The sequence below is a fragment of the Enterobacter sp. ECC-175 genome (assembly GCF_043968675.1).
In the GTDB taxonomy this organism is placed as follows: Bacteria; Pseudomonadota; Gammaproteobacteria; order Enterobacterales; family Enterobacteriaceae; genus Enterobacter.
The window spans coordinates 1,200,923-1,255,923 of record NZ_CP143776.1; the positions used below are offsets into that span (position 1 = coordinate 1,200,923).

At 57.3% G+C, this 55,001-nt stretch carries 56 protein-coding genes and 3 tRNA genes (2 of these 59 running past the window's edge); 16 read left to right on the top strand and 43 right to left on the bottom strand.

Annotated elements, in window-relative coordinates; translation table 11 throughout:
• Positions 1-191 carry the 3' end of a cupin domain-containing protein gene (locus tag V1599_RS05645; protein WP_112010963.1) on the top strand. The gene continues 931 nt to the left of window position 1, outside the view, so the window shows 191 of its 1,122 coding nt (coding positions 932-1,122); the start codon falls outside the window, past its left edge; it ends in the stop codon at positions 189-191.
• Positions 192-230: 39 nt separating this feature from the next.
• Here V1599_RS05645 and V1599_RS05650 read toward each other — a convergent pair whose 3' ends face one another.
• Positions 231-416: a DUF2767 domain-containing protein gene (locus V1599_RS05650; protein WP_112010964.1), complete on the bottom strand. Its 186-nt coding sequence runs from the start codon at positions 414-416 to the stop codon at positions 231-233.
• Between the two features lie 229 nt (positions 417-645).
• Between V1599_RS05650 and V1599_RS05655 the strand changes: the two genes are divergently transcribed.
• Positions 646-879: a DUF2171 domain-containing protein gene (locus V1599_RS05655; protein WP_112010965.1), complete on the top strand. Its 234-nt coding sequence runs from the start codon at positions 646-648 to the stop codon at positions 877-879.
• Positions 880-1,016: 137 nt separating this feature from the next.
• Here V1599_RS05655 and V1599_RS05660 read toward each other — a convergent pair whose 3' ends face one another.
• The gene (locus V1599_RS05660) at positions 1,017-2,405 is read right to left on the bottom strand and encodes a PLP-dependent aminotransferase family protein (protein WP_395301168.1); all 1,389 of its coding nucleotides are present in this window, start codon (positions 2,403-2,405) and stop codon (positions 1,017-1,019) included.
• A 103-nt stretch (positions 2,406-2,508) separates the two neighbouring features.
• On the opposite strand from V1599_RS05660, the gene V1599_RS05665 reads away from it, so the two are divergent.
• On the top strand, positions 2,509-2,988 hold the full coding sequence (locus V1599_RS05665) for a carboxymuconolactone decarboxylase family protein (RefSeq protein WP_395301169.1): 480 nt from the start codon (positions 2,509-2,511) through the stop codon (positions 2,986-2,988).
• A 127-nt stretch (positions 2,989-3,115) separates the two neighbouring features.
• Here the strand turns inward: V1599_RS05665 and V1599_RS05670 are convergent, their stop codons facing one another.
• The gene (locus tag V1599_RS05670; protein ID WP_395301170.1) at positions 3,116-6,910 is read right to left on the bottom strand and encodes an autotransporter outer membrane beta-barrel domain-containing protein; all 3,795 of its coding nucleotides are present in this window, start codon (positions 6,908-6,910) and stop codon (positions 3,116-3,118) included.
• Between the two features lie 335 nt (positions 6,911-7,245).
• Here V1599_RS05670 and V1599_RS05675 point away from each other — a divergent pair, with 335 nt between their 5' ends.
• The 5 genes from V1599_RS05675 to V1599_RS05695 all read left to right on the top strand — a co-directional run bounded on the left by V1599_RS05675 (position 7,246) and on the right by V1599_RS05695 (position 10,931).
• Entirely contained in the window at positions 7,246-7,857 is a 612-nt protein-coding gene (locus V1599_RS05675) for a LuxR C-terminal-related transcriptional regulator (RefSeq protein WP_181573227.1), read from the top strand.
• Between the two features lie 20 nt (positions 7,858-7,877).
• Positions 7,878-8,210: a hypothetical protein gene (locus tag V1599_RS05680; RefSeq protein WP_395301171.1), complete on the top strand. Its 333-nt coding sequence runs from the start codon at positions 7,878-7,880 to the stop codon at positions 8,208-8,210.
• Between the two features lie 120 nt (positions 8,211-8,330).
• Positions 8,331-8,801, top strand: a complete 471-nt coding sequence (locus V1599_RS05685) for a MarR family winged helix-turn-helix transcriptional regulator (protein ID WP_112010971.1) — start codon at positions 8,331-8,333, stop codon at positions 8,799-8,801.
• Positions 8,798-9,865 (top strand): HlyD family secretion protein, encoded by a 1,068-nt coding sequence (locus tag V1599_RS05690; protein ID WP_112010972.1) that lies wholly within the window; start codon positions 8,798-8,800, stop codon positions 9,863-9,865. Before V1599_RS05685 ends, V1599_RS05690 begins: the two co-directional genes overlap by 4 nt.
• Positions 9,855-10,931 carry a DUF2955 domain-containing protein gene (locus V1599_RS05695; protein ID WP_395301172.1) on the top strand — a complete coding sequence of 359 codons (1,077 nt, stop codon included), beginning with the start codon at positions 9,855-9,857 and terminating at the stop codon, positions 10,929-10,931. The genes V1599_RS05690 and V1599_RS05695 overlap by 11 nt, the downstream gene beginning before the upstream one ends.
• Here the strand turns inward: V1599_RS05695 and V1599_RS05700 are convergent.
• A complete protein-coding gene (locus V1599_RS05700; RefSeq protein WP_395301173.1) occupies positions 10,928-12,199 on the bottom strand; it encodes a DUF445 domain-containing protein in 1,272 nt (423 codons plus the stop codon). The genes V1599_RS05695 and V1599_RS05700 overlap by 4 nt on opposite strands.
• A gap of 140 nt (positions 12,200-12,339) precedes the next feature.
• On the opposite strand from V1599_RS05700, the gene V1599_RS05705 reads away from it, so the two are divergent.
• Positions 12,340-13,710 carry an NAD-dependent succinate-semialdehyde dehydrogenase gene (locus tag V1599_RS05705; protein WP_395301174.1) on the top strand — a complete coding sequence of 457 codons (1,371 nt, stop codon included), beginning with the start codon at positions 12,340-12,342 and terminating at the stop codon, positions 13,708-13,710.
• A 49-nt stretch (positions 13,711-13,759) separates the two neighbouring features.
• Here the strand turns inward: V1599_RS05705 and V1599_RS05710 are convergent, their stop codons facing one another.
• Positions 13,760-14,305, bottom strand: a complete 546-nt coding sequence (locus V1599_RS05710; RefSeq protein ID WP_297121144.1) for a YfaZ family outer membrane protein — start codon at positions 14,303-14,305, stop codon at positions 13,760-13,762.
• Positions 14,306-14,794: 489 nt separating this feature from the next.
• Here V1599_RS05710 and V1599_RS05715 point away from each other — a divergent pair, with 489 nt between their 5' ends.
• Positions 14,795-15,763: a hypothetical protein gene (locus tag V1599_RS05715; protein ID WP_395301175.1), complete on the top strand. Its 969-nt coding sequence runs from the start codon at positions 14,795-14,797 to the stop codon at positions 15,761-15,763.
• Positions 15,764-15,813: 50 nt separating this feature from the next.
• Here the strand turns inward: V1599_RS05715 and yjiA are convergent, their stop codons facing one another.
• The 13 genes from yjiA to hpaG all read right to left on the bottom strand — a co-directional run bounded on the left by yjiA (position 15,814) and on the right by hpaG (position 30,020).
• A complete protein-coding gene (yjiA, locus tag V1599_RS05720; protein ID WP_112010984.1) occupies positions 15,814-16,767 on the bottom strand; it encodes a GTPase in 954 nt (317 codons plus the stop codon).
• Positions 16,768-16,777: 10 nt separating this feature from the next.
• Positions 16,778-16,981, bottom strand: coding sequence for a YbdD/YjiX family protein (locus V1599_RS05725; RefSeq protein WP_032616354.1), 204 nt, complete (start codon positions 16,979-16,981; stop codon positions 16,778-16,780).
• A 116-nt stretch (positions 16,982-17,097) separates the two neighbouring features.
• Positions 17,098-19,251 carry a carbon starvation CstA family protein gene (locus tag V1599_RS05730; RefSeq protein WP_395301176.1) on the bottom strand — a complete coding sequence of 718 codons (2,154 nt, stop codon included), beginning with the start codon at positions 19,249-19,251 and terminating at the stop codon, positions 17,098-17,100.
• A gap of 257 nt (positions 19,252-19,508) precedes the next feature.
• Positions 19,509-20,021 carry a 4-hydroxyphenylacetate 3-monooxygenase reductase subunit gene (locus V1599_RS05735; protein ID WP_395301177.1) on the bottom strand — a complete coding sequence of 171 codons (513 nt, stop codon included), beginning with the start codon at positions 20,019-20,021 and terminating at the stop codon, positions 19,509-19,511.
• 17 nt (positions 20,022-20,038) lie between these two features.
• Positions 20,039-21,601 (bottom strand): 4-hydroxyphenylacetate 3-monooxygenase, oxygenase component, encoded by a 1,563-nt coding sequence (hpaB, locus tag V1599_RS05740; RefSeq protein WP_395301178.1) that lies wholly within the window; start codon positions 21,599-21,601, stop codon positions 20,039-20,041.
• 230 nt (positions 21,602-21,831) lie between these two features.
• Positions 21,832-22,722 (bottom strand): 4-hydroxyphenylacetate catabolism regulatory protein HpaA, encoded by an 891-nt coding sequence (hpaA, locus tag V1599_RS05745; protein WP_395301179.1) that lies wholly within the window; start codon positions 22,720-22,722, stop codon positions 21,832-21,834.
• Positions 22,723-22,731: 9 nt separating this feature from the next.
• Positions 22,732-24,108, bottom strand: coding sequence for a 4-hydroxyphenylacetate permease (hpaX, locus tag V1599_RS05750; protein WP_395301180.1), 1,377 nt, complete (start codon positions 24,106-24,108; stop codon positions 22,732-22,734).
• Between the two features lie 47 nt (positions 24,109-24,155).
• Positions 24,156-24,944: a 4-hydroxy-2-oxoheptanedioate aldolase gene (gene hpaI / locus V1599_RS05755; protein ID WP_297121098.1), complete on the bottom strand. Its 789-nt coding sequence runs from the start codon at positions 24,942-24,944 to the stop codon at positions 24,156-24,158.
• A 9-nt stretch (positions 24,945-24,953) separates the two neighbouring features.
• A complete protein-coding gene (gene hpaH, locus V1599_RS05760; RefSeq protein ID WP_395301181.1) occupies positions 24,954-25,757 on the bottom strand; it encodes a 2-oxo-hept-4-ene-1,7-dioate hydratase in 804 nt (267 codons plus the stop codon).
• Between the two features lie 279 nt (positions 25,758-26,036).
• Positions 26,037-26,417 (bottom strand): 5-carboxymethyl-2-hydroxymuconate Delta-isomerase, encoded by a 381-nt coding sequence (locus V1599_RS05765; protein WP_112010992.1) that lies wholly within the window; start codon positions 26,415-26,417, stop codon positions 26,037-26,039.
• A 9-nt stretch (positions 26,418-26,426) separates the two neighbouring features.
• Positions 26,427-27,278, bottom strand: a complete 852-nt coding sequence (hpaD, locus tag V1599_RS05770) for a 3,4-dihydroxyphenylacetate 2,3-dioxygenase (protein ID WP_112010993.1) — start codon at positions 27,276-27,278, stop codon at positions 26,427-26,429.
• Position 27,279: 1 nt separating this feature from the next.
• Complete coding sequence (hpaE, locus tag V1599_RS05775; RefSeq protein ID WP_297121088.1) at positions 27,280-28,746, bottom strand: 5-carboxymethyl-2-hydroxymuconate semialdehyde dehydrogenase; 1,467 nt, start codon at positions 28,744-28,746, stop codon at positions 27,280-27,282.
• The gene (hpaG, locus tag V1599_RS05780; RefSeq protein WP_395301182.1) at positions 28,743-30,020 is read right to left on the bottom strand and encodes a 4-hydroxyphenylacetate degradation bifunctional isomerase/decarboxylase; all 1,278 of its coding nucleotides are present in this window, start codon (positions 30,018-30,020) and stop codon (positions 28,743-28,745) included. Before hpaG ends, hpaE begins: the two co-directional genes overlap by 4 nt.
• Positions 30,021-30,287: 267 nt before the next feature.
• Here hpaG and hpaR point away from each other — a divergent pair, with 267 nt between their 5' ends.
• Entirely contained in the window at positions 30,288-30,731 is a 444-nt protein-coding gene (gene hpaR / locus V1599_RS05785) for a homoprotocatechuate degradation operon regulator HpaR (RefSeq protein WP_112010996.1), read from the top strand.
• An 82-nt stretch (positions 30,732-30,813) separates the two neighbouring features.
• Positions 30,814-32,478 (top strand): methyl-accepting chemotaxis protein, encoded by a 1,665-nt coding sequence (gene tsr / locus V1599_RS05790; RefSeq protein WP_112010997.1) that lies wholly within the window; start codon positions 30,814-30,816, stop codon positions 32,476-32,478.
• Positions 32,479-32,542: 64 nt separating this feature from the next.
• On the opposite strand, the gene V1599_RS05795 is transcribed toward tsr, so the two are convergent.
• The 18 genes from V1599_RS05795 to V1599_RS05880 form a co-directional block, all read right to left on the bottom strand.
• Positions 32,543-33,052, bottom strand: coding sequence for a GNAT family N-acetyltransferase (locus tag V1599_RS05795; protein ID WP_395301183.1), 510 nt, complete (start codon positions 33,050-33,052; stop codon positions 32,543-32,545).
• Between the two features lie 15 nt (positions 33,053-33,067).
• Complete coding sequence (locus V1599_RS05800; RefSeq protein ID WP_297121077.1) at positions 33,068-33,541, bottom strand: FidL-like protein; 474 nt, start codon at positions 33,539-33,541, stop codon at positions 33,068-33,070.
• 1 nt (position 33,542) lies between these two features.
• Positions 33,543-34,283, bottom strand: coding sequence for a transcriptional regulator (locus V1599_RS05805; protein WP_395301184.1), 741 nt, complete (start codon positions 34,281-34,283; stop codon positions 33,543-33,545).
• Positions 34,284-34,410: 127 nt separating this feature from the next.
• Positions 34,411-35,367, bottom strand: coding sequence for a spore coat U domain-containing protein (locus V1599_RS05810; RefSeq protein WP_395301185.1), 957 nt, complete (start codon positions 35,365-35,367; stop codon positions 34,411-34,413).
• Positions 35,358-37,649 carry a fimbria/pilus outer membrane usher protein gene (locus V1599_RS05815; RefSeq protein WP_395301186.1) on the bottom strand — a complete coding sequence of 764 codons (2,292 nt, stop codon included), beginning with the start codon at positions 37,647-37,649 and terminating at the stop codon, positions 35,358-35,360. The genes V1599_RS05810 and V1599_RS05815 overlap by 10 nt, the downstream gene beginning before the upstream one ends.
• Positions 37,570-38,346, bottom strand: a complete 777-nt coding sequence (locus tag V1599_RS05820) for a molecular chaperone (RefSeq protein ID WP_395301187.1) — start codon at positions 38,344-38,346, stop codon at positions 37,570-37,572. Before V1599_RS05820 ends, V1599_RS05815 begins: the two co-directional genes overlap by 80 nt.
• A 2-nt stretch (positions 38,347-38,348) precedes the next feature.
• A complete protein-coding gene (locus V1599_RS05825; protein ID WP_395301188.1) occupies positions 38,349-38,846 on the bottom strand; it encodes a spore coat U domain-containing protein in 498 nt (165 codons plus the stop codon).
• A gap of 32 nt (positions 38,847-38,878) precedes the next feature.
• Entirely contained in the window at positions 38,879-39,421 is a 543-nt protein-coding gene (locus tag V1599_RS05830; protein ID WP_395301189.1) for a helix-turn-helix transcriptional regulator, read from the bottom strand.
• Positions 39,418-40,056: an EAL domain-containing protein gene (locus V1599_RS05835; protein WP_297121061.1), complete on the bottom strand. Its 639-nt coding sequence runs from the start codon at positions 40,054-40,056 to the stop codon at positions 39,418-39,420. The genes V1599_RS05830 and V1599_RS05835 overlap by 4 nt, the downstream gene beginning before the upstream one ends.
• A 180-nt stretch (positions 40,057-40,236) precedes the next feature.
• Entirely contained in the window at positions 40,237-42,528 is a 2,292-nt protein-coding gene (gene opgB, locus V1599_RS05840; protein ID WP_395301190.1) for a phosphatidylglycerol--membrane-oligosaccharide glycerophosphotransferase, read from the bottom strand.
• Between the two features lie 271 nt (positions 42,529-42,799).
• Positions 42,800-43,282, bottom strand: a complete 483-nt coding sequence (locus tag V1599_RS05845; RefSeq protein WP_395301191.1) for a DUF2501 domain-containing protein — start codon at positions 43,280-43,282, stop codon at positions 42,800-42,802.
• A gap of 86 nt (positions 43,283-43,368) precedes the next feature.
• The gene (dnaC, locus tag V1599_RS05850; RefSeq protein ID WP_112011008.1) at positions 43,369-44,106 is read right to left on the bottom strand and encodes a DNA replication protein DnaC; all 738 of its coding nucleotides are present in this window, start codon (positions 44,104-44,106) and stop codon (positions 43,369-43,371) included.
• A complete protein-coding gene (gene dnaT, locus V1599_RS05855) occupies positions 44,103-44,648 on the bottom strand; it encodes a primosomal protein DnaT (RefSeq protein ID WP_112011009.1) in 546 nt (181 codons plus the stop codon). The genes dnaC and dnaT overlap by 4 nt, the downstream gene beginning before the upstream one ends.
• 115 nt (positions 44,649-44,763) lie before the next feature.
• Positions 44,764-45,192, bottom strand: coding sequence for an organic hydroperoxide resistance protein (locus V1599_RS05860; RefSeq protein WP_010427173.1), 429 nt, complete (start codon positions 45,190-45,192; stop codon positions 44,764-44,766).
• Between the two features lie 83 nt (positions 45,193-45,275).
• Complete coding sequence (locus V1599_RS05865; protein ID WP_112011010.1) at positions 45,276-45,728, bottom strand: MarR family winged helix-turn-helix transcriptional regulator; 453 nt, start codon at positions 45,726-45,728, stop codon at positions 45,276-45,278.
• Between the two features lie 41 nt (positions 45,729-45,769).
• Positions 45,770-46,411, bottom strand: coding sequence for a TetR family transcriptional regulator (locus V1599_RS05870; protein WP_112011011.1), 642 nt, complete (start codon positions 46,409-46,411; stop codon positions 45,770-45,772).
• Between the two features lie 66 nt (positions 46,412-46,477).
• Positions 46,478-46,951, bottom strand: a complete 474-nt coding sequence (locus V1599_RS05875) for a threonine/serine exporter (RefSeq protein WP_112011012.1) — start codon at positions 46,949-46,951, stop codon at positions 46,478-46,480.
• Complete coding sequence (locus tag V1599_RS05880; RefSeq protein ID WP_112011013.1) at positions 46,942-47,718, bottom strand: threonine/serine exporter ThrE family protein; 777 nt, start codon at positions 47,716-47,718, stop codon at positions 46,942-46,944. The genes V1599_RS05875 and V1599_RS05880 overlap by 10 nt, the downstream gene beginning before the upstream one ends.
• A 384-nt stretch (positions 47,719-48,102) precedes the next feature.
• On the opposite strand from V1599_RS05880, the gene V1599_RS05885 reads away from it, so the two are divergent.
• Positions 48,103-48,840 carry a LuxR C-terminal-related transcriptional regulator gene (locus tag V1599_RS05885; RefSeq protein ID WP_297121045.1) on the top strand — a complete coding sequence of 246 codons (738 nt, stop codon included), beginning with the start codon at positions 48,103-48,105 and terminating at the stop codon, positions 48,838-48,840.
• Complete coding sequence (gene bglJ / locus V1599_RS05890) at positions 48,837-49,475, top strand: DNA-binding transcriptional activator BglJ (protein ID WP_112011015.1); 639 nt, start codon at positions 48,837-48,839, stop codon at positions 49,473-49,475. Before V1599_RS05885 ends, bglJ begins: the two co-directional genes overlap by 4 nt.
• A gap of 36 nt (positions 49,476-49,511) precedes the next feature.
• Here bglJ and V1599_RS05895 read toward each other — a convergent pair whose 3' ends face one another.
• On the bottom strand, positions 49,512-49,970 hold the full coding sequence (locus V1599_RS05895) for a YbaK/EbsC family protein (RefSeq protein WP_395301192.1): 459 nt from the start codon (positions 49,968-49,970) through the stop codon (positions 49,512-49,514).
• A 328-nt stretch (positions 49,971-50,298) separates the two neighbouring features.
• On the opposite strand from V1599_RS05895, the gene V1599_RS05900 reads away from it, so the two are divergent.
• Positions 50,299-51,645, top strand: a complete 1,347-nt coding sequence (locus V1599_RS05900; RefSeq protein WP_112011017.1) for a PTS sugar transporter subunit IIC — start codon at positions 50,299-50,301, stop codon at positions 51,643-51,645.
• A 47-nt stretch (positions 51,646-51,692) separates the two neighbouring features.
• Here V1599_RS05900 and fhuF read toward each other — a convergent pair whose 3' ends face one another.
• Positions 51,693-52,481, bottom strand: coding sequence for a siderophore-iron reductase FhuF (gene fhuF / locus V1599_RS05905; RefSeq protein ID WP_112011018.1), 789 nt, complete (start codon positions 52,479-52,481; stop codon positions 51,693-51,695).
• A 91-nt stretch (positions 52,482-52,572) separates the two neighbouring features.
• The gene (locus V1599_RS05910; RefSeq protein WP_297121038.1) at positions 52,573-53,637 is read right to left on the bottom strand and encodes a GGDEF domain-containing protein; all 1,065 of its coding nucleotides are present in this window, start codon (positions 53,635-53,637) and stop codon (positions 52,573-52,575) included.
• 214 nt (positions 53,638-53,851) lie between these two features.
• Between V1599_RS05910 and V1599_RS05915 the strand changes: the two genes are divergently transcribed.
• Positions 53,852-54,121 (top strand): DUF1435 domain-containing protein, encoded by a 270-nt coding sequence (locus V1599_RS05915; protein WP_297121034.1) that lies wholly within the window; start codon positions 53,852-53,854, stop codon positions 54,119-54,121.
• 40 nt (positions 54,122-54,161) lie between these two features.
• On the opposite strand, the gene V1599_RS05920 is transcribed toward V1599_RS05915, so the two are convergent.
• The 4 genes from V1599_RS05920 to rsmC all read right to left on the bottom strand — a co-directional run.
• Positions 54,162-54,247, bottom strand: a tRNA-Leu gene (locus tag V1599_RS05920).
• Positions 54,248-54,278: 31 nt separating this feature from the next.
• Positions 54,279-54,365: transfer RNA gene (locus V1599_RS05925), tRNA-Leu, on the bottom strand.
• A 28-nt stretch (positions 54,366-54,393) separates the two neighbouring features.
• A tRNA-Leu gene (locus V1599_RS05930) sits at positions 54,394-54,480 on the bottom strand.
• A gap of 172 nt (positions 54,481-54,652) precedes the next feature.
• Positions 54,653-55,001, bottom strand: partial view of a 16S rRNA (guanine(1207)-N(2))-methyltransferase RsmC gene (gene rsmC, locus V1599_RS05935; RefSeq protein ID WP_112011020.1) — the end only. Its footprint extends 680 nt past the window's final position; only the last 349 of its 1,029 coding nucleotides appear in the window; its start codon lies beyond the right edge, outside the window; its stop codon occupies positions 54,653-54,655.

The window sequence follows — 55,001 nt, forward strand, 5'->3', positions numbered from 1 at the left end:
TGCTAAACATCAACGGCACGTTCTTCATCAACAGCGAGCTGCTGGAAACGGTGGATGCGAAAGCCGCCGACGCGCTGTGCCGCTTCACGACGCTGGGCCAGGCCGAGCTTGGAAAGGCGCTGAATAATCCGGCGTTCATCGATGAATTAACCGGGCTGATTAACCAGGGCTACTGGTACTTCGAAGAGTAAATAAAGCGCGGCGTTTAGCCAGGCTAAACGCCGCGTGATTTAGACCAGCATGTTACAGGCTTTCCAGTAGTTCAGGAGCCGTTCATCATCACGCTCCCTTTCCGCCTTGATCTTCATAGCCTGTGCCAGATTTTCACGTGAAACTTCATGGCCTTTTTGCACGATGTCTAAAACCGCTTCACCAAGAGCCAGCGAAATTTCTGTCCGATTATTTTGAATCGTCATAAATACCTCCTCGTGGTTTGCGATTATGTAATTATAAAAGATGTCTTAACCGGCGGGAATAATTCGTCTAATTCTTATTTTTTTATTATTTGATCACTCGCGCCCGTATAGCCATGATTTAAAATTCTGTCAATGTTGTTTCAAAATGCTAATAGTCCTCTGAAACCCAAATTTATCGACTACAGTTAGTTTCGTGCAACTGCCAAATAACCGAAACAGGAGAATCAACATGGTTAATAAAAGCGAAATTAAGGATCATACTCAGGTTGTAGCGAGCTGCGGAACGCACGTCGGCGTAGTGGACCATCTGGACGGCGAACGCATCAAGCTCGCAAAAAGCGACCCTGAATCAGGCGGCAAGCACCACTTTATTCCCCTCGGCTGGGTCGATAAGGTAGAGGATAATAAAGTCGTTCTCACCAAAAACCATAAAGAAGTTTTTGCTGAGTGGCAGGACGCGTAAATTTAATACCGTCGCTAAATGCCTCATCGCGCTCCGGTTATTACCGGAGCGTAATGCTGTTTTAAGATATTGTGTTCGTGAATATAAATCCGCAGAGCGACGCGTCCAGGTAGATAATCATCGCACCTCGCTTTTTTTCAGCCCATTATTTCAAGCGTCTGCTGCTTCGGCCTCTCCAGCAATTCAACTGCTTCTTGATACGTCCGCACGTTATTATATCCCATCACCAGCCCGTAGCGCCTGCCGGACCCGCGGTACCACTCCGAAAGCGCGTTGACCTGAAGCTGGTGCTGCTGCCAGCAGCGCGCCACTTCCCGGTCGGCGCTGCCGCGGGTGAGAAACGCCACGATGTGCATCCCGCCGTCGTTTTGCTCGGTGAAGAAACGATCCCCGTATACCTCCCGCAGGGCGGCAATCATCCAGTCGCGGCGGGTCTGATACAGGGCGCGCATCTTCTTGAGGTGGCGAAAGAAATGGCCCTCATTCAAGAAGGCGGTGAGGATTTTTTGCGTCAGGATCGGCTGGCCGCTGGCGACAATCTCCGCGCAGTCGGTGAACGCGTCGACGGTGCTGGCGGGCATCACCACGTAGCCAATCCGCAGCGAGGGCATAATGGTTTTGCTGAAGGTGCCCATAAAAATCACCCGGTCGTGCTGGTCCAGGCTCTTAAGGGACGGCAGCACCTTGCGGGTGTAGTGAAACTCCCCGTCATAATCGTCCTCGATGATCCACGATGCGTTCTGGCCTGCCCAGTCGAGAAGCTGCTGCTTGCGCGGCAGGGAGAGCGTCACCGCCAGCGGGCTCTGGTGCGACGGCGTGACGATGGCAAAGCGCGCGTCGCGATGGTGGCGCAGCAGGTAGTCGGTGTCGAGGCCGGAACGATCGACGGGGACGGTGTGCAGGCGCGGCACGGTCCGCTTGAGCAGCTGCTGGCCCATAAAATAGCCCGGATCCTCAAACACCACCTTATCGCTGCGGCTGGCGAGAGTATCGAGGATCAGGCGCAGGCTGCCGCTGTAGCCGCTGGTGATCAGCACCTGTTCGGCGGTGCAGGACAGCCCGCGCGAGATATTCAGATAGCGGGCGATGGCCTGGCGCAGCGGATACCAGCCCATCACGGGCGGGTTGAGCATCTCCTCATGACGCATGGCGCGCGTGGCCTGTCCCGCCAGCAGCAGCCATTTTTTATAGGGGAAGGCGTCGAGGGACGGAACGCCCGGACGCAGAAAACCGGCGCGCTCGCGCTGCGTAATCAGCGATTCCGGGAGCGTGCCGGTCGCCTGCGCCTCCGGCCCGCTTTCGGCAGGCAGCAAAAGGTCGGGATTCACCCGCGTGCCGCGCGCCCCGGCGCTCACCAGATAACCTTCGCCGACCAGAATGGCGTACGCCGTTTCCACGGTTTTGCGCGCCACCTTCAGCTGCGCGGCCAGCACGCGAATGGCGGGAACCCTGTCGCCGGGCTTCAGCACGCCGCGCGCGATGTTGTCCCGATAGCGGCTGTAAATCTCATGGTAGCCGGGCTTCATGTCCTACCTCGTTTCACGGTTTTTGTGTCTTTTTACTATGTCATGAACGGCGTAGATTTGCTGCATCGCATGACATATGCCGCAAACAAAAAGAGGTAAGACAATGAGCACTCGCGTTAATCACCATAAGGCTACACCTGCACTCGCCAACGCGCTGTCCGCCCTGAGCATGGAAGTGGCGAAAACCTCCATCGACCCGGCGCTCAAGCACCTGATCGACATTCGCGTGTCGCAGCTGAACGGCTGCACCTTCTGCCTGGATATGCACTCGAAAGAGGCCAAAATTGCCGGCGAGCGCGAGCTGCGCCTGTACCACCTGGCGGCATGGCGCGAGTCCCCGCTGTTTAGCGCCCGTGAAAAAGCGGCGCTGGCGTTTACCGAAGCGCTGACGCACATCGGCGCGCACGGCGTGAGCGACGCGCTGTACCGCAGCGTGGCGGAGCATTTTTCGGACGTGGAGATTTCAGAGCTGAATTTTGCCATCGTGGCGATAAACGCCTGGAACCGTCTGGGGATCACCTCGCGCATGGAGCCCGGCTCGCTGGACGTGGCCTACGGCCTGAACAAGGCGAACCTGGAATAATTCCTCGTTCGACCGCCCGGTGGCGCTGCGCTGACCGGGCCTACGCGATCCCGTAGGCCGGATAAGCGCAGCGCTGCCTCGGCACAACGCTGCGCGCTTTGCCGAGGCAGCGTCGGCGGGATGTACGTCAGAACGCCAGCCGGTACGTGGCGGTGACGCCCTGACGCGTTTCGTGGTCCGAGGCATTGACGCTGTAGCCCACGCCAAAGGTCATGTTGCCTTTCTGGAATTTGACCCCAGCCTGGCCGGTAAAGGCGGTGTCGTCGAGCGTCTCTGCCGAGATAACGTCGCTGCCGCGAATGCCGACGGCGTGTAGCCTGCTGTCAATGTCCCGATCGCCCGTCACGGCGACCACTCCGGCATCCGCCTGCGCGCTCAGGTTCCAGCCGGAATCGAGCGCGAAGGTTTTGTTCACCTTCACCCCGACCGGGAACTGCCAGATATCCTGGCTGCCTTTGTCGGTATGGAAGACCTTCTCGCCGCTGCCGCTTTTGGTATCAAAGGCATCCGTTTTAAGCTGGCTGTAGCGCGCGCCGGCGTAAGGGATCACGTCTACTACGCCCGTCTCAATCCGGTATTCCCCCCGCAGCCCGGCGCTCAGCATCTGGGCGTCGACGTTCGCATCAAACCGGCTGCCCATTCCCAGCCAGCCCGGCTGCTTCTGATTGATGTCGTTGCTGCTTTGCGTCAGGCTGACGTCGCCCGTCACGCTGAGCTGGCGCTGCGTCCAGCTCTGGTACAGCGAAACGCCCCAGAAGCTGAAGTCATTATGCGTGGCGCTGAAGTCACCGCGCGAATCGCTGTCGCCGTTTCCGGCGTAGAACGCCGCGCCCGAGCGCATCTCCCCGAAATCGGTGCCGTACGCTTTATCAGCGCCGAGCATCAGGCCGTAGAAGTTGCTGTCCTGACCGTAGCGCAGGCTGCCCGCGCTCAAATCGCTGCTGCGCGCATTGCCGTAAAGCGCATGCACCCACACGCTGGCGTCAGGCAGATCGTTTTGCAGCGGCGCGTTGGCAAGAGACGTTCTGTCGAGCAGCGCGTCGATGGCCGCCATGCCCGCCGCCCAGGTGTTGCTCTGCGCGCCGCCCGCGATGGCCATCTGCGCCGCGCTGTTCACCGTCCGCACAATCTGCTGGTTGGTCACGTCTGGCGTATCGACGGCAATGGAGAGGAAGCGCTGTCCGGCGGCACTTGCCGTGCGGTCGTTTTCTCCGCTGGCGATCAGCGTATTCAGGGCGTTCGGCGTCGCGATGCCGGGCAGTACGTCCTGCGCGTCGCGGGCCTGCGTCATGACCGTCACTTCACCGTTCTGCGCCGCGGTGGTGGCGCTGAGCAGCCTGTTGAGGCGTAAATTATCGTTCTGCCAGCCGCCGCTGGCGATGTTGATATCGCTAAAGCCTTTTGCCACCGAATAGCTCTGATTGGCCTTCGCGCCCGCCACGTAAAGCGCGGCGCCGCTGGCGACCTTCAGCGTGCCGTTCTCGGCGTTGAGCGCCGCCCGGCCTGTTGTCAACGCCGCGCCGTCGACCATCAGCAGGGAGCGGTCGGCAAACTCCGCCGTATTAAAGCTGGCGTCGCGGTTGCCCGCGCCGTCCGTCAGGGAGCCGTCCACCTTCAGGCCGCCCTGCGCGGCGTTCAGGGTTTGCGGAGCCTGAATGGCCAGCGCCGCGGTGATGGCGTCCTGGCCCCAGCGTAATCCCGAGTCGGCAAATTCCGCTTCCGCTGCCGCCGTGGAGGTATCTCCCAGCACCAGCAGCGAGTTTTGCCCCACGGTCAGGCGGCCGTTAACGTCGCTGCTGCCAACGACAACCTTTGATGCCGAGGCCAGCGTACCGCTCTCGCTCCACGCCGGGTCGATAAACATTCGCGCGCCCTGCAGGTTCAGCGCCTGGGCGATCAGGGTTCCGGCGCTGTCCGCGCTGCCCACGGTAATTTGCGCGTCCTTGCTGGCGTTGAGCCGTTCCGCCATAAGCGCGCCGTTAACGGCCAGCTGCGCGGAGTCCTTCAGGTCAACGTCCGCGTGGAGCGCGGCATGCTGTGCGATCGCTATCTTGCCGCTGCTGACCACGCCCGCCTGCGCGCTGCCGGAGGCGATGGTGTGATCCCCGGCGAGGATATTAAGCGAGCCATCCGAAGAAAGGGTCAGCCTGCCGTTAAGGTGGTTGCTTTCGCTGCCCGCGACCGTCGAGCCGAGGTTAAGCGTGCCCTGATTTACCGCGATGTCGACGGCAGCGTTCGGCTGCCCGGCGACCTCAATCAGCGCGCCGCCCGCGGCGCCCGTCAGGGTCAGCGATTGATCGCCTTCAATCTCAATCTTCGGCGTGCCGGAGCCCTCAAAGCGCAGCTGCGACGCGCCAAAGCCGTTGGCAACGGCAATCGAACTCTCCGTCTGCGCATTGCCCGCGCCGATAACCAGGCGGTTTTTGCTGGAGGTAACCTGAGTTGTTGCTAACGTCGCCTGGCTGGTGGAGGCATCCGCCACGCTTGCCGTTCCGCCCGTGCTCCCTGGATTTTCAATTTTGCCGAGCATCACCAGCGAATTGCCGACGGCCGCGCCGATCAGCGCGTTGACCGCGGTCACGTACTCCAGGCGGTAGGTGCTATCCGTCAAAATGAGGGTGCTGTCCGTCAGCGACAGGTTTTTCCCGGTGGCGTTAAACCCGCCCGGAAGCGCGGCGGCGGTAGAGGCGTTAAACAGCCGATCGGAGCGGGTCTGGAGCTGGCTGCCGTTGGTCATGGCAAGCGATGCACCGCTGCTGAGCGAGAGCGTATCGGCGATGATTTTTGTCCCGCTGAAGGTGAGCTTCCCGCTGCTGAGCTGCACGGGGGCGGTCATCGACCCTCCCGTCACGGTCAGCGCCGTGCCGACGTTTTCATTGCTAAAACCGCCGGTGAAGCTCGCGCTATCCGTGAACGTTAACTGGCTAAAGTGGCTGAACTGTTTTCCGTCCAGCGAGGTGTTGCCCGCCAGGTGCAGGGTGCTGTTTTGATCGCTGCCGTACAGGTTTCCCTCTACGTTTGCGCTGGTCAGCCAGACGTCAGCGCGCTGGATGCTTTTGCCCGCGAGGTTGATGTCTCCTGACAGGGTACTGTCAGCGATCTTGACGTCCACCGTGCCGCTGCCGGTATGGGCGTCCACGCTGCCGGTGAGCGCGGAGCGGGTAATGTCCATCGCAATCTTTGCCGCGCCGTTGGCGGTGATGTCGCCCGTCACGTGGCTATTATCGATGACGGCGGTAATCGCTTCCGGGCTCGCCGCGTAAAGCGCGCCCGTCAGGCTGCTGTCTTGAAGGGTGATGCGGTGCGCCCCGGTCCCTGACGCTAAGATCCCGCCGTTGACCTTGCTGTCGTTGGCGATCGTCACGTCGATGCTGTCGTTCGGCGTCAGAAACAGCGCCCAGCCGCTGGCATACGCTTTACTGACTGGGGTTACGCCCCTTTTATCGTAATCCACCTCAGCGTTCGCGCCGTTCAGCGTCGAGCCCTCTACGAGGATGCGGGTATGGGTCAGGGTGTTTGCACCACCCGCTTCAATCCAGTCTACCGTCGCGTTATTCACCAGCGAAATCTCGGCGCTGCCGTTTTTGCTGGCGTTAATGTAGTAGCCGCTGAGATCCGCGCCGTCCACCAGCAGGCGCTGGATATCCTTGTCCTTACGCGATGAGGTGCCGCTGGCTAAATAGATATTCTGCGCTTTTGCCGTGCTATTGATGGCGGCATCCTGCGAGGGGGCGGTGAAATACCACGCTACGGGTTTCGGATCTAGCGGCGAGGTCATTTCATATTCCTCAAGCCCGCAGACGCCGGCTGCGGAATACGCGGTGCAGCTATTTGCCTGCGCAGCGAAAGGCATCAGCAGACTGCTCCCAAAAAGCACGCTCATGCGGGTGGCAATTTTAGAAAGTTGAAACGTTTTGTTCATTATTTATATCCCTCTATACATGCATTACGCTTAAGCCGAAAACGGCATTAAATTCGAACAATGCTTAATTCCTTGTTACATTTCGAAGCATAACAAAATGAGGGGGCGGTATTATTAGGATTGATCTTCGTGAAGTTGGAAAATTCTTATTAGAAATCTCATGCATATGTTATGTGAGATAAAATCAGCGTGCTTTTTTATTGAAATGTGATGAATAGCACGATCTGTTCTTGAGTGTTAAGAATTTTCCTATAACGTGCAGAAAAAAGCGTATTGATATTAAAAACATTTATGAGGATTATGAATTAATCCGCAGAGATGTTAGGGTTATGAGAATGGTAATTGTGATTTCATCCTGTAGGTATTTCAGGCAAGGGTTTGATTTATTGTTAAAAACCCTCAATCCTGAGGCGTCTATCTTTACTGACGTCACGTATGTGGATGATATTAAAAAAGCGCACAGGGACAATCTTGCGCGCGCCAAAGCTATCGTAGTGGATTATGGCCAGTCAGACATTAAGGCGCTGAATACTCTCCTTGAGGTTAAAGGTAAATATCCGAACGCTATGGTGATATTCATCACGCGGGAGGCCTGCTTCGACAGCACCATTGAAAATATATTGATTAACACGGCCGCAGATTTAACCATAGACTGTAAATCTTCTGTGAATAAAGTGACCCAGTGCCTGTCGCGCTTTACGATCGCCGACCAGCGGATCACCATTTTTAAAAATATGCGCTGGTGTAATATTGAACGCGAAAAAAGCCTGACCAAAATGGAATCGCTGCTGTTGCCCTATATTGTCTCCGGTAAAAAGAACAAGGAAATATCGCGCTGCGTTAACGTGACGGGAAAAACGGTAAGCCATCACCGCAGGAATATTTATAAAAAGTTCGCGGTAAACAATCTGACCGGATTATATAAAAAGTTCGACCACAGTGTATAAATGCGATCGCGGGTGAAACAATGGACAAAATGATTGCTGCTCAACGAAATCTGAAAGAAGCGCTGCTAGTGCTGGCACAGGACGCCGACTTTACCGAAAAACACCTGCGCGCGTATCGCCAGTGCATTAACCCCGCCACGGCGCAGGGGATACCTGCGGTGATCCGCAAAGACTATTACCGCCTGGCCGACCGCTTCGCGCCGCTGGTGGCGCGCAGCGATGGCGTCAAGGCGGTTTTCGACGCGGCCACGCTCAACGACATCGCCCCTGCGGTGATGGAGCTCTTCGTCCGCCTGACGGAGTGGATAACCCTTGAACACTATCTGTTAAACCAGCGGGTGCATTACGCCTGAGGGCCGTTTCCCCGCACGTCTTTCCGCGCGTTGTTACCAATTATTGCGCTTTACCCTCTCGTTTCTTGATACTTACCCTGATAACTATTATCTTGATTGGGTAATACGAGAGGGCTCCCCATGAGTGAAGATAATCTGTTCAGCCGCAGGCCGATGGGCATGCGGATGGCGATGATCGTGCGCCAGTGGCGCGCGGTGATTGACGACGCCATTCTTGATACGGGGCTGACCCAGTCAAGCTGGACGGTGATGATGCAGCTGCACCAGCTGGGGGATAACGTCTCGGTCAGCGAGCTGGCGGAGGTGCAGGGCATTGAGCTGCCGCCGCTGATGCGCACGATAGCCCAGCTTGAACTGCGGGGATACCTGCTGCGCACCACGTCGCCGTATGACAAACGCATCCGCCTGCTGGCGCTGACGCCGGATGGCCACGCCATTCTGCGCAGGCTAAACAGCGTTATTGAAACCTATCAGGCCCGCGTATCGCAAAACATCGCGCCGGAACATCTCGAGATTTTCAGCGCAACGCTTAATCAATTCGCCTGCAATTTGCGGACTATCCGCGAAGAAGATAACAAGACCGAAAAATAATGACCCCTGAACAAAAGTTTGCCCGGTGGGTAAGGGTAAGTATTGCCTCTTTCCTGCTGATGTTTGTCTACTTTATCGTCGCGGATATCTGGATCCCGCTGACGCCGGACTCCACCGTCATGCGCGTGGTGACGCCGGTCTCCGCGCGCGTGTCGGGCTACGTGGCGGCGGTGCATGTCCATAACAACAGCCAGGTGAAGAAGGGCGATCTGCTCTTTGAGCTGGACGCTACGCCGTTTCGCAATAAGGTCGAAGCCGCGCAAATCGCGCTGGAGCAGGCGCGCCTGTCGAACGACCAGCTGGATGCGCAAATCGCCGCCGCGCAGGCCAGCCTGAAAACCGCCGTGCTGACCGCGCGCAACGATAAAGTCACCTTCGAGCGCTATCGGAAGCTCAGCACCCTCCAGAACGTTTCGCAGTCGGATCTGGACAAGGTGCGCACGGCCTGGCAGAGCAGCGAGCAGTCCGTCCATTCTATAGAGGCGAACATCCACAACCTGCGCATCCAGCGCGGCGAGCGGGATGAGCACCGCAACGTGACGCTGCAAAAATACCGCAACGCGCTGGACGACGCGCAGCTCAACCTCGCCTGGACGAAGGTCTACGCCGAGGCGGACGGCACGGTGAGTAACCTGCAGCTCAGCCCGGGATTTTATGCCTCCTCCGGCTCCGCCGCGCTGGCGCTGGTAAACAACCAGACCGATATCGTGGCTGATTTCCGCGAGAAGAGCCTGCGCCATACCCATCAGGGAACCGACGCGGCCGTGGTATTCGACGCCTTCCCGGGCCAGGTTTTCCGCGCCCACGTCACCAGCAGCGATGCGGGTATCCTCGCCGGGCAGGAGTCGGTGAACGGCGAGCTGTCCCAGCCGGAGACCTCCAACCGCTGGGTGCGCGACGCCCAGCGGATGCGCATTCACGTGGCGCTGGACGAGCCGCTGCCAAAAAGCCTGCCGACCGGCGCGCGCGCCACCGTGCAGCTCTACAACAGCGAAGGGCCGTTCTCCCGCTTCTTCTCCGGGATGCAAATTCATCTGGTGAGCCTGCTGCACTATGTCTATTAACACGCTGGCCCGGGTCTTTACCCCGCACGGCAACATCGTCTACACGGCAAACGACTTTCGCCAGACCCTGCGCATCGTCTTCGCGGGAACGATCGCCCTGAGCATCTCCAGCTTCTATAACACCTCGTACGGGGTGTTTTTCGTAGTCTACCCGATCATGCTGCTGTCGCTGGTGCCGGTGTTTAACCGCCACGTGGCGAAGCAGTTCATCTTCAGCGCCTCGCTGAACTGCGTCGAAATGATCTTTATCATCGGCTATCTGTCGCAATGGCCGCTGATCATGACGATAGTGGTGTTTGCCCTGTACGTGATGCGCTTTCGCTTTATGAGCAAGGGGCCGCTGTTCCTGTTTGGCTCGATGGGCGTGGTGTGCCAGAGCGTGATGCTCAACTTTATGAGCTACCCCACGACCAACTGGCACACGCTGCTGTTTTCCAACATTGAGGCGAGCGTGATGGCGGTGTGCCTGAGCGCGCTGATGAACTACCTGCTGCCGGACGTTGAGCCGCGCAGGCCGCCGCCGCTGATTGAGAAAGACGACGCCCGCGTGCGCCACGAATCCCTGCTTTCCGGCACCGTCGCCACGCTGATTTTTGTGGTGTTCCAGATAAGCGACCTCAGCGATTCCCTGTCGGCGCTGATGGCGGGCGTGCTGATCCTGTTCCCGATGCACTATCGCGGCGCGGTGATGAGCTCCATCTGGCGCGTGGCCGGGGTGGTGTTGGGCTGCTTATACATTCTGGTGGTGCAGCTTATTCTGTACGATCACAGCAGCCACATGCTGCTGATGATGCCGCTGATTGCCCTCGGGCTGGCGTTCGGCGCGCGGCTGCACGTGATGGAGAAGGTTGGCGCGGGCGTGGGCTTCGCCAGCATCACCACCATCGGCATCATGTTTGGGCAGAACATGCACCCGGACGGCGACCTGGTGTTTAGCGATCTGTACCGCATCACCTCGGTCACGTTCGCGCTGGTGGCGACGCTGACGCTGGTTTTCCTGGTGCACCGGATCCTCAACTGCTTCGAGCCGACGCGCTACGTCATCGCGCCGCCGAAGGCCGACTAGCGCGCGAGCAGGACGGGCAGCTGCGACAGCAGGAACAGGATCAGGCCGATAGTCCCGCCGACCAGCGTGCCGTTGACGCGGATAAACTGCAGGTCTTTGCCGATGTTTAGCTCGATCTGGCGCGACATGTCTTTCGCATCCCAGCTTTTCACCGTGTCGCTGATGTGGCGCGTCAGAAACGCGGCAAAGTCGGGCGCGACGCGGTGCGCCGCCTGCTCCAGATGTTCGTTCAGGGACGCGCGCAGGCTGGCATCGGCGGCGAGCGTTTCGCCAAACCACAGCCCGGCGCTGGCGATGCGCTGCTTCACGCGCGAATCGTCGCTATGCATGTCCGCCTTCAGCCAGTCGCGCAGGTCGCCCCACATTTCCCCCAGATAGCGGTTAAACGCCTCGTCGTTCTTCAGGTAGTGCTTGATGCCGTCGGCTTTGGCCGCCATGTCCGGATCGTTTTTCAGATTGTCGATCAGCTTCAGCGTGGCGCGATCGAACGCCTGGCGGATCTGATGCGTGCGGTCGTGGCTGATGTCGTCCAGCAGGCTGTTGACCGCGTTCGACACCATCTCCGCGCTCTGGTCGCCCAGCCACTCGGTGGGCAGCACCATCGCCTTGCGCGGGTGCTCGGTCTTGAGCCAGTGGACAATCTGAGTGGCGATAAATTCTCGCGAGCTGCCGCGCTGAATCAGCGTAATCAGGCGGTTAATAATGGCGTCTAACAACACCTGGTGGCGGTTGTTTTTGGTCATGCTTTCCAGCATCACCGCGCTGGTTTCGGTGAGGTCCACCTTGTCGATGGCCTTATGCACCGCGCGCTTGAGCAGCCGCTGGATGCGCCCGTCGTCGGCAAGCTCGAGGAAACCGCCCATCACCTGAATCAGATGCTGGCCCACGCGCTGGGCGTTGTCGGGCTGGCTGAACCATGCGCCAATCATTTTCGCAGGCTCGTAGCGGCGGATCAGCGCCACCAGGGATTGGGTATCGAGAAACTTCTCCTGCACAAACTGGCCGAGATTGTCGCCAATCCGGTCCTTATTGCGCGGAATAATCGCCGTATGCCGTGCGATAAACGGGATCGGCACCCGTCGAAACAGGGCGACCACGGCAAACCAGTCCGCCAGCGCGCCGACCATCGCCGCTTCGGCAATGGCCTTAACGCCGCGCACCCAGAAGGTCTGCGGCAGGAAGAGGGTGGCGATAAACGCCGCGGCGGCAACCAGCAGCAGCGACAGCGCCAGCAGCTTGGCGCGTTTCAGTTCGGTATGTTTTTCCATGGGGTAAGGATAGAGGGAAGCGGGGGGATAAGGCAAAAAACAGAAAACTAAGAACCTTCCGGATATACCCAACTTTACGCCCGCGCCCGGCCACGTTGACTACCCTTAATACCCTAAGCGGTAAAACAAGGAGATTCGAAATGGCCTATCAGACAGTCAACCCTGCCACTAACCAGCTCATCAAAGAATACCCCTCGCATACCGATGCGGACGTCGAAGCGGCGCTGAAGGCCGCCGACGCGCTTTACCATTCCGACTGGTCAAAGGGCGACATCGACCAGCGCCTGCCGGTGCTGCACAAGCTCGCAGATCTGATCGACGAGCGCGTGGAGGATCTGGCAAAAATCGCCAGCCAGGAGATGGGGAAACTCATTGAGCAAAGCCGCGGCGAGGTGAAGCTGTGCGCGCAGATCGCCCGTTACTATGCGGACAACGCAAAGCAATTCCTTGCGCCGGTGGAGTACAAAACCGAGCTGGGCGAAGCCTGGGTCGAGCATCATCCCATCGGCGTGCTGATGGCCGTTGAGCCGTGGAACTTCCCGTACTATCAGCTGATGCGCGTGCTGGCGCCAAACCTGGCGGCGGGTAACCCGGTCATTGCAAAACATGCCAGCATCGTGCCGCACTGCGCCGAGACCTTTGCGCACCTGGTGCGCGAGGCGGGCGCGCCGGAAGGGGCGTGGACCAACCTGTTTATCTCATCCGATCAGGTGGCGAAAATCATCGCCGACGACCGCGTGCAGGGCGCAGCGCTGACCGGTTCCGAAAAGGCCGGCAGCGTAGTGGCGGCGCAGGCGGCCAGGCACATCAAAAAATCGACCCTCGAACTGGGCGGTAACGACGTGTTCGTGGTGCTCGACGACGCGGATATCGACAAGGCCGTGAAGATTGGCGTCAACGCCCGTCTGAACAACGCGGGACAGGTCTGCACCGCGGCGAAGCGCTTTATTCTTCATGAAAAAATCGCCGACGCGTTCCTGAGCAAGTTCACCGAGGCCTTTAAGCAGGTGAAGATGGGCGATCCGCTGGACGAAAGCACCACGCTGGGGCCGCTCTCCTCGAAGGACGCGCTGGAAACGCTGGCTAAACAGGTCGACGAGGCGGTGAAAAACGGCGCGAAGCTGCACTACGGCGGTAAGCCTGCCCAGCGCGACGGGAGCTTCTTTGAGCCGACGATCCTGACCCACATCTCGCGCGAGAACCCGGCGTACTTCGAAGAGTTCTTTGGGCCGGTGGCGCAGATGTACGTGGTGAAAAGCGACGATGAAGCGGTTGCGCTGGCGAACGACTCCCACTACGGCCTGGGCGGCGCGGTGTTCAGCCAGGACATTGCGCGGGCGAAGAAAATGGCGTCGCGCATTGAGACCGGCATGGTGTACATCAACTGGCTCACCGATACCGCGGCCGAACTGCCGTTCGGCGGCGTGAAGCGCTCCGGCTACGGGCGCGAGCTGTCGGATCTGGGGATCAAAGAGTTTGTGAACCAGAAGCTGGTGGTGGTGCGTAAGTAAGCGTAATGCATAAAAAAACCTGCCGAGCGGCAGGTTTTTTTTTTAGGTATTAGAAGGTGATCCCGCCGCCGACATAGGCGCCGTCAATCAGCGTGTGGTTTGGACGACCGTCTTTGCCATCAACGCTCACGTGGCGGTAGCCCACTTTCAGCGTCACCGGTGAGATTGGCGTCCAGCTTACGCCGCCGTTGGCTTCAACGTAGTTTTTCACGCTGTTGTTCAGCCCTTCCGGTGCGGCATAGCCTTCGCCGAAGACGTGGATGCTGTCGGTCAGGGCCACGCTCACGCCGCCGCCGATTGGGAACGCCACGCCGTTATCGCCTTTCTTTGGACCGATGTAGATCGCTTTAGCACCCGCGTTCAGCATCACCGGGCCCACTTCCAGGTTGTAGCCTGCGCCCACGCCGCCGGTCTGCGTACCGTCGTCGGTGTTTTTCAGCCAGTTGCTTTCGGCGTACAGGCCAGAAGAGGATTTGCCCATTTCAAGATTGAGGTTGGTAAAGTTTTTACCCTGCTCGATGCTGCCGCCCATTGCCAGAGCGGAACCCGATACGGCGGTCAGTGCGGCCAGAACCAGAACGTTGAGCTTTTTCATGTTTTATACCTCGTCATCAAGTTAATCTGGGCACACCCTAACAGGCGATGTTTATGACTGCAAATGTGATGAAGGTCGAGGTTTTATGCTGGTTTTGTTAATGGATTTGTTCATGGGTGTTGCAGGAAGTTTTTTTTGTCTTAGCGTCAATGCGGAATGCTTTTGCGTTTAGGATGGGTTTAATTTGTTATCTAAACGAAAGCTGAACGGGCAAAAGAAATTGATTGGAAATGAATTAATTGAATTTCTAATAATTTCCAAAAGTGTATCAAAAATCATAGATAACAACGTAAATTTACACTTTGATGGATATCATTACCTGACGAATCCAGGCTTCGCGAGGAGCTAAGCCATCAAATGTATCGTTCATAACGATGCGCTCTACCATAACAAGTAGCCGAAACCAGGTTCGTTTACCTGTATTATCAACCTCAGTTTAAAATTCTTAAGTAGATATTTAATATATTACTCCTATGATTGAGGGCGAATATGGCAACAGTAAATAGCTGGCGAAGCATGTGGGAGCATTTTAGAAAAGAAAAATTAGATGCTGCAATTTTTATCTATTGCGTAGTGGGCGTAACATTTGCGCCAAAATGGATACCTAATAGCAACTACTGGATGGCATTGATTTCCATTGTTTTTATAATATTGAGTTGTACACAGTCTGGAAGACTCACAAAATATTATAACTTCTTTACTAAAGAAAATAACGAAACAATATTGTCTAGGTCTGCGGGGTGGTTTGTCTTCTTCTCATGCTATCTTTTCCTTGCACTCTTGTTTTCAGTAAATATTCTTCCCAATGTAATAACCTATTGGGTCGCATTTTTATTTGCCATAACTATTTTAATTAGCTGTATATTGACAATATTTGACCTTGAAAGGGAAAAAAACCGTAAAGCGATTGGCATAAGGATTGTTGTATTTTCTATTATACCCTTGATCTATATGTTAACGAGCAGCTACTCAGCGAGCTTGTTTTTACAAATCAGTAATCTGAATATAGCGCTTTCTCCATGGGTTGAGTATTGCTGGAAGAACGCAGCATTTTTGGCGTTTTTCTTAATGTTATCACAGCCGTTTTGCTATGTTTTATTCATTGCATTCAGCGACAAAGCAAAAGGGTATAGACGTTTTACACTTATCGGCGCGCTTATAACATCAATCTTTTTAGCTGTTCTTATTCCTTCCCTACTTGGTGGCGTGGCTTATTATACTCTCAATTCAGCGATTAATCACGAATGGCATGATAAGGCCAAATGTGGCCAATTGACGATCAGTAATCCTTGGGAGAGGTATTACGGGTTTAATACGGATAAATATACCGTATTTTATTCATTCAGGAACGGGATGTGGGGGTTTGAGGAATTTACCTGTAAAAAGAGACCAAACGGTGAAGATTATTACGTTGTTGAGTCTCTACCGGTCAATAATATACCTAAGTTGTTAAGATAGCCTTAATCAAGGGGCCTGCAATAATACAGGCCCCGCAAGCGGACGTTGAGTTATTTCTTTAAGCCAGCAAACGCCGCCCGAATTTCTTCTTCCGGCAGCTGAATTCCAATAAACACCATCACGCTGCGCGGCGCTTCCTCGCCCCACGGGCGATCCCAGTCGGCGCTGTACAAACGCTGCACGCCCTGGAACAGCAGGCGGTTTGGCTCGCCGTCGATCCACAGCATGCCTTTATAGCGCAGGAGCTTATCCGCAAACGACAGCAGCAGGTTTTCCATCACGCGCGACACCTCGCTGATGTTTACCGGGTAGTCCAGCTCGACCACGATAGAGGAGACGTCGTTCTGCTTGTCCGCCATAAAGTGAAAGCGCGGCTTCGAGGTCACGTTCTCTTCCAGCATAAAGCCGTTGGTGTTGAACAGCTGCGACAGGTCGATATTGCCGTGCGTTACGGTGTAAACAGGCGCGCGGGAGTTGATGCGCGCCAGCCGCTCGCGGAGCTTTTCGGCTTCACCCGCGACGTCGGTTTTGGTCAGCAGGATGCGGTCGGCGTAGCCCACCTGCGACTGGGCAATCGTGAACTGGTTCATCTGCTCGTCGGCGTGAACCGCGTCAACCAGCGCAATCACGCCGTCGAGCAGGTAACGCTGGCAAATGACGTCGTGGGAGAAAAAGGTCTGAATAATCGGGCCGGGGTCGGCCATGCCGGTGCACTCAATCACCAGGCGGTCAAAGTCGATTTCACCGCGGTCGCGGCTGTCCAGCAGGTCGAGCAGGGCGTCTTCCAGCTCGCTGGAGCGGGTGCAGCAGATGCAGCCGTTGGTCAGGGTTTTGATTTGCGTGGCGCGGTCGCCGATCAGCTGGTCGTCCACGGAGGCTTCGCCGAACTCGTTTTCGATAACCGCGATTTTAAAGCCGTGTTGTTCGTTGAGGATGTGGCGCAGCAGGGTGGTTTTGCCCGCGCCAAGAAAGCCGGTGAGCAGGGTAACGGCAATCGGTGTCATGGTCTCTCCTTTAGCAGCAGCGTACGCCGCCTTCTCCTCCTCCGCCGTAGCGCGCTTCCTGACGCTCGCGGAAGAATTCGTTGTAGGTCATGTACGGCTTATCCGGGTGGTTGGTCTTCATATGCTCAACGTAGTTATCATAGTCCGGGATGCCGATCAGCATCTTTGCCGCCTGACCGAGGTATTTTTTTGCTTCGCCTAAGTTACCAAACATTGCGGGTTCCAGACAGGAAAAGCCCCTCACTCTAACCCTCTCCCCAAAGGGGAGAGGGAATATTGACACCCTCTCCCCTTTGGGGAGAGGGCTGGGGTGAGGGGGAGGATTGCGGATTAATGGTGTGAAGAGGTCTTCACGCCGCCTTCCGGCACGGGCACGTACGGGGTTTCTTTATCCGTACGGCCTTCGGCGTTACGCACCTTCATCCAGGTTTTGATGCCGTAGAAGATGATGCTGTACACCACCACCAGGAACAGAATGCTCAGACCCGCGTTGGTGTAGTTGTTCACCACGATATGGTTCATGTTGGCAATCTGCTGCGCGGTCAGGTCACCGCCGCCAGCGGCGATCTTCTCTTTGTACTGGTTAGCCATGAAGAAGAAGCCTTCCAGCTGCGGGTTGGTGCTGAACAGCTTCAGTCCCAGCGCCCAGGTGGTGCAGAGCAGCAGCCACAGGGCAGGTACCACGGTTACCCAGATGTATTTGGTGCGCTTCATCTTCACCAGCACCACGGTGCCGAGAACCAGCGCCACGGCGGCCAGCATCTGGTTAGAGATGCCGAACAGCGGCCACAGGCTCTTCACGCCGCCGAGCGGGTCAACCACGCCCTGATACAGCAGGTAGCCCCACAGGCCTACGCAGCCCGCGGTTCCGAGAATGCCCGCCACCAGAGAGTCGGTTTTCTTCAGGAACGGCACGAAGTTGCCGAGCAGGTCCTGCAGCATAAAGCGGCCCGCACGGGTACCGGCGTCCAGCGCGGTCAGGATGAACAGCGCTTCAAACAGAATACCGAAGTGGTACCAGAAGCCCATGTCCGCCCACGGCAGCACCTTGTGGAACACGTGTGCGATACCCACGGCCAGCGTCGGTGCGCCGCCCGCGCGGTTCAGCACGGAAGGTTCGCCGATGTCTTTCGCGGTCTGCATGATCTGCTCAGGCGAAATCACGAAGCCCCAGGAGCTGACGGTCGCCGCGGCGTGCGTGCTCGCCTCTTTCAGCTGCGCCAGGATCATCGCGGTGTTTTCGCCACCCATTTCGTGCAGGTTTGGCATGGTAATGCCCAGGCCCGCCGGCGGGGTGTTCATCGCGAAGTACAGGCCCGGTTCGATGATGGAGGCCGCTACCAGCGCCATGATCGCCACGAAGGATTCCATCAGCATCGCGCCATAGCCGATAAAGCGCGCGTCGGTTTCGTTGGCCATCAGCTTCGGCGTGGTGCCGGAAGAGATCAGCGCGTGGAAGCCAGACACCGCGCCGCAGGCGATGGTGATAAACAGGAACGGGAACAGCGCGCCTTTCCACAGCGGACCGGTACCGTCGATGTACTGGGTCACCGCAGGCATTTTCAGCTCAGGATTGATGATCACAATGCCGATCGCCAGGCCCACGATAACGCCGATTTTCAGGAAGGTCGCCAGGTAGTCGCGCGGCGCCAGGATCAGCCAGACCGGCAGCAGCGCAGAGATAAACGCGTAGCCAATCAGCGCGAAGGTGATGGTGGTGTCTTTAAAGGTCAGCGCCGGGCCCCAGTACGGGTCGTGGGCGATGATGCCGCCAAAGTAAATAGAGGCCACCAGCAGCACGATGCCGATTACGGAGACTTCGCCCACGCGTCCCGGACGCAGGAAGCGCATGTAGATCCCCATGAACAGCGCGATCGGCACGGTAGAGCAGACGGTGAACACGCCCCACGGGCTTTCCGCCAGCGCCTTCACCACGATCAGCGCCAGCACCGCAAGGATGATGATCATGATCAGGAAGCAGCCGAACAGCGCAATGGTGCCCGGCACGCGGCCCATCTCTTCTTTGATCATTTCGCCCAGCGACGAGCCGTTGCGGCGGGAAGAGATAAACAGCACCATAAAGTCCTGCACCGCACCCGCCAGCACCACGCCCGCCAGCAGCCACAGGGTACCCGGCAGGTAGCCCATCTGCGCGGCCAGCACCGGCCCAACCAGCGGGCCCGCGCCTGCGATAGCGGCGAAGTGGTGGCCAAACAGCACGTAGCGGTTGGTTGGCACGTAGTTCAGGCCGTCATTGTTAATGACCGCCGGGGTGGCGCGCGTCGGGTCGAGCTTCATGACCTTCTGCGCGATGTACAGGCTGTAGTAGCGATAAGCCACAAGATAGACGGAGACAGACGCGACCACGATCCACAGGGCGCTGACGTGTTCGCCCCGGCGCAGTGCGACTACCGCCAGACAGAAAGCGCCGATAATCCCGAGTATTGCCCAGGGCACGTGCTTAAGTAGTTTTTTAGTATCCATAGTAAGACCTGGTTTTTTATGTGAAGAAAAAAGGGTCAGGGTTCGTTTTGAGGAGGTATTGAGTAATGCTGGAGCGATCGTGCCAGATCCTCGCGCGCGTAAAGGACGGTAAATGCGTGAGCGGTTGAAACCGATGAGTGAGTGGTCAAAGAACGGGGCGAGTGGTTCTAACGTCAGGTAAAGTAAAGAATATATGTGATGACGATCACAAAATATATCCTCCTCACCGCGCGGACGGGTGAGGAGGAGACGCAGCGTTACACGGCGGCTTCCATTTCCAGCATGACCGGGTGGAAGCGGCGCTTGAAGTAGATCAGGCCGTGGCCCTCGTCGCTGAGGATGATGTTTTTAATCTCCACCAGGTAAACCAGATGGGTGCCGATGGTCTGCACCTGACTTATTTCCCCTTCCAGGCAGGCCAGCGCCTCTTTGAGCGCCGGCTGCCCCAGCGGGCCTTTCTGCCAGCAGGAGAGGCCAAAGCGCTCTTCCATGGTCATGCCGGTCATGCCCGCGAAGTGGCGGGCCATGATCTCCTGCTGGTGGTTGAGGACGTTCACGCACAGCCTGCCGTTGCCCTGGAAGACCGGGTTCATGGCGCTGTTGGCGTTGATGCAAACCATCAGCGACGGCGGGGTGTCCGTGACCGAGCAGACGGCGGTGGCGGTGATGCCGCAGCGGCCGGCCTCGCCCTCGGTGGTGACCACGTTGACCGCGGCTGACAGGCTGGCCATGGCGTCGCGAAAGCGCAGGCGTTGTTCATCTGAATGCATGATTATCTCCCGCTGCGCTATTTCAGCAGCTTGTCCAGCATGTTGATATCAGAGTTGTTGTGCAGGTGCGGCACGGTCCAGCCGTGCTGGTCGTACTCGGACATGCAGCGGTCGACCATCGCCATCATCTTGTCCATGTTGCCGGAGCTTTGCGCCTGGCGCAGGCACTGCAGGCGGATTTCGTCCTGGCTGCCGGAGTAGTTGATTTCGTACAGCTCGTGGCGACCGCCAAACTCGCTGCCGATGGCGTCCCACATCAGCTTCAGGATCTTGATGCGCTCGACGTGATCCATGCCGTTAGAGCCGCGCACGTATTTCGCCAGGTACTGGTCGATCTGCGGGTTGTTCAGATCGCGGACGCTGGACGGCAGGTAGATCAGCCCGGAGGTCACGTTACGCTCGATGATGTTCTTGATCTTGGCGTAGGCCATCGGCGCCATGACGCGGTAGGTTTGCAGCGCCGCGTGGTCCGGCAGGTACGCGCCGTTGACCCACGGCGTGGCCTCAGAGCACATGGAATCGCTCAGCGCCCAGAACATGTTGCGCCAGGCCACCACCTCGCCGAGATCCGCCTGCACGCCGCGGAACTCCAGGGTGCCGGTACATTCCAGGGACTTTTTCAGCAGGGCGGTGATGAAGTCGAGCTTGACCGCCAGGCGCACGCAGGCCTGCAGCGGATACATGCGGGCAAATCCGCCCTCCATCGTCCAGCGGCGGCAGCGGTCGAAGTCACGGTAGATCAGCACGTTTTCCCACGGGATTAGCACCTTATCCATCACCAGAATCGCGTCGTTTTCGTCGAAGCGGCTGGAGAGCGGGTAGTCGTACGGCGAGCCGGTCGCACCGGCCACCATCTCATAGGAGGCGCGGGAGATCAGCTTCACGCCCTCGGCGTCCATCGGGGCGACGAACATCAGCGCGAAGTCCGGGTTTTCGCCCATCACCTGCGCGGAGCCAAAGCCGATCATGTTGTAGTGGGTCAGCGCCGAGTTGGTCGCCACCACCTTCGCGCCGCTGACGATGATCCCGGCGTCGGTCTCTTTTTCCAGCTTGATGTAGACGTCTTTTACCTCGTCCGCGGGCTTATGGCGGTCAATCGGCGGGTTGACGATCGCGTGGTTGAAGTACAGGCCGGTTTCCTGAATGCGGGTGTACCAGCTACGGGCGTTTTGCTCGAACTGGCCGTAAAACGCAGGGTTCGCGCCGAGCGCGCAGCCAAATGCGGCTTTGTAGTCCGGCGTGCGGCCCATCCAGCCGTAGCTCAGGCGCGACCATTCGGCGATGGCGTCGCGCTGCTGGCGCAGGTCGTCGGCGCTTTTCGCCACGCGGAAGAACTTGTGGGTATAGCCGCCGCTGCCGGTGTCGGTGCCCCAGCACAGCGTGTCCTGCATCTCCGGCTTGTGCAGGGCATCGTACATCTGCGCGACGGACGCTGCCGCGTTGCGAAATGCCGGATGGGTGGTGACGTCCTTCACGCGCTCGCCGTAGATATAAATCTCGCGGCCGTCCTGCAGGCTTTTTAAATACTCTTCGCCGGTGAGCGGGCGTTTGGCATCTGCGCGGAAATCTTCAGGCTTCATAGGGACCTCGTTATCGGAATAGGGTTTGTTAAATTTATGTTTTGTATTTGTTGTTCAATTGAAGCCTGAGAGGGGCGGAACGTGAAGGGACGTTTGGGACAACGGCGGGTACTTTTCGCGAGAGATTGAGTTTTGTGATCGTTGTCCCCTCACCCCGGCCCTCTCCCCAAAGGGGCGAGGGTGCCATCGTTCCCTCTCCCCTTTGGGGAGAGGGTTAGGGTGAGGGGAAATTACGACACCGATACTTTCTGCGCCCGATATGCGCTCGGCGAGCAGCCCTCCAGCCGGTTAAAAAAGCGGGCGAAATAGGCCGGGTCCTTAAAGCCTAGCTGCCAGGCGATGTCGCTGACCGCGCTGTCGGAGAAAAGCAGCAGCCGCCTGGCCTCGCGCAGCTGCCTGTCGAAAATCAGCCGCTTCGGCGGGCGGTTGGCGAAGCGGCGGCAGATATCCGTCAGGCGGGATTCGGTCAGGTGCAGCTCGCAGGCGTAGTCTGGCACGGTCCAGTGCTGGTGGTAATGCACGTCAATCAGCTGGGTAAAGCGCTGGAACAGCTTCAGCTCGCCGCGCATGCCGCTCGCGGCGTGATCGTCGAGCTTTGCGTTGCGCAGCAGAAGGGTAAAGACCGCCTGCGCCAGCAGGACCAGCGTGTGCTCCCGTCCGGGCAACTGCCCGGTCGATTCGCGCGCGATCAGCTGCCAGTAGTGCTTCAGCGCCGCCAGCTCGTCCGGCTTATCCGCCAGCGAGAGGCAGATCCCCGGCAGGCCAAAGGTTTCCCGCGTGCCGGGGTAGAGCACCTCCAGCAGCGGCCAGATCAGATCCTCGCGCACCGTCAGCACGTGCCCGTCGCTGTCGGACTCGGTGATAAACGCGTGCGGCACCGACGGCGGCGTCAGGACGAACAGCGGCGCCTGCACCGAGTAGCGGTGATCGTCGAGCTGCAGCTCAATCTGCCCGGTATCGAGAAAATGCATCTGAAAATACTGGTCGTGGCGGTGCGCCTGCATGTCGCGGCCAAAAAAGGCCGCCATGCGGGCGAACGACTGATAATGCACGTCATCGGTGCCCAGGCTTTCGTCGTACTCCTTGCTGATATCAATGTTGGCGATAGGGCTCTGGCACATGGCGACTCCTTACGGCGTGGCGCGAGGACGCGAGGCGTTCATCGGGATAATCCAGATAATCACCGCGCCAATCACCAGCAGCGCGGCGACAAACCACAGGCCGCTGTTAAAGCTGCCGGTGACGTCTTTCAGCCAGCCAATCATGAACGGGCTGAGCGCGGAGCCAATGTTTCCGGTAGCGTTGATCGTCGCAATGCCGATCGCCCGTGCCCGCAGGCTGATGGACTGATCCGGCGTGGTCCAGAAGATCGCCATCGCGCTAAAGGAGCCGGTCGACGCCATCACGATCCCCAGCAGCTGGATCAGGTTGTGATCGGTCGCGGAGGCGAGCAGCCAGCCCGCAGCGGCAAAAAGATACGGCAGCGCGGTATGGTGCTTGCGCTCCTGGTGCCTGTCGGAATGGCGGCTCCAGTAGATCATCCCCAGAATCGTACACACCTGCGGAACGGCGGCCAGCAGGCCGATGGTGATATTGCTGCTGCCTTCGTTGAAGCTTTTCAGGATCTGCGGCGTCCAGATGCTGATCGCGCTAAGCGTGTTGGTCAGGCAGAAGTAGGCCAGGGTATACATCAGCACAATCGGGGTGAACACCTCGCGCCACAGGCTGCGCTGCTGCATGGCGCGGTGGCTCAGCGCGCCTTCCGGCTGCACCAGCGACAGCCGGTCGTTCTCCATCATCTCGTGCAGGCACTGTTTATCCTCTTCCGTCAGCCACTTCGCGCTGGCGGGTTTGTCGTCGAGATAAAACCAGACCATGATGCCCAGCAGCACCGACGGGAACCCTTCCAGCAGGAACAGCCACTGCCAGCCGCGCAGATCCAGCATGCCGTCCATCGACAGAATATAGCCGGAGACGATCGAGCCGAGCGCGGTGGTGACCGGCATCGCGATCATGAACAGGGCGTTGGCGCGGGCGCGGAAAAACGCCGGGAACCAGTAGGTTAAGTAGAGCAGGATGCCGGGCAGAAAACCGGCTTCGGTGATCCCGACCAGCATTCGCAGCACGTACAGGCTGTTGGGCCCGGTGGCGAACATGGTGGCGGTGGAGGCGATGCCCCACAGCACCATGATAGTGGCAATCCAGCGGCGCGCGCCGACGATGCTCAGCATGACGTTGCTCGGAATACCGAAAATCACGTAGGTGGCATAGAACAGCGTGGTGGCAAGGCCGAACATGGTGGCGTTAAGTCCGAGATCCTGGCCCATCGTCAGCCCGGCAAAGCCGATGTTGATCCTGTCCAGAAACGAAAAAATAAACAGCACGAACAAAAACACGATCAGGCGGCGGAACAGTTTGTTGATTACCGACTGCTGCCGCGCCGTCAGCTGCTTGTGCTGGTTCGCGGGATCGTGCCGATCCGGCAGTGCTGATGATGTGTCGCTCATTGTTGTTTCCTCTGATGGGAATTTTTGTAGGGTGAGGCTTGCTGCTGTTAATAGACGCTGGATTTCACCGCGCTGACGTGCGCGCCAAATCGTTCGGCGAGCGCTTCGGCGCTGCGGGCCAGCAGGGTGGTGTCGACGCCGACGGCGACAAACAGCGCGCCGAGGTCGAGATAGCGTTTTGCCAGCGCCTCGTTCGCCATCAGGATCCCCGGCGCTTTGCCCGCGCGGAGGATCTGCGCAATGGCTTGTTCAATGGCGGCCTGCACCTCCGGGTGCTGCGGATTGCCGGCAAAGCCCATGTCGGCGCTGAGATCCGCCGGGCCGATAAACACGCCGTCAACGCCATCCACGTCGAGGATCTGCGGCAGGTTTTTCAGCGCCTCGCGGGTTTCGATCTGCACCAGCACGCACATGGCGTCGTTAGCCTGCTGTAAATAGTCCGGAACGCGGTTCCAGCGCGACGCCCGGGCCAGCGCGCTGCCCACGCCGCGAATGCCCGCGGGCGGGTAGCGGGTGGCGCTGACCGCCAGCCGCGCTTCATCGGCGTTTTGCACCATCGGCACCAGCAGGGTCTGCGCGCCCACGTCCAGCAGCTGCTTGATCTGCACCGGATCGTTCCACGACGGGCGCACCACCGGCTGGCTGGGATAGGGCGCAATCGCCTGAAGCTGGGTTAATACCGTCTGTACGCTGTTCGGCGCGTGCTCCCCGTCGATCAGCAGCCAGTCGAAGCCTGCTCCGGCCAGCAGCTCCGCGCTGTAGCTGCTGGTCAGCCCCAGCCAGAGGCCGATCTGCGGCCTTCCGGCCCTGAGCGCGTCTTTAAATGCGTTTTGCATGGTCGTCTCCTAGACAAAGCGGCAGCTGATGGAGCCCATCGGGCCGTAATCCACGTGGAAGGTGTCGCCCCTGCTGGCGGGCACCGGGCGGGTAAAGGAGCCGCCGAGGATGATTTGTCCCGGCTCAAGCTGCACGTCGTACGGCGCGAGCTTGTTCGCCAGCCACGCCACGCCGTTCGCCGGGTGGTTGAGCACGCCTGCCGCAACGCCGGTTTCTTCGATGACGCCGTTGCGGTAGAGCAGGGCGGAGATCCAGCGCAGATCCAGCGCGTCGGGTTTAATCGGGCGGCCGCCGAGGATCACGCCCGCGTTGGCGGCGTTATCGGAGATGGTGTCGAAGACCTTGCGCGGGCGCTGGGTTTCCGGGTCAACGTTGTGACAGCGGGCGTCGATCAGCTCCAGCGCGGGGATCACGTAGTCCGTGGCGTTGTAGACGTCGAAGATCGTGCAGTCCGGCCCGCGCAGCGGTTTTGCCAGCACGAACGCCAGCTCCACCTCGATGCGCGGAACGATGAAGCGATCGACGGGGATATCGCCGCCGTCCTGGAAGAACATGTCGTCGAGCAGCGCGCCGTAGTCCGGCTCGCTAATCTGCGAGCTGGCCTGCATCGCTTTGGAGGTCAGGCCGATCTTGTGGCCCTTCAGCGTGCGGCCTTCGGCAATTTTCAGGCTGACCCACTCGCGCTGAACGGCGTAGGCGTCCTCGATGGTGATCTCCGGGTACTCCAGCGAGATCGCGCGGATCTGCTCCCGGGTTTGTTCCGCCTGATGCAGGCGCTGGGCGATCAGGGTGTGGGTGTGTTTGTCGAGCATGGCGATATCCTGTTGTCGTGTTTTCGCCCTCTCCCTGTGGGAGAGGTCCGGGGTGAGGGCATCTGGCCGCAGCGATTTTCCCTCACCCTAACCCTCTCCCAGAGGGAGAGGGGACAGATCGGCGCGATACGTTTTTCTCCCTCTCCCCGTGGGAGAGGGGACAGACCGAGCGCGGTATGGTTTTCTCCCTCTCCCCGTGGGAGAGGGCCGGGGTGAGGGCATCAGGCCGCAGCGATTTCCCCTCACCCTAACCCTCTCCCAAAGGGAGAGGGGACGGTTTTACTTAAACAACGCGTGCACGTTGTTCTGCTTAAAATTCAGCGTCGGGTGTAGCTCTTCGATTTCAAACGACAGCGCCAGATACCGGCTGTTCATCAGCGCTGCGAAATGATCTTTAATCAACGCAAACAGCATCTCGCCCACCTGCTGGCGGCTCTCCAGGCTGCGCCCGGCACCAATCTTCAGCGTCATATGCACGAAGGCGTAATCGTGCCTGCCGTCGGCCATCTGCCAGGTATCCAGCCAGTGGGCGCGGCTGCGGATGCCGCCGATGGGGAAGATGCCCGTTGCGGCCAGCGCCTCGTTCACTTTGGCGAACAGCCCCGGCAGGTCGGCCTGCTCGCGGATGTTGTCAGTACATTCAGCAATAAAGTGCGGCACGGTGGCTCCTTACGCGGGCAGCGGGAAAACGGCGTTGACCTGGCCGGTGCCGGAGCTGGCGAACAGCTCGGTGAGAAACTCCACCTTGCCGTCGTAGCGGTCCCAGCCGAGCATCCCCAGCAGCATCACCGTGTCGTGCATGTTGCCCTCGCCGTAGCAGTAGTCGGCGTACTCCGGCAGCATGCTGCAAAACTCCTTAAACTGGCCTTCGCGCCACAGCTTCACCACGCGCTCGTCCATCTGGCGGTCAAACTCGCGGGTGTAGCTGTTCATTCCTTCCTCGGCGCGCTGGTCGTCGATAAAGCGGTGGGACAGCGAGCCGCTGGCGAGCACCGCCACGGTGCCGTCGTATTTTTCGATAGCGCTGACGATGGCCTCGCCGAGCCTGCGGCTGTCGGCAAAGTCGTGAACCGTGCAGAACGCCGAAATGGAAACCACCTTGAAGTGCTTATCCGCGTTCATGTAGCGCATTGGCACCAGGGTGCCGTACTCCAGCTTCAGGCTCGGGATGTTGTGCGCCTTGGCGCGCACGCCGAGCTTCACCGCCTCGTCGGCAATCAGCTGGCCCAGCTCCGGGTTGCCGTCGTAGTCGTAGGTCATGTCGCGGATAAAGTGCGGCAGCTCGTTGCTGGTGTAGACGCCTGAAAAATGGTCCGCGCAGTTGATGTGGTACGCGCTGTTCACCAGCCAGTGGGTGTCGAAGACGATAATGGTATCGACGCCCAGCTCGCGGCAGCGCTTGCTAATCTCTTTATGCCCGTCGATGGCCGACTGGCGGCAGCCGTGGTTTTTGCCCGGCAGCTCGGAGAGATACATCGACGGAACGTGGGTGATTTTTGCTGCTAACGCTAGCTTGCCCATATCAGACTCCCCATTTTGGAATTGGATGGTCGCCCATGGAGATACAGACGTTTTTCATCTCCGCAAACACCTCAAAGCTGTACTCGCCGCCCTCGCGCCCGGTGCCGGAGGCCTTCACGCCGCCAAACGGCTGGCGCAGGTCGCGCACGTTCTGGGTATTCACAAACACCATGCCGGCTTCGATGTTGCGCGCCAGGCGCAGCACCTTGCTGACGTCCTGGGTCCAGATGTAGGACGCCAGGCCGTACTCCACGTCGTTCGCCAGCCGCAGCCCTTCCGCTTCGTCCTTAAACGGCAGCAGGCAGGCCACCGGCCCGAAGATCTCCTCCTGCGCCACGCGCATGCGGTTGTCGACGTCCGCCAGCACCGTTGGGCGCAGGAAGTTGCCGCCGCGAAGGTGCGCGGGCAGATCGGTCGGTTTGTCCGGCCCGCCCGCCAGCAGGGTTGCCCCTTCCTCGATGCCGAGGCGGATATAGCCGGACACTTTCTCCCAGTGCTGTTGGCTTATCAGCGCGCCAACCTGGGTGTTCGGATCGGTCGGGTCGCCCACGCGCAGGCGGTTAGCGCGCTCGGCAAAGCGCCTGACGAACTCCGGGTAGATGCTCTGCTGGATGAAGATGCGCGAGCCCGCGGTGCAGCGCTCGCCGTTGATGGAGAAGATGGTGAAGAGGGCGGCGTCCAGCGCGCGCTCGATGTCGGCGTCTTCAAAAATCAGCACCGGGGATTTGCCGCCCAGCTCCATGGAATACTTCTTCAGCCCGGCGTTTTTCATGATGTTGCGCCCGGTGGCGGTGCCGCCGGTAAACGACACGGCCCGCACGTCGTGATGGCGCACCAGCGCGTCGCCCGCCGTCGCGCCGTAGCCCTGCACCACGTTCAGCACGCCCGCCGGAATGCCCGCTTCGAGCGCCAGCTCGCCCAGGCGGTCGGCGGTCAGCGGGGAGAGTTCAGACATTTTCAGCACCGCGGTATTGCCGAGCGCCAGGCACGGCGCGACCTTCCAGGTGGCGGTCATAAACGGCACGTTCCACGGCGACACCAGCGCGCAGACGCCGACCGGCTGCACCAGGGTGTAGTTCAGCATCTTGTCGTCGACCGGGTAGGTTTTGCCGTTCATCTGCTGGCACACCTCGGCGAAAAATTCGAAGTTGTGCGAAGCGCGCGGGATCAGCACGTTTTTGGTCTGGTGGATCGGCAGGCCGGTGTCGGCGGTCTCCATGGCGGCGATCTCGGGCACGTTCTGGTCGATCAGGTCGCCCAGGCGGCGCATCAGGCGCGCGCGCTCCTTCATCGGCAGGTTGGCCCATTTCGGGAACGCCTCTTTCGCGGCGGCAACGGCCTGGTGAATTTCCGCTTCGCCGCCGGAAGCCACTTCCGCCAGCACCTCGCCGGAGGCGGGGTTGGTGGTGTGGAAGTACTCGCTTCCGGCCACGTTTTTACCGTTGATCCAGTGGTTAATCTTTTTCATTTTGCCGTCTCCTCACTCACAATTCGATTCACCAGGCGTCCCACGCCTTCCACTTCCACCACCACCTCATCCCCCGGCACCACGTCGGACAGCCCCTTCGGCGTGCCGGTGGCAATCATGTCGCCCGGTTGCAGGGTCATAAACGCGCTCAGGTATGAAATCAGGAACGGGATGCTGAAGATCAGATCCGCCGTGGTCCCAAGCTGCCGCAGCTCGCCGTTGACGAAGGTGCGCAGAGTCAGGTTGTGCGGGTCGGGAATGGCCGCTTTCGGCACCACGTTCGGGGCAATTGGCGTCAGCCCGTCGCGGCTTTTCACCCGCAGGTTCGGGCGGTAGTAGTTTTCGAGATAGTCGCGGATGGCGTAGTCGTTGCAGACCGTGTAGCCCGCGACGTAGTCCATTGCCTCGGCTTCACTGACGTTGCGCGCGGTTTTACCGATCACCACCACCAGCTCGGACTCGTAGTGCATGTAGTCAACGTTGTCCGGGCGGACCGACGTCTGGTTATCGCCGTTGAAGGTGTTGGGCGCTTTGATGAACACCAGCGGCTCGGTAGGCGGCTTGAAGTCCAGCTCGCTGGCGTGATCGGCATAGTTCAGGCCGAGGGCGAACAGCGTCGGGTTCGGATGTGGGCCCTGAACGATAGCGACCTCGCGCTCATCGACCACCGGGTTTTCCAGCGGCGGGAAGCCCTTCGCCAGCACGCGCACGCGATCGCCCGGGCGGATCTCAACGCGGCTTTGCGGGGTGCCGAGCAGGATCGCATCGCCCGGACTCAGGGTGGCGAACTCGCTCAGGGCGCTTAGCAGCTCGGCGGCACTGCGGTGCAGGTCGGCGGTGTTCCACCGGTCGGCCTCGCGGCCGTTGATTTCGGTGATGATGGTCAGGCTATCCACACTGCTGACCGCGGCCAGCTCCCCCAACGGACAAAATCCGTCGCGGCATTTGGCCTTAATCGCCGGGCGATAGAAGCTCTCTTCCGGCAGGCTGATTTCGTTCGCCAGCGCGTATCCGGCGATGTACTCCGCCGCGTCCTGTGCGCGCACCTTGCTTGCCGTTTTACCGACCACCAGCGCGACGGTGGCACCGCTTAGCACCGTTTCTCCCTGCGGAAACGGAATAGGGTCACCCGCGCGAATGACGGTGTTATGGGGCTTGATAAACCAGACCGCCGTTTTCGGCGGCGCGTTGTAGGGGGCCTTTGTGAAAGCGTCACCCCACGCCGCCAGCTGGCTTTGATGGTTTAACGCAACGGCAAAAACGGTACCTTTCATCCACATACTCCTCAGCCGGTTATCGAGGCCGTGATTTCATTAATATGTTAATGATCTGGTTTTAAGCTTTTGCTGGTTATTTCGCAATCAGAAGTGAAAAATTTGTGATATGAATAACAATAAATTTACATCATGTTTTTTATGTCTATAAAAAACAGTAGGTTAATTAAAATGTGTGATTTCTGTTAGACTTTTTAGCGTAAAATGGGTTGTTTATAAAACCAGCGCTTATAGATTGTTTATGTATTAATGAATTTTGGGGTGGCTATGCATGACTCTTTAACCATCGCGCTGCTGCAGGCGCGGGAAGCGGCGATGTCTTACTTCCGGCCCATCGTGAAGCGGCATAACCTGACCGAGCAGCAGTGGCGCATCGTGCGGGTGCTGGCGGAAAACCCGTCGATGGATTTTCACGATCTGGCGTTTCGCACCTGTATTTTGCGCCCCAGCCTGACGGGCATTCTTACCCGCATGGAGCGTGACGGACTGGTGCTGCGCCTGAAGCCGGTGAACGACCAGCGCAAGCTGTACGTGTCGCTGACCAAAGCGGGCAATACGTTGTATGAGCACGCTCAGGCGCAGGTGGAAGAGGCGTATCAGCGCATTGAGGCGGAATTCACGCCGGAGAAAATGCAGCAGCTAACGGCGCTGCTGGAGGAATTTATTACGCTGGGGAATCGGCAAAATGCAGAGCCAGAAGAGTTGGATTAATCATCACTTTTAGTACGATTTTCGTAAAGTTTTCTCCTTCCAGGCCGAAAATTCTGTTATCTGTCTGATGGAAAGTGAAAACATGTTAAATCGTATCAAGATTGTCACCAGCTTGTTGCTGGTTTTGGCCATTTTTGGCCTGCTTCAACTGACATCCGGTGGTCTTTTCTTTAATGCACTCAAGCATGACAAAGAGAATTTCACCGTCCTGCAAACCATTCGCCAGCAGCAATCCACGCTGAACGGCAGCTGGGTGGCGCTGCTGCAAACCCGTAATACCCTCAACCGCGCGGGCATCCGCTACATGATGGATCAGAGCAATATCGGCAGCGGCGCGACCGTTTCCGACCTGATGCAGATTGCGTCGGCGTCCCTTAAGCAGGCGGAGAAAAACTGGGCGGATTACGAAGCCCTGCCGCGCGACCCTCGCCAAAGCGATGCCGCCGCGCTGGAGATTAAGCGCAACTACGATATCTACCACGGCGCGCTGGCCGAGCTGATCCAGCTGCTGGGCGCGGGCAAAATCAACGCCTTCTTCGACCAGCCGACCCAGAGCTATCAGGACGGTTTTGAGAAACAGTACGTCAGCTACCTGCAGCAGAACGACGCGCTGTATCAGAAGGCGGTAGAAGACAGCAACAGCTCTTACAGCCAGGCTATCTGGGTGCTGATTAGCGTGCTGGTTGCCGTGCTGGTGGTGATTATCGCCGTCTGGCTGGGCATTAAGCAGGCGCTGATTTCGCCGCTGAACCGCCTGATCGACAGCATTCGCCACATCGCCAGCGGCGACCTGGTGAAGCGCATCGACGTGGACGGCAGCAACGAAATGGGCCTGCTGGCCGATTCTCTGCGCCACATGCAGGGCGAGCTGGTGCGCACCGTGGGCGACGTGCGTAACGGAGCGAACGCCATCTACAGCGGCGCGAGCGAAATTTCGATGGGCAACAACGATCTCTCTTCTCGCACCGAGCAGCAGGCCGCCTCTCTGGAAGAGACCGCTGCGAGCATGGAACAGCTGACCGCCACCGTGAAGCAGAACGCCGAGAACGCCCGCCAGGCCAGCAACCTGGCCCTGAGCGCGTCGGAAACCGCGCAGAAAGGCGGTAAGGTTGTCGATAACGTGGTGCAAACCATGCGCGATATCGCCGGCAGTTCCCAGAAGATCGCCGATATTATCAGCGTGATTGACGGCATTGCCTTCCAGACCAACATCCTTGCGCTGAACGCGGCGGTAGAAGCGGCGCGTGCGGGCGAACAGGGGCGCGGCTTTGCGGTCGTGGCCGGTGAAGTGCGCAACCTCGCACAGCGCAGCGCCCAGGCGGCGCGCGAGATTAAGAGCCTGATTGAAGATTCCGTGGGCCGCGTCGAGCTGGGCTCGACGCTTGTCGAGAGCGCCGGTGAAACGATGGGTGAAATCGTGAATGCGGTAACCCGCGTCACCGACATCATGGGCGAAATTGCCTCTGCGTCCGACGAGCAGAGCCGCGGCATCGACCAGGTGGGTCTGGCGGTGGCCGAGATGGATCGCGTAACCCAGCAAAACGCCTCGCTGGTGGAAGAATCCGCCGCCGCTGCCGCGGCGCTGGAAGAGCAGGCGAGCCGCCTGACGCAGGCCGTTGCGGTGTTCCGCATTCAGCAGGAGCAGATGAAGGCGCGCGAGCTGGCGGCTGCAAAAAGCGTTGTCTCTCCGGTGATGTCGCGTAAAGCGGCAACCGCCGACGCGGGCGACAACTGGGAAACCTTCTAATCCCGGGCGTTGTGCCGGGGGCGGCGATGCCTTACCCGGCCAACGATTCGGAGAAATGCTCTAATTAACCAAGAGGCAGGCGCATGGCGCAGCGCGTTTCAAACGCGAAGCCGTGCGCGGCCTCTTCTTCCCTTTTCTGACGCAGCTCAGGCGTGAGCGCAGTGACGAATTCAAACCCCAGCCGCGCGTAAAACGGCGCATTCCACGGCACGTCACGAAACGTCGTCAGCGTGAGCGACGTCAGCCCCGCTGAGCGCGCATGGTCCGCCGCGCAGGCGATAAGCTGCCGGCCAATTCCCTGTCCCTGCCAGTCGAGATGCACCGAAAGCTCCACGATAAACAGCGACGAAGAGTGCGCTTCCGTGAGGATAAACCCCACGGGACGGTCGTTCGCCAGCGCCAGCCAGCTGTATCCCCGTTCGGCGTAGTCGCGATGCTGTTCAGCAGAGATGACGTCTCCGTCGGCCAGCCACGCCAGTTCAGGAGAGTCGCGAAAACGCTGGCCCGCCGCGCGCTCGATGGCGGGCAGGCAGGCAACGTCATGCTCTGTGGTGGGGCGGAATGTGATGTTCATGGCGCGAGTATAGCGTTACTCCGAGCAGATCAGCACCGGAGAGTAAAAATTGCTGATCACCAGCGCGTCTTCCGGGGTGCGCTCTATCGTCAGGAGCCTTTTATTGCCCTGCGCCAGGCCCGCGACGTATTTTTCAAACACCCCTGGCGGCATAGCGTCATGGCTAAAACGCTCCACTTTTTGAATCACAATCTCATACAGTTCGCCCTCTACGTGGCGCCATTTGAACATCTCCTGGCGGGAGACCTCCCAGCTGCGCTGCGCATTCACCACGCTGCCGTTTAGCGTGATGTACCCCGTTTTGTCGGGATGAAACCGCATGATGATCTCGCCGTCGAACGTGAAATCATGGCTGTCTCGACGGTCGGAAAAGGTCAGGTTTCCGTCGCAGGCCACCGACAGCGGAGGCGTGTGAAAGTACCACGCCAGCGCGGCGCCCAGCAGCAGCAGGTTGAGGATGAGGATTAGCCAAACTTTTTTGTGTCTCATATCACCACTCGTAATAGTAAAGCGTACGACAGGCGCTGGCTTTACCCTCCGTGAGGGAGCATTGGGAGAGCACCACCCGCCCTTCGTGGCCGTAGAAAAGCGTTCTCTGAATGTGCATGTAGAAAATCGAGTTTTTCAGGCACGGAAGATGACCGTCCTGCTGAAGCGTCTGCGCCAGCCCAATCGCCCTCTCATGGAAAACGTCCGCCAGCGGCATAAAGGTGTAGACCGGACAGGCGCCAATATGGGTCAGCAGATGGACCTCGCGCTTCTGGCCTGCCGGCTTGATTGCCGCTATCCAGATGCACAGCGCAACGACCGCCAGCGTGAGCGCACCGCAGAACAGCACGTCCGGACGCACCCGCCGTGAGGATGTCGCCGTTTCGGCTGCCGGGTGCGGCTCGTCCAGCGCGGTGACCGTGACGTCTGCGCTGAGCATAAAGCCCGTTTTAGGCACGGTGACGATAAACAGCACGTCGGGAAGCAGGCTTGCCAGCAATTTGCGTAAAATGCTGACGTACTGGTTTAGCGAATTGTTCGACCCCTGCAGCCCGCGTCTGTCCCAGACCTCGTGAAGAAGCGTTTCTCGTTCGACCACGTTCCCATGATGCTGCACCAGCAGCTTCATGATGGTATTGGCCGTGCAGGTGAGGATCTGCGCATCCTCATCCGGCGCATTAATCAGAGAAACAGAACCGTCCTCGTCATTGTAGACGAGGGCGTCAGCAAGCAGGTATTTCATAATGTGTTGTAATACAGACAGAGATAACGAATAAAAGAATAGGCCTTTCGCCTGATGAAGCAGAACTGTTGGCTATTTTAGCGTCATTGTTACCGATAACATTGATCCAGACGGGATTTTTCGCTGTTTAATAAGTCAGGGTGATTATCACATCATCACTGAATTCCCCCGTGCCGCTCAGGGGCTGCGCCGGGACCTCTCCGTAGACGGTATAATTCTGCATGCCGCCTGCGGGGTTGATGACCTGCATCGCATCGCCGCTGCTTAGGTCGCCCCAGCGTTGGGTGGTCCCCGCATCCTGCCAGAGGCCGTAGCGCAGGCACTTGCCTTCATCGTTGCACAGCTGTCGCTGATTGCCGCTGGCATGATTGCCTTTTCCCATCGCGAGCGTGAACGCGGTTCCGGCTGGGCAGCGCGTGGTGAGGGTGGCGGTGGAGCGCGTCGGGCGCAGGGTAGCGGTGCTGCTCAGGGTGCCGAAGTTAAGCGGCGTCACGCGCTCGATGTAGCATCCCTGGCTGATTTCGGCCTGCGCGTTGGTGCCGCCCTGCACTTTTTCCCCTTCTGCGGAACCGTCCGAGCAGTTTTGCAGCGCATCCTGACGCATGGCGCTGTGCCAGGCGATGCGCAGATTCATGTTGTAGTTGTAATAGTGGTATGCCGGAAGCTGGCTTTGCCCTGACGGTATGGTGGCAATAAGCGGAAAGCTGCCGCTGACGTTGGCATTGCTATCCGCGGCCAGGGTCTGCTGAATCAGGTTCCCGCTGCTGGCTGGCCCTAGCTCCTGAGCGCGCGCTGTGCCGTTAAGCAGGCGGAAGAGAAGGGTGTACTGTTTCCCCTCCTGGTCCCCCGGCGAGATCATCTGAAAGGGCGGGGCGTCGATGCTGCTGAGGCAAACGTTGATGTACTCTGTCGCCCCGAGATTATCCGCCTGACAGCTAAATTTTACCTCGGTGTTGACGGAGGTGGTATTGCCCGCCACGACGTTGCCAAAGTTAATGGCGGGCGTGGAGGTTATCCAGCACTCTGCGGCCATCACCTTAATGGACAGGACGATCAGCAATAATAACGGCACTCTTAATGACACAGTTGTTCTCCGATATTCTGTATGGATGACGCGGTACGCGGCGCGGGAAGCGTGACCCGGCACTCTCCCTCACCGGTTTTCACCACCAGTTGACCCGGCAGGGGTGGGTCTTCAAGCCAGATAAACCCGTCGCGTCCCACGATGGTGGTGCCGTGTGGCGTTGAAACGATGCTGCCCAGCGGGAGCGGCGTGCCGCGGCTGTCGACCAGCCTGGCCTGAACCGTCACGGCGTGATGGACGTTGAAATCGACTTTTACCGCGCTGCTGTTACCCGGCCTGGCATACATGTCGGTGACGGGGGCGATGACATCGGCAGGCAGGTCGAGCGGGTTAATGCTGACTTTGCTGTTGTGGTAGCGCGGCAGGTCGGTCAGTAGGATATAACCGTCCTCATCGGTTTCGCCTGCCGGGCGATTTTCCAGCATCACCGGCACGTGCCCGATACCGCGCGTTGAGACCAGCGCTAAGCCCTGCTCGCTGTAGCGCAGGGGGTGCAGGCTGTGATCCAGCAGCGTCAGGCTGCCTTCGGCAGAGGCGTACTGATTGCTCGCGTTTGCGCTTTTCTCCAGCCCAACATGCCACTCTCCGGCGTGGCCCAGATAGCCCACGTCACCATACGTTTCCCGGCGTTCGCCAACGTTTTGCCCAAGTTGCCACGACCAGCCGCCTGTCTGGTCGTCTGGCTGGTGGCGATAGTCCATTCGCGGCGAATCCTGGTTCGCCTGGAGCGAGAGGGTGTTCTGGCGCCCAAGAGGGACCGAGAGCAAAAGCTGAACGTTGCTCGACGAGTCCGTAAACGCGCGGGTATAGCTCAGCGTGGCGGAAATATGCGCCGGTAGGGTAACGGACCAGGAGGCGTTGAAATAGCGTTGTTTATTGCCCTGTATGTCTTGTTCCACCCAGCCCAGGCCTGGCGTACCCAGGTGTGAGAATGAATGGCTTAACCACACGCTATCGCTGCGCCTGACGGGCACGGCACCGCTCATGCGGGCATTATCGGCGAACGCAGGATCGGTACGCACGGTGCTGGCAGAGATGCTCGTCCCGCCGCCGTTCCATTGCCAGCCAAGACCCCACTGTGTCCCCTGACCGTATGGGCTGTCGCTCACCGCGACGTGTTGGCTGACAATGCCGGCGTTTGGGGATATCAGCCAGTCAATCCCCGTTCCGATATTGCGCAGTTTGTGCTGCTGCTCCGTATGTAGCGCCAGCGTCAGCTGGTTGTTGACCCCATAGCGCCAGCCGGCGTCGAGCATCGGCGACGCGGCGTAGTCGTCGGAGCGCTGGGCGTAGTTTTGCCGCATCCAGCCGATGTCCAGAGAGCCGCTGCTAAGCCCTTCGGCCAGCATTCCCGGTGCCCCGTATACATCAAGCTGTACGGTACGACGCTGGCCGTTGATATCGGTAATGACCAGCTGCGCCTGTCCGCTTCCGGTGAAGGTGGGTAGAGCATCCAGCGTAAACGCCCCCGGCGTGACGCGCTGGCTGCTCTCCCTGAGCCCGTCAATGTAAAGATCGACCGTTGAAGGCAGGACCGCCGTGTCGCTGTAGCGGCTACGCGGTTCGGTGTTGAGATGGGGATCGAGTTCGAAATTACGCGCCCAGTGCAGGCCCCCAAAGCGGACCTGCCGACTCCAGCGCGTGCCCGTGGTGATGCTGTCGCCCAGCGCCAGGGTGGTCAGCGAATCGGTGTTGTCCCACTGCCAGCGGGATTCAAGACGCGTATGGGTGGGCCGGGCGGCGCTGTTTTCCTCTCCGGCATGGCTTGAAAAGCTGCTGCTAAGCGTCCCGGGCAGCACCCCGGACGCGGTCCACTGGGTCTGGGCATTCAGCTGGCGCTTTCCCTGAGCATTGCTGGCGTAGAGAGCGTAGCCGAGCGTAAATGCGCTGATGGGCTGGGCTTCGGGATAGGCATATTGCTGGGGCGATTTTTCGAGCGTCAGATGCTGCTGCCCCTCGAGCGCCTTTGCCTCGGCCGTAATCGACACCTGCTGGGCAAGCAGGTCAATATCAACCTTCAGGCCCGGCAGGGCCGTCAGTTCAACCCATCCGCCGTGGTTATCTGGGGCGCGGAGCCCCAGTTTTTTGACGTCGCTGTCGCTAATCCACAGCGTATCTTCCACCACCCGGCAGGCCCATAGATCGCCCCGCGGGGCGCGATTCACGGTGATGGCCAGCCATTGCACGGTGTCGGCGGCACCATCAGCGCGGGCTGACAGCATCAACGGTAGCCAAAGCAGGAGCGCGATAAGCGAGAGGGCGCAGGGGTATCTGGCTGGCATGGAGGTCATCGTTGAGGTAGACGCGTAACGCGCTGAGCGTATGGCGTGGTGCTTGCTTAAGTTTCACCAGAGCGGTCTGTCCGGGCAGTACATAGCCCGCCAGGCCTTTAACCGATCCCGCAACCTGCCCACTGGCCGTCAGGGCCTCAAGATGGCTTAGGCGAATATGGCTTTTTCCGGCGTTATAGCATCGGATAACCGCCGGGCTGTCTGCCTGTTCACAGCTCAGGGCATCGCGACCGGCGGGGCTATTCTGGGCACCGGCAATAAACACCGGAATCGAATAGCGCAGCAGGAAGTGCACGCCGTTGGGATTGGCCGAATGGGAAGGGCTATCCGGCAGCTCATCAATGACCAGCCGGTAGCTTTGCTCTTGTTCACGGATGTCTGGCTGCATGACGATAATGCGGACCAGCTGTTGCTGGCCCGGCGCCAGCGCGGTCATCGCCGGGCTGCTGACGACCTTATCGGTGGCGACCAGGACATCCTGACCGTTTTTCTGTGTCCATTCGTATACCCGTAACTGTGCATGAATGGCCGTTTTTCCACTGTTGGTGAGGGTGACCGCTGCCGCTCTTTGATCGCTTTGCATACCAAGCGTGACGGGGGCCACCTGCAGCGTGGCGGCCAGCGCGTAGCGTGACAGCAGCGCCAGCGTCAGGATCCACAGAATGAGGCAGGGAAAATAACGACGCACGATCAGTACACCAGGTTTAAGGTGATGTCGTCGCTGTAGGCGCCTGCCTGTGCAGTCGTCAGGGCACCCGCGTCAATCACGCCATAGAGCGTCTCTTTCTGCTCCTGACCGTTGCCGGTGTCGGTTAGCCCATCGGTGCTGGTGATTTGCGTCTGCTTGCCCTCGTCAGCAAAGAGTTTCCAGGCGATCTTCTGGGCGCCCGTTTCGCCGTTTTCCGGCTTCAGCCAGAAGGTGCCGTTCTCGCTGCTGTCGTTACTGATGGCGGAGAGAGTGAACGGGGTACCGTTGGTACAGACAATATCGACCTGCGTGCTGGCCTGAATTTCGCCCGATTCATCCGAGCCGTGGCTCGCGAAATTGAGGTCGTTGGCTTTGAGAGTGCAGGACTTCACCACCTCAAGTGAGACGTGCATCGTCGCGCTTGCGGTATTGTCTGCGGCGATCGCGGCCGCAGGAAGCAGGAGAGCGGAACAACATACAGCAGTAGTGATAATTTTCATGATCTTATTTCCTGACATGAGTAACAGTGCAATTACAAAGAGAATGACCAAGCGTCCAGCAGGCAAAGTTTTCGATGAAAATCCGCCATGCTGCGACAGCAAAATTTGTTCATCGCGTTACGCTTGTGGGTGTAGATCGTTTTAGGTGATTTTTTCAGGATTTTTGCAATGCGGACCGGAGTGAATCCTTTATGCAACAGCATGCATACCCGCATCTCCTGATCCGAGAGCGTGGCGGCGTTTGCGAAAGCGAATGTCTTGTCGCTAAAACTGTGGCTCAGCTGCGCAAGAGAGAGGTTATCCGCGACCACTCTGACCCGCGCGTTGCGCAGGCAGGCGTTAACGTCGCAGACTCGCGCGGCGTCCGTAAATACCAGCCAGTTCTGTCCGACGTGGGTATTAAGCAGCCGTTCCTGCAGGCGCAGAAGCCCTTTAGGCGTAACGTCATCGATCCAGTACATCTCCGGACGGGGAGTGACCGCCGCTGAAATCATCGAATGTAGGCCAAGCCATAAAAAAGCATTGTCGCTTAGAATAATGACCTGATAGCCAGCGTTGGGAATGAATGGCGTCATGTTTTGTCCCACAGATAGCCCTGGCCGTAGTCAGCCACGCTGGCACGGGCCAGCTCGAAATCACCCACGGTTTCGATGCCTTCTATCAGCACCTTGCTGGCGACGCGCTTGCACTGGCGAGTGAGATGCAGGAACTTCGCCTGCTCGGTGCGTCCGCTCCAGAAGGTGTGTTTGTCAATTTTGATGCCGCAGAAGCGGATCTGGCTGGTCAGAAGGTTGGGAAGAATGTCTTCGCAGACATCGTCAGCCCACGCTTCGATCCCCCACTGATGGAGCGTTGCGATGCATATCCGCAGGGTTCGGCTTTGCGCATCGTTGAGCTGTACCAGCGCATGGAGATCGGTGACCTCGATCGCAAGCCTTTCCGGGTACGGCGTTTCTTCTTTTATCCTGTCGAGGAAGTCCGTTTCCAGCAGCAAATCCGATGTTGCGTTGAGATAATACTTTTCTCCCGCCTCGCAAAACATGGCATGACGAAGCTGCGCAAAGAAGTGCGCCTTACGCTGCGTCAAGGACATCGAGCCAAAGTAATCTTCGAGATCGACGTGGGGATTTGCCGTGGACAATACCTCCCAGGCAATCACATTTTCGCTGCGAAGTGCCCGGATGGATTCGAACTTATAGCCGGTTAGCATGATAAAAGTGCGTAATGCTCCGTGATGGTTTATAGAGCAGCACATGTTATTTATTTATCTTTTTGCGGGATATTTATAAATTAAATCGGGAAATATAAAGTGTTTTTTATCTAATTTATAATTGTTGTATAGGATTATATATTTTCATAAGTGCCCGGCAGAATGCCGGGCACGGGCGCGTTAACCTTGTGCACTGACGATTTTGATTTCGACCATGCCAATCCCCAGCTTGCGTGGAGAATGGCCGAGAATATTCCCTTCGTTCGTCGACTGCGGCTGCGGCGGCACGATGACAACGGTATTGCTTCGGGAGGGATTGTCGAAGCGCAGCGTCGTGGTGCTGACGTCGTGTCCGAGCGTCAGGGTTTGTTCTTTATCACCAACGCGCACGGGAATGGGCTGGCCGGCATTAGGGCCAAACGCCTTCGCCGTAATCACCAGATCGAATTTTTCCGGCAGAGGCTGCGCGTACTCAATTTTCACCTCGTCCCCCAGCTGGGCGTTAGACCAGCGCCCCCAGGATTCCGGGCGCGAGATCCCGCTGAACTGCTTCACCTCTTCCGGCGCGCCGGCCACGTTAAAGATAAAGCTGTCCGCCTTATAGCGAATATCGTTGTCGACAATTTTCAGCATATCCACGTTGCGCTGGTAGCGGGCGGTATCAACGACCGTATCCCTGAACGCGGTTTTGCCTTTCCACTGCGGCTTATCAACGTGCTGAACGGTTTGTTCGCCCCCGAGCTGGCCCTGAGAAACGCACCAGTCGGTTGAAAGCGACAGCGGCTGCGACCAGAGCTGGCCCATCTTGTAGCATCTGTCGACCCAGACGAAATTATCGCGCGGGGCAAAATCAGCGAGCTGGAAGCGCAGCGGCGCGGAGTATTCACTTTCCGGCAGCGGCTCGACGCGCTTGTCAGAAATGCGCAGCAGCAGCGGCAGGCGGAAGTGGCTGCCGGAGAAGGCAATCATGCTTTTATCCCGATCTATCGTGAAATCTTTCATCTCCTTCGGGAAGTTCCACAGGCGGATGATATCCGGCTTCCACGCGAGGATTTTTTCCTTCATGTTGAGGAACACTTCCGACAGCGACTGCCCCGACAGCGTGCTGCGCCCCAGGCCGATAAAGTTATCGCCCCCCAGAATATCCAGCACGGTGGCGCCGTTATCCATGGAGTTGCGCTTGGTGGCGATGACCTCCTGCTGAGGTTTGTCGCCGCGAAGGACGAAGAACAGATTGCTGCGATCGAGCTTGTTGAGATCGTCCCATGCGCTGTTTTTCATTGCCAGGTGGTCGGAAGAGACGACGATGACCGTATTTTTAAAGTACGGCGAGGCTTTGATTTTCTCGACCAGCGCCGCGATATGCTCCTGGCTACAGGCGACGGCGCTGAACGATTTATTGCTTTTACCGTTCACGTCGTAGCTTTTGCGCTGGCAGGTGCGCGAGACAAAGCCGTCCGGATGGTGGGTATCCACGGTCAGGGCAAAGAGCGAGAAGCGTTTGCCCGCGCGGGAGAGTTCCTCAAATTTCTTCCAGGTTTCGTCCAGCACCGTGTCGTCGTAAAAGCCCCAGTCGTTGCGGTAGGCAGGATCGGCGACCGTGGTCTTTAGCTCTTCCGAACCATACAGATGGTCAAACCCGTGGGATTTCAGGAACACGTCTTTTCCGGCGAAGCGCAGGTTCGCGCCCTGCATAAAGTAGTTTTCGTAACCGGAGTTTTTTAGGATATCGCCCAGACAAATATTCTGCGGGAAGAAGCTCGACATCGACGCCGAGGCGTTCCCTTCAAACGGCGCAAAGAGCGGGATGCCGCACTGGGAGGCGACCATACCGGCGATAGTATAATCCGTGCCGGGCAGCTGCACGGTGTGGCTAAAGTCGAGGCCTTCGTTTTTTAGCGCGCCAAGTTCGGGCGTCAGGTTGGGGAAGGCGTCGTTATCAAAATAGGTACGTTCCAGGCTTTCCCCGTAGATATAGACGAGGTTGAGCTTAGGCTCGGCAATCTTTTTCGACGGCTCTTTGTAGTAGGCGACAAAATCCGGATCGCCATCGCGGGACTGGGATTTCACCAGTTCCGTAATTTGGTGAAATGCCGGGCTGGCATCCACTGACGCCAGCGCCAGAATAAGCGCCAGCACGCTGTAGCCGAAATGATAGGGATGGTGTCGACGACGGCGCAGCACCCAGGCCAGTGAGCCGAAGATGGCTACCAGCGCAACAACCAGGCCTAAGCCTGGAAGTATGTACTTACCAACTCCTGCGCCCGTCAGGCTGTTCGTCAGGGTATAGAGGACGGCATCGTTAATACCGTCACCGGTGAAGTAATCGCTGGCATATAAGGTAATGTTTAAAACAATAAAAATGCCGAGAACGACCAGCGTGGCGATAAACCACCAGGTGTTGCGGCCAGCTTTCCAGGCGTAAATGCCGATGGAAGCCATAAAAAGGACAAGGGACATTAACTCTGACAACAGCATATCCTCATGACGCCAGTTGCTTTGCTGGCTAAGCGTTTATTTTTTGGGTGATACAATGTAATCGCGATGTCGTTAAGCTGCAATTTTAGTGTCACAAAAGTGTGCTGTGGTTAGGATTTGGTTTAGAAAATCGTTTATTTGACGGCGGTCGCATCCAGGCATGTGGACGCTGAGAGAGGGCTTATGGGGGGAAACGCTCATTTCACGCCGCGTTGTAATGCTAATGCAATAAACACGGCATGTTGTGGCAGAAAATGGGGGGCGATCAGGAGAGGAAATTAACGCCCTGTTTTAACACCAGATCGCAGGCTTTGGTTTTCACCTGTTTACCCAGAGACGAGTTGCCGAGGGTTTCCAGGTTGAGCTGCTGGCCGTTTTTCGCGTTGAGCAGGCCCTGAATCCCGTCCATGTAGTTGGTGTCTTGCTTCTGCTCCTGGGTGTCCAGGCCCAGCTTGCCGAGCACCTGATTTTTCACGTTTTGCGCGTCGGTAACGGACGCCAGCTTTTGCTTCGCGCAGTATTCCAGAATCCCGGCCGCGTTGTTCATGGTGCCCGCGCTCAGGCTTTGCGAGCTGTTGCCGAGCAGGCCGGTCAGCGAAGACGCGGACAGTCCGCCCTGGCTTTTGCCGCTGTCTTTAGTGAGTTCATTCGCGGCGCTGGTCAAAGAATCCTGCCAGGATGCCGCCTGCGCCGTGCCTGCAACCAGCAGAACGCTAAAAAGTGTGCTGAAGAGAATCTGTTTTTTCATCGTGGCTTACTCAAAATAGGTCCGTTTTGGGCCGGAAGTCGAACCAGTATAACGCCAGGGTTCGACGCACATTCATAGCAAAAATCCTAATACTCTTTGCCGGTAACGCGGCTGCGATAGCTTTCCCAGTCGAAGATGACGTACAGGCTGTTGCCGAGCTTCATGCGGTCCATGACGCGCTCGCCGAGCAGACGGGTCATCTCGTCAATATTATGGTTGGTCAGCATGCCCGTTGGGCGTTTTGAGGAGGAGCGGCGGTCGACAATCTGGTTGATGATCACCTTTTCATAGCGCGATTCGGTTTGCACGCCAATTTCATCGATGACCAATAAATCCACGTTGCTCAGGTCGTTGAGCAGCTGTTCTTCGCTGGTTTCACGGTTGCTGAACGTGTCTTTCATGGCGGACATGATGTCGGCAACGGTGATAATCAGCACCGACTTTCCGCGCAGCAAGAGCTCGTTGCAGATGGCTGCCGCCAGATGGTTTTTCCCGGTGCCGGGCTTGCCGCTAAAGATAAAGCTGGCGATGTTGCCGTCGAACTCGTCCACATACTGGCGCGCGGCGGCGAGAGCGTTCATCTGCCCGGTGGTTTCTACCTTGTAGTTATCAAACGAGCAGTTCTGGTGCAGCGGGCGGATGCCCGAGCGGTTGAAGGTGCGCTGCATTTTCATGGCGCGGTTTTCCCGGGCGAGCGCCGCCGCGCGGATTTCACCCTGTTCCTTTTGCCAGGCCAGCAGCTCTTCACCCGTGGTAAACGCGGGCTTGACGTTGGCGGGCATCATCTTCTGCAGACGTTTCATCAGGTCGCCGACATTTTTCATTTAGCACCTCGGAATCCGTTAGGGATCTGTTTATCCGGTTCTGAAAAAGCGTTGATATCCCGCTTAGGCTGGCCATTATTGCTGGCGCGGTTGATTTGAATGCTGCGCGCGAGCTTTTGCTGCCACTGTATATGATGGAACACTTTCCCTTCCGCCTGCCAGTACGCGGTAAATGCGGCAAGCTCTTCCGGGGTGACGGGCTGTGAAAGCGCGATGCCCCACAGTGCGGCCAGCCGCAGGAAGTCTGCATCCGGCTGCCAGCCCGCATACATGGCAAACTTGCCCATGGGAACGGCCACCGGCCCGCTCGCCGGCTCTTCGAAAAATTGCGTGTCCAGGCTTACGTCGCTCGGCGGGCGAGACAGTCGCGCTTCGGTTTCCAGTAGCTGTGCCAGACGTTCCGGCGTGATTGCATAGAACGCCGGAGCGTTATCGGCAAAAACCGCAAGCGTGCCTTTTTCGGCATGCGTCAGCATACCGCGCGGATCGCGCATAAAGGCATCAATGCCAGCGATGCTGGAGGTCAGGATTCTGGAGGACATAACACTTTCTCAACTGGGTTACTACGGGCGTGATTGGGGCTTATGGTAGCACAGAGAGGGGGAGGGAAGGAGAGGGATGATATCCTCTCCGGGACGGAGAGGATAGTGAACGCGACTAGGCGATAATGTTCAGCGTCACGTCGATGTTGCCGCGCGTGGCGTTGGAGTAAGGGCACACGATGTGGGCCGCATCGACCAGTTTTTTCGCTTCAGCAGGGTCCATGCCTTCGACGTGGATGTTCAGTTTGGCTTCAATACCAAAACCGGTAGGCAGCGGGCCGATACCCACTTCGCCTTCGATAAATGCCTCTTTAGGCAGGGCGAATTTATCGCGGGCGGCAACGAACTTCATCGCGCCCAGGAAGCAGGCCGAGTAGCCCGCGGCGAACAGCTGCTCCGGGTTGGTCACTTCGCCGCCCATGCCGCCCATCTCTTTTGGCACGCCCAGCTTCACGTCCAGTACGCCATCGGAAGAGGTTGCGCGGCCGTCGCGGCCACCGGTTGCTTTTGCTTTGGCTGTATAGACAACTTTTTCTAAAGACATGGCAGGTTCCTCATTTTATTTAAAGTCCGCTATTAAATAGCGTGCGATTTATGTGGGTAAATAAAGACGCGTAAAGTATAGCCCTACGCGCGCTGTAGCTGTTGTCGCAAAAACTCAAGCTGCTGCTTGAGCGCCAGCAGGGTGTCGGAATCACACTTCGCTGCGCACCCGACGGCATGCGGAATGTCGGCGGCCTGCTGCTGCAGCTGACGTCCTGCGTCACTCAGCGTAACGGCGACCTGGCGCTCGTCCCGTCGGGAGCGCTGGCGGGTGATAAGCCCGGCGCTTTCCAGGCGCTTGAGCAGCGGCGTCAGCGTGGCAGAGTCCAGGAACAACCGCTCACCGATGTCGGATACCGTTACGTCATCCTTCTCCCACAGCACCAGCATGACCAGATACTGCGGGTAGGTCAGGTTAAGCGGTGCCAGCAATCGCCGGTACAGCTTATTAAGCGCCAGATTTGCCGAGTAAAGGGCAAAACAGAGCTGGTTATCCAGCATAAGCGCTTCGGCAGGAGAGTTCGTTTTTGCGTTCATGAAATGAATATAGATAGTGCACGATATAATTGCAAGCGATTTTATGGGCAGGTGTAGCGTAGGGCAACCTGTACCGCCATTTTACGGTAGTGTTCGCGCTGAGCCGCTTCGTTAGCCCCCTCTTCAAACAGCAGGGTAAAGGTGTAGCTGTTTGCGACGTAGTGGAAGCTGAAGCTGCTGATGAGCCTGTGTAGATCGCGGGCATCTACCGTATCGTTGAAGAGCTGCTTCGCTTTGCCGCGACGCAGGAGGTCTTCCAGAAGCTCCAGCGCGCTGCGGTTAACCTGGCGCAGGTAGCTAGACTGCTGCATAAAGCGGCCGCGCTGCATGTTCTCCATACAGATGATGCGAATGTAGTCCGGATGATCGGCATGGTAGTCAAAGGTGGTTTCAACAAGCTGCACCAGCGCTTCCACGGGCGGCATGCCGGCAAGACTCAGCTGTTTTTCGCTGGCGCGAATCTGGGTATAAACGTGCTCAAGCACCAGAAGGTACAGATTTTCTTTGTTCTTGAAATGATACACCACCATGCGTTTTGTCGTGCCTGCCTTCTCGGCGATTTGCTCCATGCGCGCGCCGTTTAGCCCGTACTCGGCAAACAGGGTAATGGCGCTCTGAAAAATTTTATCCTTCAGGCTGATGCTTTCATTATTGTCGAGATGTTCACTGTCAGGAGGAGCCACATCCTTTCCTTTTCATCACCAAACGGAGTCAGGGATTATTACCATGGCTGCATGAGAACACAAATCTCAAACGCGCGGGCGCTTACGATACAGCCACAGGCCGGGAATCGAAAGGCCGATGGACAGGGCCCCGACAATAGAAGACGCCTTCAGGAAATTACTGAGCAACAGAATCATCTGCGGTTCGCTATAGCCAAAGTGGCTGATTTTTACCGCTGAAATCATCGCCGTGTAGGCTGAAATGCCCGGGAACATGGGGATCACCGCGGCGACAGTGAAGACCTTAGGGTGCGCCAGATACCAGCGTGACCACTGAATACCAATGCTCCCCACCAGCATCGACGCCATAAAGGTTGACCATTCAATATTAAAACCTGCCGTCATCATCACCATGCGCGAACCGTGGCCAATGGCCCCCAGCAGCGCACACCAGGGCAGCGCGCGCTGCGGTACGTTAAACACCATGGCGAAACCGACGGCGGGAATGGCGGCAAGCAGCATGTCCTGAATCAGTGCGAGTAAAAATTCCATTATGCCCATCCGCGTAACCCCCACAGCGTCATCGCCATCACCACCCCGATGCAGGTCGCGAGCGTTAATAGACTCGCGATGGCCCAGCGCGCGAGGCCGGTGTTGATGTGCCCTTTAAACATATCGGCGACGGCATTAATTAATGGAAAGCCCGGCACCAGCAGCAGCACGCTGGCGGCCATGGCGATAGTGGGCGTGTTGACGAACGTGGGGACACGCAGCAGTAATCCCGACACCGTTGTTGCCACAAAGGCGGTGATGCAAAAGTTGATTTGAGGATGCATTTGCCTGTGGGTTAGCAGCTGGCGCACGTACATCGCAATGCTGCTGGCGAAAAACGTAATGGCCGCGCCGTCCCACCCGCCGTCGTTGAGTTTGCAAAAACAGGCGCACGACAGGCCCACCATGATAACAACCAGCCAGCGCGGGTAGCGTAACGGCTTGATTTGGTTGAATCGTTTCTCGACCCCTTTTAGGTCTAGCAGCTTATGTTCTGCCAGGATAACGATATGCTGAACCTCCGTCACAACGTGCATATTAATGCCGCGATCGTGGTTCTTGCGGGTAGAGGTCAGGCACTGCCCGTCTTTAATGGTGGTGAGCACAATGGCATTTGATGAGATGGCGCTTTCTACGCTGTCCATTCCCAGCGCCAGACCGAGGCGCGTGGAGAGCTCCTCAACCAGCGCGCTTTCTGCCCCGTGCTGTAATAAATAAAGCCCGCACTGAATACATAGCCGCGTTGTTGCACGTTGCCGTGACCGTTCTTCCAGCATGGATCTCCCTGACGATAAGAAAGTGAGCAGCCTTGCGGCCCGAATTGCTTACTTTTAGCACAAAGTGTGGTGCCTCTTACTCTGGGTCAGATCAAGAATTGTGCAAACAGCGATGAGGCAAGACGGCCGCGCGGGAGGGTATATGTAATAGTTATGTTTATGATGGAAATATAATAATAATAAATTAAGTTTTGCTAATTTTAATTTTTCATTCTTCTAATGCCACTTTAATTAAATTTAATTGTTATTTGTGCGATATTAGCCCTGTTTTGGGCGAATTTTAATTTATTAGGTTTGCCTATTTTTTCGCTCATGGATGAAAAATATCATACTTTGTTGAGTTTTAAGGTTATTACGTAAACGATAAAAGGACATGGAGGGCCTATGTTGCCATTGAATGGTAAACACGGAGTAGTAATCAGTAAGGTACCTGTGATGCAAAGCGGGCTGGGTGGCGTAATGACGCATCATTTTCCTGAATATGAACTGACCTATTGTCGTTCATTACAGGAATTGACGCTGCTTCAATTACGTCGCGCTTCGGTAATTATTGCGGATATTTCGGGCGATTACCGGAACCCTCGGGGAACGCTCGAGCATTATTACGGCTTGCTGAATCAGTACAGGGATATTCACTGGATATTTTTAGTTTCTCGTCCACTTTATCCCCTCGCCGTGGAACTTCTCATGCGTCCTGAAAGCACGCTGCTTTCAGATATGGAGCCTATTGAAGGCGTGGTAAACGCGATTCGGGCCGGCAGTGAACGCGCGGAACGGATTAGCCAGACGTTATTAATGCCGGAAACACCCGCTTTAGAAGAGGAGCAAGAGAGTTTCGTTGCGCTAACGCACTCCGAACGCAAGGTCTTACGTCTGCTGGGAAAAGGATGGGGTATTAATCAAATCGCCACGCTGCTGAAAAAGAGCAACAAAACGATTAGTGCTCAGAAAAACAGTGCGATGCGTCGGTTATCTCTGCGAAGTAATGCCGATATGTACGCCTGGATCAGCAGTACACAGGGAATGCGAGAGCTGAGTTTAATGTCGGCCTATGGAGAGTTTGAGGAATGGAAAAAACCACAGCAGCAAGACATATCGCCGTCATTGAAAATTGCGCAATGAGTGCCGTCGGGCTGGAACATCTTTTTGCCCGATCTCCGCTCGATAATTACCAGGTACATGTATTCAGCAGGTTTGAAGGATTTAAAAGCGCCTTATCCCATACGCCGTTTTTCTCATTGGTCTATTCATTGTCCGATGAACGGGAAGAGCGGCGTAACTGCCTGGCCTATTTGCGCGATCTTGCCTTTTCGCATAATCACATTCAGCGGATTGTGCTGGCGTCGGATGAGATGGAAGCGAAGCTGATAAGCCACCTGTCACCTTCTCGCCTGCACGGCATCATTAGCAAATCGGCGCCGCTTGAGCATCTTCTCGATGGGCTGGTGACATTACTCAGCGAAACGCGCCGGGTGAATGACAACATGATTAACCACTGGTACGTTAGCCAGAATCGGATGCTCAGCCCGACCGAGCGCGCGATTCTGCGGTATATGTCATGCGGCTATTCGATCCCAGAGATCGCGGTACAGCTTGAACGCAATATCAAGACCATTCGGGCACATAAATTTAACGCGATGGTAAAGCTTGGGGTTAACTCTGATGTGGGGCTTCTCGATGCTGCTGATATTCTTACGCATCTGCCCGTAAGAGAGACGCATCGCTCGTTATTAAACGTTCCAGTATTTTCCGCCTAGTCATTTACAGCGCCAGCTCGTCACTGGCGCTGTCATTCAACTGCAGACGTCCACCCATTTTGCAGAGGTCAGCTCTGCCATTCTTTCCGGGGAAATACGCACGGCGCTATGAACGGCACCGGCTGCGGGCAGCACTTCGGGATACTGCTTTAACGACACATCACAAAAGACCGAAAGCGGGGTTTCCAGCCCGAAAGGGCACACGCCGCCGACGGGCTGCCCCGTAATCGTGACGACCTCATCGCTGCTGAGCATGCGGGCTTTCGCGCCAAACGTGTCCTTCAGCTTTTTGTTATCCAGACGCGCGTCACCTTTCGCTACCACAAGAATCACTTCATTCTTCACCTTCAGCGAAAGGGTTTTGGCAATTTGGCCCGGCTCGACACGGTGTGCGGCTGCGGCCAGGGCAACGGTCGCAGTACTTTGGCTGAGCTCAATGACTTCAATATCCGGAGCGTGGTCGGCAAAAAACTGCCGTACTGACTGCAAACTCATTGTTTCCTCCTGACAAATATCCTGCGTAATCTGTCATAAGAAATTATGCTCTGTAAATATCTCTTCAGTAACAAATATCCCTCAGGCCTGATTTCTGGATCGCCTTCACATTCACAGAAACCGGTTACAGTAACCGGTTGCAGTACGTGATTCAGAGATGAATACTGAGTACGTAACGTTCCCTGTATCCAATAATAAGAGCCAATTATGAAACCATTCCGTTTAAGCAGTTCCGCTGGTGTACGAACCAGTCAGGTTGTGAAGCTGATTGATGGCACAACGCGTGGCGTAGATGCGCCCCAAATGAACGTCTGACAGGAGAGCCGCTATGTCTGCCAACCATGCTGCGTTTAATCTGATATTCCGCTTTGTTGAGAATTACGTTAGCCCAATTGCCGGGCGGATCTCCTCCCAGCGTCACGTTATGGCGATTCGTGACGGCTTTATTTCCGCCATGCCGTTTATGATTGTTGGATCCTTCCTGCTGGTGTTTGCCTATCCGCCGTTTTCGCCGGATACCACCTGGGGCTTTGCCCGCGCCTGGCTGGATATGGCAAAGCAGTTTGAGGGCCAAATTCTGACGCCGTTTGATATGACGATGGGCATCATGTCTATCTATATCTGTGCCGCGATTGCGTACAACCTGGGCAAACACTACGTAAAGACTCACCAGCTCGATCCATTTATGTGTGCGATGCTGTCGCTGATGGCATTTCTGCTGGTGGCCGCGCCGAAAACCAAAGGAAGCCTGCCTGTTGATAGCCTTGGCGGGACCGGCATCTTCACCGCGATTCTGGTGGCCGTTTACTGCGTTGAGATGATGCGTTTCCTGAAGGCGCATAATATTGGCATTCGCCTGCCCGACCAGGTGCCGCCGATGATCAAAAACTCCTTTGATCTGCTTATCCCGGTGCTGGTGGTAGTGCTGACGCTTTATCCGCTGAGCCTGTTGATTCAGTCGCAGTTCGACATGCTGATCCCTCAGGCGATCATGTCTATCTTCAAGCCTCTGGTTTCGGCGGCTGACTCGCTGCCTGCAATCCTGCTGGCGGTGCTGATTGGCCATCTGCTCTGGTTTGCAGGCATTCACGGCGCCGCGATTGTCTCCGGCATGCTGCAGATGTTCTGGCTAACTAACCTGGGTGCAAACCAGACCGCGCTGGCTTCCAGCCTGCCGCTGCCGCATATCTTTATGGAAGCATTCTGGACGTTCTTTATCGTTATCGGCGGCTCGGGGGCAACGATGGGACTGGTAATCTGCTATCTGCGCAGCCGCTCGGCCCATTTGCGCTCGATTGGCCGCTTAAGCGTGGTGCCAAGCTTCTTTAACATCAATGAGCCCGTCATCTTTGGTACGCCGATTGTCATGAACCCGGTGTTCTTCATACCGTTCCTGCTGGCACCGATGGTGAACGCCGTGCTGGCATGGTCAGCCATGAAGTTTGATCTGATTGGCCGCGTGATTTCCGTTGTCCCGTGGACGGCGCCAGCGCCGGTCGGGGCGGCGTGGGCATTAGGCTGGGATTTCCGAGCCGCCATTCTGGTCATCGTGCTGGCCTGCGTTTCAGCCATCATCTACTTCCCGTTCTTTAAGGTGTACGAGAAGCAGCTGCTGGAGCAGGAGGCGGAAGAAGCGCAGCGGAATGCTGAAGAGGAAAATCAGCAGGTAGCATGAGGCGTTTGTGCCGGGTAAGGTAAAGCCGCACCCGGCACACGACATCGTTACTTAAGGGTACAGTCCCCGCACTGCTGCACGTCCGGCAGGCGATAGCGCTGGCAGCAGGTTCGGCGTACCAGCAGCCCATCTCGCGGTACCACGGTGCGGAAAAGCGGATTATCGCGGCCGTCTGCCAACTGCCTGGTAAAGAAGCAGGACTGGCGAAGAGCCTCCACCATTTCGTCGCCGAGGAGCGGTTTCATCTCCGTTAAATACCAGTGAATCAAATAGCCGGTATTGCTCCAGATAAGTTTCCCGTTTATCTCCCCGGTCTCCTCCAGCGCATCCACGACGGGGATCAGCGCCTGAGTCACGAGCTTCTCCATGCGCGCCTGAGCGGTCAGGTGCCTTGCATTCCGGTCTTCGATAACATCGATCCAGAAACAGGCCGCCCGGCCGGTTTCATGGAACTCAACGTGGATATACTCCGGAGAGAGGTCGATCATGGTGTCCTGCGTCAGCAAAGCCACCATAAGAGGAGGCACCATCAGGCCGATATACCATTGCGCCCAAAGGGAGAGCAGCGGTTTCTTTTCCCGCTGAAGGGTTGGCTGGTTACGGTAAATATGGTCGGAATAGGCCGCCAGCAGCGACTGACGTTCTGAAGGGCGTTTCCACTGCGCCAGCGTCATCGCATGGTGCGGATGGGCTTCATCAAGCTTGATAAAATCCAGCAGGTGGGCGCGGGTGTCAGCAATTTTATCCCGAATGGCATCCGCAAGCGTCACGCTGCCCGAGGAGAGTGGAGCTCGCCAGAGGATAGAGTCAACAGCCTGTGCGGTATGTGTTGCCATAGTATGGATAGAAATCTAAATGATAATGATTGCCAATCCTAACTATAGATATTACCGATCGCAAGCCTTTTGTCGGCTCAGGGCTCTGTTTTCAGGCCGTCTGCAAGTCATCGCTTAGCAGAATGCTGTTGCGCCCCATATGCTTGGCTTCGTACAGCGCTTTATCCGCTTTCTCCAGCGCGCCTTCAATGTCTTCGTCCTCAAAAATGGCAATGCCAATACTGATCGTGACGTTTGTGGCAACGCTGAGGTTAAACATATGCGGGATTTTAAGATCGTAGACTTTCTGACGAATGTTTTCCGCCGTCTGGCGGGCGCGCTCCAGCGAGATATTGGTCAATAGCACCATGAACTCTTCGCCGCCAAAGCGCGCGACAATATCACGTGAACGCACCGCATCGCGGATGGCCGCCGATACGCGGATGAGTGCCTGATCGCCCATCATATGGCCATAGTGGTCGTTATAAGCCTTGAAGTGGTCAATATCCAGCAGCAGCACAAAGTTCTCACCGCCGTCGGGCGCTGGGAGGTTTTGTAGCCGACTTTTCAGGCCCCGACGGTTATACAGACCGGTGAGGGGGTCCATCATGCTGAGATCGGTTAGCGTTTCTCGTTCTTCAAGAAGACGTGAAAGCAGGTCCTGGGCAAAGATATCGTTGCGTCTTTGCAGCACGTGGTGGATGCCGATGGCGACCATGGGCAGGGCAAAGAAATAGGCCATGCGCAGCCAGTGTTCATGATTGCTTAACCAGAGACAGGCGATAAAAGAGGGCAATGAATGCAGCGTAAATGCTTTGATATTACTGGCAAAAGCCAGAGAACCAATGAACAGCACGGTTAATAACACCAGAATTAAATAGGACGCCTGGTCGTGAGTAATGAGTGAAAATTTAGAGACGATTTGCAGAGCCCATAAGCAGCCAAAGATCGTTGAAATAACGGGAATATTTATTTTCCGGCTACGGTGCTTCCAGTGCCAAACGAGTAGCCCGCAGCTCACGATAATAATGGTGATAAGCGGTACCGAGAGCACGCGTACGGAATAAAGCGGGTTAGTTATTGAAAATAACGCAGACGCTGCATTTAAGAACAGAAACAAACGTAAAGATAATTGATATTTGCTATTGACCAAAGACCGCCAGGAATGTGATGTCATAGTTGTGCGTTTTTATTTATATTCAATTAAAACAGGTAAATAAGCGTTGATGCGAATGGATATGTGCAAATCAGGTGATATGTAATTTTCAGAAAATCTTTATAAGACGTTAACGGATGTGCAATTTATCACCTTATAGATTCACTGTCATTATGGGAAAAGGTAAAGCAGTACAATTCGACTCCGTTGGATGACAACTGATAATTAATATCATATGATATTGGTTATCATTATCAGTGTGAGAGAGCGAATCATGTTGAGCAGGGCGCTGGGAAGTGGTTGGGGTGTTTTACTGCCTGGGGCAATCATCGGCGGTCTGATGTTTGCCGATCTCCCCATAAACGTATGGAAGGCGCTCATCGTGTCGGGGATGCTGATGACGTCAGTGATGATCTGGCATAAGCAACTACGGCACTACGTTCTGTTGCCGTCATGCGTTGCGCTGGTCAGCGGTATTCTGGTGATATTGATGAGTTTGAAATAAAGGAAAAACGAGACGTACAGCAGAGGGGATGTAAGATAATTGGTGCGAGGGGGGGGACTCGAACCCCCACATCCTAAGGACACTAACACCTGAAGCTAGCGCGTCTACCAATTCCGCCACCTTCGCACAGTCATCTTACTTTTCGATATTGCCTCGTTGGTGCGAGGGGGGGGACTTGAACCCCCACGTCCGTAAGGACACTAACACCTGAAGCTAGCGCGTCTACCAATTCCGCCACCTTCGCCCAGTGCGAGCAATATCAACGTGATTTATGGTGCGAGGGGGGGGACTTGAACCCCCACGTCCGTAAGGACACTAACACCTGAAGCTAGCGCGTCTACCAATTCCGCCACCTTCGCATACCATCGACACTGTAAAAGTATCGTAACCACGGAGGCGCATTCTAGATGTTTTCAGCTTTACGTCAATAGAAAAATACGCATGCTGTTTTGATTGCTGCAAAAATGGGCGAAAGAGGCGGGAGATATTGCCGGCTGGCGCTAACGCCAGTCCGGCTTACGTAAGGGGGAATTACTTTTTAGCCTGACGCGTCATCACGGTGCGGTAAACCTTAAAGCGGCCCGTCTGGGCGATGACTTCGTGGAAGCCGAAGGTTTCATCCAACACTTTCGGGTACGCCAGGAAGGCGTTCGCCACGATACGCAGCTCACCGCCGCTGTTGAGGTGACGCGTTGCACCCCGGATCAGCGTCTGCGCGGCCTCAAGGCTGGTTTCCATTCCGTCATGGAACGGTGGGTTAGAGATAATCATGTCAAAACGGCCGGTCACGTCGGAGAAGACGTTGCTGGCAATCACTTCGCCTTCAATGCCATTCGCAGCAAGCGTGGCGCGGCTGGCTTCTACCGCCGGGGCGCTGACG

Bases quoted from the DNA above. Each gene is read 5' to 3' on its own strand.
- V1599_RS05910 (WP_297121038.1), bottom strand. From the start codon at position 53,637: ATGACATCACATTCCTGGCGGTCTTTGGTCAATAGCAAATATCAATTA.
- hpaR (WP_112010996.1), top strand. From the start codon at position 30,288: ATGCATGACTCTTTAACCATCGCGCTGCTGCAGGCGCGGGAAGCGGCG.
- bglJ (WP_112011015.1), top strand. From the start codon at position 48,837: ATGAGTGCCGTCGGGCTGGAACATCTTTTTGCCCGATCTCCGCTCGAT.
- V1599_RS05710 (WP_297121144.1), bottom strand. From the start codon at position 14,305: ATGAAAAAGCTCAACGTTCTGGTTCTGGCCGCACTGACCGCCGTATCG.
- V1599_RS05835 (WP_297121061.1), bottom strand. From the start codon at position 40,056: ATGCTAACCGGCTATAAGTTCGAATCCATCCGGGCACTTCGCAGCGAA.
- V1599_RS05885 (WP_297121045.1), top strand. From the start codon at position 48,103: ATGTTGCCATTGAATGGTAAACACGGAGTAGTAATCAGTAAGGTACCT.
- hpaB (WP_395301178.1), bottom strand. From the start codon at position 21,601: ATGAAGCCTGAAGATTTCCGCGCAGATGCCAAACGCCCGCTCACCGGC.
- tsr (WP_112010997.1), top strand. From the start codon at position 30,814: ATGTTAAATCGTATCAAGATTGTCACCAGCTTGTTGCTGGTTTTGGCC.
- yjiA (WP_112010984.1), bottom strand. From the start codon at position 16,767: ATGACACCGATTGCCGTTACCCTGCTCACCGGCTTTCTTGGCGCGGGC.
- V1599_RS05795 (WP_395301183.1), bottom strand. From the start codon at position 33,052: ATGAACATCACATTCCGCCCCACCACAGAGCATGACGTTGCCTGCCTG.
- V1599_RS05735 (WP_395301177.1), bottom strand. From the start codon at position 20,021: ATGCATTCAGATGAACAACGCCTGCGCTTTCGCGACGCCATGGCCAGC.
- V1599_RS05725 (WP_032616354.1), bottom strand. From the start codon at position 16,981: ATGTTTGGTAACTTAGGCGAAGCAAAAAAATACCTCGGTCAGGCGGCA.
- V1599_RS05670 (WP_395301170.1), bottom strand. From the start codon at position 6,910: ATGAACAAAACGTTTCAACTTTCTAAAATTGCCACCCGCATGAGCGTG.
- V1599_RS05915 (WP_297121034.1), top strand. From the start codon at position 53,852: ATGATATTGGTTATCATTATCAGTGTGAGAGAGCGAATCATGTTGAGC.
- hpaD (WP_112010993.1), bottom strand. From the start codon at position 27,278: ATGGGCAAGCTAGCGTTAGCAGCAAAAATCACCCACGTTCCGTCGATG.
- V1599_RS05665 (WP_395301169.1), top strand. From the start codon at position 2,509: ATGAGCACTCGCGTTAATCACCATAAGGCTACACCTGCACTCGCCAAC.
- V1599_RS05715 (WP_395301175.1), top strand. From the start codon at position 14,795: ATGGCAACAGTAAATAGCTGGCGAAGCATGTGGGAGCATTTTAGAAAA.
- V1599_RS05655 (WP_112010965.1), top strand. From the start codon at position 646: ATGGTTAATAAAAGCGAAATTAAGGATCATACTCAGGTTGTAGCGAGC.
- V1599_RS05650 (WP_112010964.1), bottom strand. From the start codon at position 416: ATGACGATTCAAAATAATCGGACAGAAATTTCGCTGGCTCTTGGTGAA.
- V1599_RS05660 (WP_395301168.1), bottom strand. From the start codon at position 2,405: ATGAAGCCCGGCTACCATGAGATTTACAGCCGCTATCGGGACAACATC.
- V1599_RS05860 (WP_010427173.1), bottom strand. From the start codon at position 45,192: ATGTCTTTAGAAAAAGTTGTCTATACAGCCAAAGCAAAAGCAACCGGT.
- hpaE (WP_297121088.1), bottom strand. From the start codon at position 28,746: ATGAAAAAGATTAACCACTGGATCAACGGTAAAAACGTGGCCGGAAGC.
- V1599_RS05680 (WP_395301171.1), top strand. From the start codon at position 7,878: ATGGACAAAATGATTGCTGCTCAACGAAATCTGAAAGAAGCGCTGCTA.
- V1599_RS05685 (WP_112010971.1), top strand. From the start codon at position 8,331: ATGAGTGAAGATAATCTGTTCAGCCGCAGGCCGATGGGCATGCGGATG.
- V1599_RS05895 (WP_395301192.1), bottom strand. From the start codon at position 49,970: ATGAGTTTGCAGTCAGTACGGCAGTTTTTTGCCGACCACGCTCCGGAT.
- V1599_RS05865 (WP_112011010.1), bottom strand. From the start codon at position 45,728: ATGAACGCAAAAACGAACTCTCCTGCCGAAGCGCTTATGCTGGATAAC.
- V1599_RS05845 (WP_395301191.1), bottom strand. From the start codon at position 43,282: ATGAAAAAACAGATTCTCTTCAGCACACTTTTTAGCGTTCTGCTGGTT.
- V1599_RS05875 (WP_112011012.1), bottom strand. From the start codon at position 46,951: ATGGGCATAATGGAATTTTTACTCGCACTGATTCAGGACATGCTGCTT.
- V1599_RS05705 (WP_395301174.1), top strand. From the start codon at position 12,340: ATGGCCTATCAGACAGTCAACCCTGCCACTAACCAGCTCATCAAAGAA.
- V1599_RS05800 (WP_297121077.1), bottom strand. From the start codon at position 33,541: ATGAGACACAAAAAAGTTTGGCTAATCCTCATCCTCAACCTGCTGCTG.
- V1599_RS05900 (WP_112011017.1), top strand. From the start codon at position 50,299: ATGTCTGCCAACCATGCTGCGTTTAATCTGATATTCCGCTTTGTTGAG.
- V1599_RS05880 (WP_112011013.1), bottom strand. From the start codon at position 47,718: ATGCTGGAAGAACGGTCACGGCAACGTGCAACAACGCGGCTATGTATT.
- V1599_RS05730 (WP_395301176.1), bottom strand. From the start codon at position 19,251: ATGGATACTAAAAAACTACTTAAGCACGTGCCCTGGGCAATACTCGGG.
- hpaH (WP_395301181.1), bottom strand. From the start codon at position 25,757: ATGCTCGACAAACACACCCACACCCTGATCGCCCAGCGCCTGCATCAG.
- V1599_RS05700 (WP_395301173.1), bottom strand. From the start codon at position 12,199: ATGGAAAAACATACCGAACTGAAACGCGCCAAGCTGCTGGCGCTGTCG.
- V1599_RS05815 (WP_395301186.1), bottom strand. From the start codon at position 37,649: ATGCCAGCCAGATACCCCTGCGCCCTCTCGCTTATCGCGCTCCTGCTT.
- dnaC (WP_112011008.1), bottom strand. From the start codon at position 44,106: ATGAAAAATGTCGGCGACCTGATGAAACGTCTGCAGAAGATGATGCCC.
- V1599_RS05830 (WP_395301189.1), bottom strand. From the start codon at position 39,421: ATGACGCCATTCATTCCCAACGCTGGCTATCAGGTCATTATTCTAAGC.
- hpaX (WP_395301180.1), bottom strand. From the start codon at position 24,108: ATGAGCGACACATCATCAGCACTGCCGGATCGGCACGATCCCGCGAAC.
- hpaI (WP_297121098.1), bottom strand. From the start codon at position 24,944: ATGCAAAACGCATTTAAAGACGCGCTCAGGGCCGGAAGGCCGCAGATC.
- hpaA (WP_395301179.1), bottom strand. From the start codon at position 22,722: ATGTGCCAGAGCCCTATCGCCAACATTGATATCAGCAAGGAGTACGAC.
- V1599_RS05675 (WP_181573227.1), top strand. From the start codon at position 7,246: ATGGTAATTGTGATTTCATCCTGTAGGTATTTCAGGCAAGGGTTTGAT.
- fhuF (WP_112011018.1), bottom strand. From the start codon at position 52,481: ATGGCAACACATACCGCACAGGCTGTTGACTCTATCCTCTGGCGAGCT.
- V1599_RS05695 (WP_395301172.1), top strand. From the start codon at position 9,855: ATGTCTATTAACACGCTGGCCCGGGTCTTTACCCCGCACGGCAACATC.
- hpaG (WP_395301182.1), bottom strand. From the start codon at position 30,020: ATGAAAGGTACCGTTTTTGCCGTTGCGTTAAACCATCAAAGCCAGCTG.
- dnaT (WP_112011009.1), bottom strand. From the start codon at position 44,648: ATGTCCTCCAGAATCCTGACCTCCAGCATCGCTGGCATTGATGCCTTT.
- V1599_RS05805 (WP_395301184.1), bottom strand. From the start codon at position 34,283: ATGAAATACCTGCTTGCTGACGCCCTCGTCTACAATGACGAGGACGGT.
- V1599_RS05825 (WP_395301188.1), bottom strand. From the start codon at position 38,846: ATGAAAATTATCACTACTGCTGTATGTTGTTCCGCTCTCCTGCTTCCT.